At 73.5% G+C, this 57033-nt stretch carries 51 protein-coding genes and 1 tRNA gene (2 of these 52 cut by a window edge); 13 read left to right on the top strand and 39 right to left on the bottom strand.

Going from position 1 to position 57033, the window contains the following annotated elements; genetic code table 11:
* From N5875_RS21390 to N5875_RS21370, 5 genes are all read right to left on the bottom strand, one after another.
* A protein-coding gene (locus N5875_RS21390) for an ATP-binding cassette domain-containing protein (protein ID WP_338495448.1) crosses the window boundary here: on the bottom strand, window positions 1-115 show its 5' end (the start). Its footprint begins 854 nt before the window's first position; the window shows 115 of its 969 coding nt (coding positions 1-115); it begins with the start codon at window positions 113-115; the stop codon falls past the left edge of the window.
* Window positions 116-206: 91 nt separating this feature from the next.
* The gene (locus N5875_RS21385; protein WP_338495446.1) at window positions 207-848 is read right to left on the bottom strand and encodes a PadR family transcriptional regulator; all 642 of its coding nucleotides are present in this window, start codon (window positions 846-848) and stop codon (window positions 207-209) included.
* 53 nt (window positions 849-901) lie between these two features.
* Window positions 902-1441 carry a DinB family protein gene (locus N5875_RS21380; protein WP_318210612.1) on the bottom strand — a complete coding sequence of 180 codons (540 nt, stop codon included), beginning with the start codon at window positions 1439-1441 and terminating at the stop codon, window positions 902-904.
* Between the two features lie 90 nt (window positions 1442-1531).
* Entirely contained in the window at window positions 1532-2989 is a 1458-nt protein-coding gene (locus tag N5875_RS21375) for an aldehyde dehydrogenase family protein (protein WP_318210611.1), read from the bottom strand.
* Between the two features lie 62 nt (window positions 2990-3051).
* Window positions 3052-3924, bottom strand: a complete 873-nt coding sequence (locus N5875_RS21370) for a helix-turn-helix transcriptional regulator (RefSeq protein WP_318210610.1) — start codon at window positions 3922-3924, stop codon at window positions 3052-3054.
* Window positions 3925-4230: 306 nt separating this feature from the next.
* On the opposite strand from N5875_RS21370, the gene N5875_RS21365 reads away from it, so the two are divergent.
* Entirely contained in the window at window positions 4231-4728 is a 498-nt protein-coding gene (locus N5875_RS21365; RefSeq protein ID WP_030324106.1) for an ATP-binding protein, read from the top strand.
* 96 nt (window positions 4729-4824) lie between these two features.
* Here N5875_RS21365 and N5875_RS21360 read toward each other — a convergent pair whose 3' ends face one another.
* The 7 genes from N5875_RS21360 to N5875_RS21330 form a co-directional block, all read right to left on the bottom strand.
* Window positions 4825-5037, bottom strand: a complete 213-nt coding sequence (locus tag N5875_RS21360; protein WP_173861569.1) for a DUF397 domain-containing protein — start codon at window positions 5035-5037, stop codon at window positions 4825-4827.
* Window positions 5038-5285: 248 nt separating this feature from the next.
* The gene (locus N5875_RS21355; protein ID WP_338495444.1) at window positions 5286-5993 is read right to left on the bottom strand and encodes a hypothetical protein; all 708 of its coding nucleotides are present in this window, start codon (window positions 5991-5993) and stop codon (window positions 5286-5288) included.
* 86 nt (window positions 5994-6079) lie between these two features.
* Window positions 6080-6628 carry a SigE family RNA polymerase sigma factor gene (locus tag N5875_RS21350; protein ID WP_338495443.1) on the bottom strand — a complete coding sequence of 183 codons (549 nt, stop codon included), beginning with the start codon at window positions 6626-6628 and terminating at the stop codon, window positions 6080-6082.
* A gap of 145 nt (window positions 6629-6773) precedes the next feature.
* Window positions 6774-7415: a hypothetical protein gene (locus tag N5875_RS21345; RefSeq protein ID WP_338495442.1), complete on the bottom strand. Its 642-nt coding sequence runs from the start codon at window positions 7413-7415 to the stop codon at window positions 6774-6776.
* A 162-nt stretch (window positions 7416-7577) separates the two neighbouring features.
* Complete coding sequence (locus tag N5875_RS21340) at window positions 7578-9647, bottom strand: FUSC family protein (protein WP_318210606.1); 2070 nt, start codon at window positions 9645-9647, stop codon at window positions 7578-7580.
* A 406-nt stretch (window positions 9648-10053) separates the two neighbouring features.
* A complete protein-coding gene (locus N5875_RS21335; RefSeq protein WP_338495441.1) occupies window positions 10054-11220 on the bottom strand; it encodes a DUF2786 domain-containing protein in 1167 nt (388 codons plus the stop codon).
* Complete coding sequence (locus N5875_RS21330) at window positions 11217-11606, bottom strand: helix-turn-helix domain-containing protein (protein WP_318207969.1); 390 nt, start codon at window positions 11604-11606, stop codon at window positions 11217-11219. Before N5875_RS21330 ends, N5875_RS21335 begins: the two co-directional genes overlap by 4 nt.
* Window positions 11607-11699: 93 nt before the next feature.
* On the opposite strand from N5875_RS21330, the gene N5875_RS21325 reads away from it, so the two are divergent.
* The 4 genes from N5875_RS21325 to N5875_RS21310 all read left to right on the top strand — a co-directional run bounded on the left by N5875_RS21325 (window position 11700) and on the right by N5875_RS21310 (window position 16065).
* Complete coding sequence (locus tag N5875_RS21325) at window positions 11700-12518, top strand: NAD(P)H-binding protein (protein ID WP_338495438.1); 819 nt, start codon at window positions 11700-11702, stop codon at window positions 12516-12518.
* A 134-nt stretch (window positions 12519-12652) separates the two neighbouring features.
* Complete coding sequence (locus N5875_RS21320) at window positions 12653-13540, top strand: ABC transporter ATP-binding protein (RefSeq protein WP_338495437.1); 888 nt, start codon at window positions 12653-12655, stop codon at window positions 13538-13540.
* Window positions 13534-15672: an ABC transporter permease gene (locus tag N5875_RS21315; RefSeq protein WP_338495436.1), complete on the top strand. Its 2139-nt coding sequence runs from the start codon at window positions 13534-13536 to the stop codon at window positions 15670-15672. Before N5875_RS21320 ends, N5875_RS21315 begins: the two co-directional genes overlap by 7 nt.
* A gap of 114 nt (window positions 15673-15786) precedes the next feature.
* Window positions 15787-16065, top strand: coding sequence for a hypothetical protein (locus N5875_RS21310; RefSeq protein ID WP_338495434.1), 279 nt, complete (start codon window positions 15787-15789; stop codon window positions 16063-16065).
* Window positions 16066-16135: 70 nt separating this feature from the next.
* Here the strand turns inward: N5875_RS21310 and N5875_RS21305 are convergent, their stop codons facing one another.
* Together N5875_RS21305 and N5875_RS21300 are read right to left on the bottom strand one after the other, a co-directional pair.
* The gene (locus tag N5875_RS21305) at window positions 16136-16732 is read right to left on the bottom strand and encodes a GNAT family protein (RefSeq protein WP_338499225.1); all 597 of its coding nucleotides are present in this window, start codon (window positions 16730-16732) and stop codon (window positions 16136-16138) included.
* Window positions 16733-16817: 85 nt separating this feature from the next.
* The gene (locus N5875_RS21300; RefSeq protein WP_318207974.1) at window positions 16818-17759 is read right to left on the bottom strand and encodes an NADP-dependent oxidoreductase; all 942 of its coding nucleotides are present in this window, start codon (window positions 17757-17759) and stop codon (window positions 16818-16820) included.
* A gap of 141 nt (window positions 17760-17900) precedes the next feature.
* Here N5875_RS21300 and N5875_RS21295 point away from each other — a divergent pair, with 141 nt between their 5' ends.
* A complete protein-coding gene (locus N5875_RS21295) occupies window positions 17901-19145 on the top strand; it encodes a LuxR C-terminal-related transcriptional regulator (protein ID WP_318207975.1) in 1245 nt (414 codons plus the stop codon).
* Window positions 19146-19215: 70 nt separating this feature from the next.
* A complete protein-coding gene (locus N5875_RS21290; RefSeq protein WP_338495431.1) occupies window positions 19216-20907 on the top strand; it encodes a bifunctional 3'-5' exonuclease/DNA polymerase in 1692 nt (563 codons plus the stop codon).
* Between the two features lie 77 nt (window positions 20908-20984).
* Here N5875_RS21290 and N5875_RS21285 read toward each other — a convergent pair whose 3' ends face one another.
* Together N5875_RS21285 and N5875_RS21280 are read right to left on the bottom strand one after the other, a co-directional pair.
* Window positions 20985-22277, bottom strand: a complete 1293-nt coding sequence (locus N5875_RS21285; protein ID WP_338495429.1) for a hypothetical protein — start codon at window positions 22275-22277, stop codon at window positions 20985-20987.
* Between the two features lie 132 nt (window positions 22278-22409).
* Entirely contained in the window at window positions 22410-22919 is a 510-nt protein-coding gene (locus tag N5875_RS21280) for a SigE family RNA polymerase sigma factor (RefSeq protein WP_318207978.1), read from the bottom strand.
* Between the two features lie 142 nt (window positions 22920-23061).
* On the opposite strand from N5875_RS21280, the gene N5875_RS21275 reads away from it, so the two are divergent.
* Both N5875_RS21275 and N5875_RS21270 read left to right on the top strand, forming a co-directional pair.
* Complete coding sequence (locus N5875_RS21275; RefSeq protein ID WP_318207979.1) at window positions 23062-23442, top strand: DUF6479 family protein; 381 nt, start codon at window positions 23062-23064, stop codon at window positions 23440-23442.
* A 31-nt stretch (window positions 23443-23473) separates the two neighbouring features.
* On the top strand, window positions 23474-24352 hold the full coding sequence (locus N5875_RS21270; protein ID WP_338495427.1) for a sigma factor-like helix-turn-helix DNA-binding protein: 879 nt from the start codon (window positions 23474-23476) through the stop codon (window positions 24350-24352).
* 48 nt (window positions 24353-24400) lie between these two features.
* Here the strand turns inward: N5875_RS21270 and N5875_RS21265 are convergent, their stop codons facing one another.
* The 5 genes from N5875_RS21265 to N5875_RS21245 form a co-directional block, all read right to left on the bottom strand.
* Window positions 24401-25099, bottom strand: a complete 699-nt coding sequence (locus tag N5875_RS21265; RefSeq protein WP_338495426.1) for a pyridoxamine 5'-phosphate oxidase family protein — start codon at window positions 25097-25099, stop codon at window positions 24401-24403.
* A 162-nt stretch (window positions 25100-25261) separates the two neighbouring features.
* A tRNA-Thr gene (locus tag N5875_RS21260) sits at window positions 25262-25335 on the bottom strand.
* Window positions 25336-25420: 85 nt separating this feature from the next.
* Window positions 25421-26971: an alpha/beta hydrolase gene (locus tag N5875_RS21255; RefSeq protein WP_318207982.1), complete on the bottom strand. Its 1551-nt coding sequence runs from the start codon at window positions 26969-26971 to the stop codon at window positions 25421-25423.
* A 162-nt stretch (window positions 26972-27133) separates the two neighbouring features.
* On the bottom strand, window positions 27134-28336 hold the full coding sequence (locus N5875_RS21250; RefSeq protein WP_318207983.1) for a DNA polymerase III subunit delta': 1203 nt from the start codon (window positions 28334-28336) through the stop codon (window positions 27134-27136).
* Between the two features lie 83 nt (window positions 28337-28419).
* On the bottom strand, window positions 28420-28593 hold the full coding sequence (locus N5875_RS21245) for a hypothetical protein (protein ID WP_318207984.1): 174 nt from the start codon (window positions 28591-28593) through the stop codon (window positions 28420-28422).
* Window positions 28594-28736: 143 nt separating this feature from the next.
* On the opposite strand from N5875_RS21245, the gene N5875_RS21240 reads away from it, so the two are divergent.
* Entirely contained in the window at window positions 28737-30008 is a 1272-nt protein-coding gene (locus N5875_RS21240) for a sensor domain-containing protein (RefSeq protein WP_338495424.1), read from the top strand.
* Window positions 29996-30640 (top strand): response regulator transcription factor, encoded by a 645-nt coding sequence (locus tag N5875_RS21235; RefSeq protein ID WP_318207986.1) that lies wholly within the window; start codon window positions 29996-29998, stop codon window positions 30638-30640. Before N5875_RS21240 ends, N5875_RS21235 begins: the two co-directional genes overlap by 13 nt.
* Window position 30641: 1 nt before the next feature.
* Here the strand turns inward: N5875_RS21235 and N5875_RS21230 are convergent, their stop codons facing one another.
* The 10 genes from N5875_RS21230 to N5875_RS21185 all read right to left on the bottom strand — a co-directional run bounded on the left by N5875_RS21230 (window position 30642) and on the right by N5875_RS21185 (window position 47338).
* Window positions 30642-33062, bottom strand: coding sequence for an FtsX-like permease family protein (locus N5875_RS21230; protein WP_338495422.1), 2421 nt, complete (start codon window positions 33060-33062; stop codon window positions 30642-30644).
* The gene (locus N5875_RS21225) at window positions 33059-33943 is read right to left on the bottom strand and encodes an ABC transporter ATP-binding protein (protein WP_338495421.1); all 885 of its coding nucleotides are present in this window, start codon (window positions 33941-33943) and stop codon (window positions 33059-33061) included. Before N5875_RS21225 ends, N5875_RS21230 begins: the two co-directional genes overlap by 4 nt.
* 96 nt (window positions 33944-34039) lie before the next feature.
* Entirely contained in the window at window positions 34040-37453 is a 3414-nt protein-coding gene (gene tmk, locus N5875_RS21220) for a dTMP kinase (RefSeq protein WP_338495420.1), read from the bottom strand.
* A 127-nt stretch (window positions 37454-37580) separates the two neighbouring features.
* On the bottom strand, window positions 37581-40439 hold the full coding sequence (topA, locus tag N5875_RS21215; protein ID WP_318207990.1) for a type I DNA topoisomerase: 2859 nt from the start codon (window positions 40437-40439) through the stop codon (window positions 37581-37583).
* Between the two features lie 259 nt (window positions 40440-40698).
* Complete coding sequence (locus N5875_RS21210; protein ID WP_318207991.1) at window positions 40699-40896, bottom strand: hypothetical protein; 198 nt, start codon at window positions 40894-40896, stop codon at window positions 40699-40701.
* 449 nt (window positions 40897-41345) lie between these two features.
* Window positions 41346-42899 (bottom strand): methyltransferase, encoded by a 1554-nt coding sequence (locus N5875_RS21205; RefSeq protein WP_338495419.1) that lies wholly within the window; start codon window positions 42897-42899, stop codon window positions 41346-41348.
* A 172-nt stretch (window positions 42900-43071) separates the two neighbouring features.
* Complete coding sequence (locus N5875_RS21200) at window positions 43072-43785, bottom strand: small secreted protein (protein ID WP_318207993.1); 714 nt, start codon at window positions 43783-43785, stop codon at window positions 43072-43074.
* A 174-nt stretch (window positions 43786-43959) separates the two neighbouring features.
* On the bottom strand, window positions 43960-46269 hold the full coding sequence (locus N5875_RS21195; RefSeq protein ID WP_338495417.1) for a sodium-translocating pyrophosphatase: 2310 nt from the start codon (window positions 46267-46269) through the stop codon (window positions 43960-43962).
* A gap of 241 nt (window positions 46270-46510) precedes the next feature.
* On the bottom strand, window positions 46511-46969 hold the full coding sequence (locus N5875_RS21190; protein WP_318207995.1) for an ATP-binding protein: 459 nt from the start codon (window positions 46967-46969) through the stop codon (window positions 46511-46513).
* A 15-nt stretch (window positions 46970-46984) separates the two neighbouring features.
* Window positions 46985-47338 carry an STAS domain-containing protein gene (locus tag N5875_RS21185; RefSeq protein WP_015034520.1) on the bottom strand — a complete coding sequence of 118 codons (354 nt, stop codon included), beginning with the start codon at window positions 47336-47338 and terminating at the stop codon, window positions 46985-46987.
* A gap of 82 nt (window positions 47339-47420) precedes the next feature.
* Between N5875_RS21185 and N5875_RS21180 the strand changes: the two genes are divergently transcribed.
* On the top strand, window positions 47421-49955 hold the full coding sequence (locus tag N5875_RS21180; protein ID WP_338495416.1) for a DEAD/DEAH box helicase: 2535 nt from the start codon (window positions 47421-47423) through the stop codon (window positions 49953-49955).
* Here N5875_RS21180 and N5875_RS21175 read toward each other — a convergent pair.
* The 7 genes from N5875_RS21175 to ssd all read right to left on the bottom strand — a co-directional run bounded on the left by N5875_RS21175 (window position 49840) and on the right by ssd (window position 54965).
* Window positions 49840-50271: an Rv3654c family TadE-like protein gene (locus N5875_RS21175; RefSeq protein WP_338495415.1), complete on the bottom strand. Its 432-nt coding sequence runs from the start codon at window positions 50269-50271 to the stop codon at window positions 49840-49842. The genes N5875_RS21180 and N5875_RS21175 overlap by 116 nt on opposite strands.
* Window positions 50268-50654: a TadE family type IV pilus minor pilin gene (locus N5875_RS21170; protein WP_338495413.1), complete on the bottom strand. Its 387-nt coding sequence runs from the start codon at window positions 50652-50654 to the stop codon at window positions 50268-50270. Before N5875_RS21170 ends, N5875_RS21175 begins: the two co-directional genes overlap by 4 nt.
* Window positions 50641-50862 (bottom strand): DUF4244 domain-containing protein, encoded by a 222-nt coding sequence (locus tag N5875_RS21165; RefSeq protein ID WP_338495411.1) that lies wholly within the window; start codon window positions 50860-50862, stop codon window positions 50641-50643. The genes N5875_RS21170 and N5875_RS21165 overlap by 14 nt, the downstream gene beginning before the upstream one ends.
* A gap of 113 nt (window positions 50863-50975) precedes the next feature.
* Window positions 50976-51731, bottom strand: coding sequence for a type II secretion system F family protein (locus tag N5875_RS21160; RefSeq protein ID WP_338499223.1), 756 nt, complete (start codon window positions 51729-51731; stop codon window positions 50976-50978).
* Window positions 51732-51739: 8 nt separating this feature from the next.
* Window positions 51740-52630: a type II secretion system F family protein gene (locus tag N5875_RS21155; protein ID WP_338495409.1), complete on the bottom strand. Its 891-nt coding sequence runs from the start codon at window positions 52628-52630 to the stop codon at window positions 51740-51742.
* Entirely contained in the window at window positions 52627-53796 is a 1170-nt protein-coding gene (locus N5875_RS21150) for a TadA family conjugal transfer-associated ATPase (protein WP_318208004.1), read from the bottom strand. Before N5875_RS21150 ends, N5875_RS21155 begins: the two co-directional genes overlap by 4 nt.
* Window positions 53793-54965, bottom strand: a complete 1173-nt coding sequence (gene ssd, locus N5875_RS21145; RefSeq protein WP_318208005.1) for a septum site-determining protein Ssd — start codon at window positions 54963-54965, stop codon at window positions 53793-53795. The genes N5875_RS21150 and ssd overlap by 4 nt, the downstream gene beginning before the upstream one ends.
* Window positions 54966-55415: 450 nt before the next feature.
* Here ssd and N5875_RS21140 point away from each other — a divergent pair, with 450 nt between their 5' ends.
* Window positions 55416-56282 (top strand): HAD-IB family hydrolase, encoded by an 867-nt coding sequence (locus N5875_RS21140; protein ID WP_318208006.1) that lies wholly within the window; start codon window positions 55416-55418, stop codon window positions 56280-56282.
* Window positions 56283-56573: 291 nt separating this feature from the next.
* On the opposite strand, the gene N5875_RS21135 is transcribed toward N5875_RS21140, so the two are convergent.
* Window positions 56574-57033 carry the 3' portion of an oxidoreductase gene (locus N5875_RS21135; RefSeq protein ID WP_266966839.1) on the bottom strand. 359 nt of this gene lie beyond the right edge of the window, so only the last 460 of its 819 coding nucleotides appear in the window; the start codon falls outside the window, past its right edge; the stop codon is at window positions 56574-56576.

The raw sequence follows: 57033 nt of genomic DNA, 5'->3' as shown, positions 1-57033 counted from the left end.
GCAGGCCGTGGACCGTGCCGCGCCGGACCGTGAGGTCGAGGCCGGCCAGGGCGTCCTTCTCGCCGTACCGCTTGCGCGCGCCCTCCACGAGGATCGCGTCCGCAGTCGCTGTCATCTCGATTCCTCCCGAAATCTTCGTAGTCAAATTTGACCACTAGCCACCGACGGAGGAAGGTATGCCCTCTCGGGCAGTTAGTCAAACTTGATTAGTCGGTCTCTTCGACCGTGCTCGATGAGACCGCGAAGGGGTTCTCCTCCCCTTCGGCGAGGACGCCCACGAAGGGCTCCCCCTCGCCCGCGAACACATACGCCCCGCCCTCGATCCGCTCGATCAGGCCGAGCGTCCACTCCTTGCCGGCGTCCGCGGAGTGGACCCACATGTGCATGATCTCGCCGATGTGCCCGAGCTGGCCGGGGCCACCCTCCGGCGTGTAGTACCGGGTGACCGTGGTCCGCCACTCGTCGAGGGCCCGCACCCGCTGCCGCAGCAGCTCCGCGGCCTCCTCGCGGGGCAGGTCCACGATGAAACCGATGCCCGCCGACAGGACGTCCATCTCCTGGTCGTACGTGGTCAGCGCCTCACGCAGCAGTGCGAAGTACTCCTCGAGGCCGCGCTCCGTCAGCTCGTACTCGACGCGCGGCGGCCCGCCCACCGCGCTCGGCGCCACCTCGTGCGCGTGCAGCAGCCCTTGCTTCGCCATCTGCTTCAGCGCGTGATAGATCGAGCCGGGCTTGGCGTGGGACCACTCGTGCGCGCCCCAGAACTCCAGGTCGTTGCGGACCTGGTAGCCGTGCGCGCGGCCGTGCTGCTTCACCGCGCCCAGCACCAGGAGCCGGATCGCCGACATCGCCGTACCTCCCAGTCGATCTAGTCAATTTTGACCAGGGTACGCGCGCGTGGTCACCGTCCTCGCTCCTCCGCGATCAGGTCGAAGGAGCCCTTGCCGTCCAGGGACTCGCGGATGATGTCCGCGTGGCCGGCGTGCCGGCCGGCCTCCTGCACCAGGTGGAGCAGCATCCAGCGGATCGACACCCGCCCGTCCTCCGGGAACCAGGGCGCCTCGGGCAACGGGAAGGTGTCGTCGAGGCTCGGCACCGAGCGGACGTACTCCTCGGTCTCCTTCGCCACACCCGCCCAGAACTCGACGATCTCCGGGATCGTCTCCTCCTCCACGAGACGGAAGCCGTCGCCCCAGGTCTCCTGGCTGCGCTGCCTCTCGTTCGGTCGCTGCTGGGCCAGCCGCAGCCAGTTCAGCTCGACCTCGGCGACGTGCTTGACGAGCCCGGAGAGGCTGAGCTCGCTGGCGCTGGGGCGGCTCGCCGCCTGCTCCTCGCTGAGACCGAGGAGCGAGCGACGGAGCGCGGCGCGCTGGGCCTCGACGAAGTCGAGGAGCGCGCCGCGCTCGTCGCCGTGGGCCTCCGCGGGAACGAGAGCCACCATGATGTCCGCCTTCCGTAGCTGAACCTTCTGACACCGACCACGCTACGGAGGCTTGAGGACAGGGAGTGTCCTCAAGGGGAGGCGGTGGGCTCAGAAGGGGAACCGGCTCCGGCCGTGCTGGATCGAGATCCACTTCTGGGTGGTGAAGCTCTCCACCATCGCCTCGCCGTTGAGCCTCCCGACGCCCGAGTGCTTCTCGCCGCCGAAGGGCACGATCGGCTCGTCGTGCACGGTGCCGTCGTTGATGTGGATCATGCCGGTGTGGATGCGCTTGGCGATCCGTACACCCCGCTCGACGTCCCCCGTGTGGACGGCGCCGCTGAGCCCGTACGGGGTGTCGTTGGCGATCCGTACGGCCTCCTCCTCGCCGTCGAAGGGGACGATCAGGGCGACCGGGCCGAAGATCTCCTGGCCCAGGATCGCGGCGTCGGGGGCGAAGCCGGTGAGGACGGACGGGGAGACCAGGTTGCCGTCGACCGTGCCGTGCAGGAGCGCCGTGGCGCCGGCCTCGACCGTCTGGTCGACGAGCGAGGAGACGGCCTCCGCCTGCTGGGAGTTGATGAGCGGACCGATGTGGGTGGCGGGGTCGGCAGGGTCACCGACGCGCAGGGTCTTCACCTTCGCCACGAACTTCTCGGTGAACTCCTCCTCCACGGTCCGGTCCACCAGGATGCGGTTGGCGGCCATGCAGACCTGGCCCTGGTGCACGAAGCGGCTGAAGACGGCCGCGTCCACCGCGTAGTCGACGTCGGCGTCGTCGAGGACGATCAGGGCGCTGTTGCCACCGAGCTCGAGGACGGCGTGCTTGAAGTTCTGCGCGCAGACCGTGGCGACGTGGCGGCCGACCTTGTCGGAGCCCGTGAAGGAGATGACCTTCGGGACGGGGTGGGTCAGGAGCGCGTCGCCGATCTCGGCGATGTCGGTGACGACGACGTTCAGCAGACCGGCGGGCAGACCGGCCTCCTCCAGGACCTTGGCGACGAGGGTGCCGCCGCAGATCGGGGTGTTCTGGTGCGGCTTGAGGACGACGGCGTTCCCGAGGGCCAGTGCGGGCGCGACCGACTTGATCGACAGGAGGAAGGGGAAGTTGAAGGGGGAGATGACACCGACGACGCCGACCGGGACGCGGTAGACACGGTTCTCCTTGCCGTCGACCGGGGAGGGCAGGATGCGCCCCTCGGGACGCAGCGCCAGCTGCACCGCCTCGCGCAGGAACTCCTTGGCGAGGTGCAGCTCGAAGGCGGCCTTGAGACGGGTGCCGCCGAGCTCGGCGACGATCGTCTCGGCGATCTCCTCCTCGCGGTCCTCGATGATCCTCAGGGCCCGCTCGAAGACGAGCCGGCGGGTGTACGGGTTGGTCTCGGCCCACTCGGCCTGGGCGCGCTCCGCGGCGCGGTACGCCCGGTCGACCTCACCGGCGGTGGCGACCGTGATCGACGCGAGCTTCTCCCCGGTGTACGGGTTGAAGTCGATGATGTCCCACGAGCCGCTGCCGGGCTTCCACTCGCCGTCGATGTACTGGTGGGCCAGGTCGGTGAAGTGCGACATGGTGGAGACCCCTCTACCCGCTACCTGCAGTGCGACTGATGTTGCGTCATCGTACTGATGTATCAGATGAGTTGGAGGAGTCCCCGGAGAAGATCACGACTTTCGGCCGGATCCGGCCCTTCCTTCTGCAGTCGCTCCATCACGCGCTGGTACTGCGCGACCTCCTCGCGCTTGTCGAGGTAGAGGGCGCTGGTGAGTTGCTCCAGATAGACGATGTCGGAGAGGTCGGACTCGGGGAAGCTCAGCATCGTGAAGGTGCCGCTCTCTCCGGCGTGCCCGCCGAAGCTGAAGGGCATGATCTGGAGCGTGACGCCCGGGTGTTCGGAGATCTCGATGAGGTGCCTCAACTGGCCCCGCATGACGGACCGGTCACCGTAGGGGCGGCGCAGCGCGGCCTCGTCGAGGACGGCGTGGAACTGCGGGGCGCGCTCGGAGACGAGGACCTTCTGCCGTTCGAGACGGAGTGCGACCCGCCGGTCGATCTCGACGGCGGGGGCGTCGGGCATGCCCCGGGTGACGACGGCCTGGGCGTACGCCTCGGTCTGCAACAGGCCGTGGACGAACTGCGCTTCGTAGGCACGGATGAGGGAGGCGGCGCCCTCCAGACCGATGTACGTCTGGAACCAGCCGGGCAGGACGTCGCCGAAGCTGTGCCACCAGCCCGCGACGTTGGCCTCGCGGGCGAGCCCGAGGAGCGAGCCGCGCTCGGCCTCGTCCCCGACCCCGTACAGCGTGAGCAGATCCTCGACGTCCCTGGCCTTGAAGCTCACCCGACCCAACTCCATACGGCTGATCTTGGATTCGGACGCGCGGATCGAGTAACCGGCTGCCTCGCGGGTGATCCCGCGCGACTCGCGCAACCGCCTCAGCTGTGAGCCCAGCAGAATGCGCCGCACCACACTCCCGCTCGCTCCGCCCGATTCGCCTGCGGTCACGGCTCCCAGCCTCCCCTTTACGGTGTCGAGCCCCCGTCGAGCCCCGGATTCTGCCACCAAACGCTTCAGCGCGTACACATTCGATTACGGAAAGACGGCGAGTTCCGGGCAGCCGCAGAAAGTTCCCCTCCAGGGGCGGACGACTTATGCACAGATTAGGCACGGGGACGGACAGGTCCGGCGCGTGCACGTGCATCTGCCCTTGCATCCAGTGGTCGCATTCGGAACCATGGACCCGCGCAGCCGCGTACTCGTTCGTATTGTCGTGTTGTCGCACCACAGTCGCGATTCCCGGGAGTGCCTCGCATGGGGACGAATGGATCGACCGTGCTCGAGCCGTTACGGCAGGGCCTTCCGCCGATCGATCCCGGCGCCGTCTCCACCTCCGCCTCCTGCGCGCTGCCCGCGCGATACGAAGCCGTGCGCGGAGCCCGGAAGTTCACCAGTGCGACGCTCGACCGCTGGGAGCTGACCGAACGCTTCGACGACGTGGCCCTGGTCGTCTCCGAGCTCGTCACCAACGCGCTGCGCCATGCGGTGCCCGCCGACGCGCCCCAGGAAGAAGGCCAGAACCCACCGGTTCGCCTGCATTTGATGCGCTGGTCCTCGCGCCTGGTGTGCGCCGTGCGCGACCCCAGCAGGGAGAGCCCGGAGGCGCGCGGAGGCGAGGAGGACTTCGCCGCCGAGTCGGGACGCGGACTGTTCCTGGTGGACTCGTTCAGCGACAGCTGGGGGTGGCACCCGCTCGCCGGCACGCTGCGGGGCAAGGTGGTGTGGGCGCTGTTCCGGATCGGTCCGGAGTAGCCGCGCCGCCGCCGCGCACGGAGACGGGATGGACGGATGAAGGGCCCCGGCGGATGCCGCCGGGGCCCTTCCTTCATGCACACATCCGCGTCGCGCTCACACCAAGTGGTCGAACTCCCCGTCCTTGACGCCGAGGAGGAGCGCCTCTATCTCCGCGGGCGTGTAGACGAGGGCGGGGCCTTCGGGGTGGCGCGAGTTGCGTACGGCAACGTTTCCCCCCGGCAGTTTGGCGAACTCCACACAGGATCCCTGGGAGTTGCTGTGCCTGCTCTTCTGCCACACGACGCCTCGCAGCTCCGTGGCCGCCATGCCGTTGTACGCGCGATGCGCATGATGCACTGGTAGCTCCCCGAGTTGCTTGGTGCAGGTGTCAACTTCCTCGGATCATAGCTGTGTTCATATGCCGATGCATGAGCAGATGCACGTGCACGGGGGGTGGCGTAGCGGCTACGCGACAGAGCGTGCTACCAGCCGGTACGACGCCGTGCACCCTCTCACCCTACGGGCCTTCTACGAGTCCCGATCTTGGTCGGAGGTCCAGGAAGGCGCCGCCCCGCTCAGGGGCCGTCGCCCGTGGGGAGCAGGGGCAGCTCGGAGAGGACTTTGCCCGCGCGGTCGTACAGCACCGGGCTGACGTCCCCCACCCCCGGCCCGGTGTGCACGTACCAGACGCCCCAGCCCGGTCTGCCCGGCAGTTCGAGCAGGGTGGCGACGACCGTGCGGCCCTCGGCGTTCCTCAGCTCGACGCGGCCCGCCGTACGGGTCCCGTAGTAGAGCCCCGAGTGGAAGGCTCCGTTCGCGTTCCCCTCGCTCTGGTGGCTCACGCCCGGCGAGCTCAGGTCGATGTTGCCGTCGGTGACGCTGCGGACGTTCTCGTAACCGTCCGGCCCGACCCAGTGCTTGCCCTCCGCCGTCAGCCAGACCTTCCAGCCCTTCCCGGCGTTCACCCGCTCGCCGGAGGCGACGACCCTGATCGGGGTCGGGTCCGGCGGCGGCGGTGCGTCGCTCGTACGTACGGGCGGCGCCGAGGTCGGCACGACGGTCGGCGGCACGGCGACGGGGGCCGGACCCGGTCCCGGGGCCGACGGGGACGGGCGTACGGGGGTCAGGACGACGACGACGGCCACCACGGCCGTCGCGACCGCGAGCACCGAGAGCGCCGACAGGGCGGTCGTACGGCGCCGCCGGCGCGCCCGGCCCGCGCGCCGGACGGCCTCCAGCGGGAGAGGCCCCGGGGTGACGTCGGAGGCGGCTCGCGCGAACACCGCACGCAGGTCGGGTTCGGGAAGGGGATGAGGATGGGGCTGGGGCTGGGGCTGGGGATCGGGGGGTGTCGTCGGCCTTGCGGGGGTCATCGTCGGGCTCCGGTAGGGGCGGGGAGAGACGGGGCGGGGACGGTGACGAGCCCCGGGTGGGCGCGCAGCGCGGTCAGACCGCGGCGGGCGTGGGTCTTGACCGTGCCGATCGAGCAGTTGAGCACGCTCGCGATCTCCAGCTCGGTCAGATCCTCCCAGTAGCGGAGCACCATGACCGCGCGTTGGCGGGCGGTCAGATCCGCTAACGCGGCCAGGAGCGCGGTGCGTTGTTCGACCGCCTCCGCATGACCCGCGGAAGTGTGGCGCAGCGACTCCGGCAGGACCGGGGTCAGGAGATGGACGACCCGCTTCCGGCGGATCCGGCTGAGGTTGTTGTTGATCAGCGCCCTGCGCACATAGAGGTCGATCTCCCCGCGGGGAACGCGTCGCCACCGCGCGTACACCTTGGCGAGCGTCGTCTGCACCAGGTCCTCGGCCTCGTGGAAGTCCCCGGTCAGGAGCTGGGCGGTACGCACCAGACGCGGCCAGGCGGCGACGGCGAACTCGGTGAAGCCGTCGTCCTCGGTGGCGGACTCGTGCGGCACGGTGTCGGACCTCGCGATCGGTCGGTGGACGGTGGCTCGATGGACCTGAGGAGCCGTGGAGCGGAGCGGGAGAGGTGGTGAAGCGGAACGGGGAGAGGCGGCGGGGCCCGCCCCGTGCCGGGCCCCGCCACGTTTCTGCCACGGGTCAGCCGCGGCCGGCCGGGAAGTCGAAGCCCGGAAGCTCGGCCAGGAGCTTGCCCTCGCGGTCGTAGAGAGTGACGCCGAGGCTGCTGCCGCCGTTCCCGTCCGGCCCGGTGTGGGCGTACCAGACACCCCAGTCGGGGCGGCCGGGCAGGGCGATGAGGGTGGCGACGGTCTTGTGGCCCTCGGCGTCGCTCAGTTCGACGCGGCCCGCCTTGCGGGTCCCGTAGTAGAGGCCGGAGTGGAAGGCGCCCGTCGCGTCGCCCTCGCTCTGGTGGCTCACGCCGGGCTGGGAGCGGTCGATGTTGCCGTCGACGACGCTGCGGAAGTTCTCGTAGCCGTCCGGGCCCGTCCAGTGCTTGCCGTCGTGGGTCAGCCACACGGTGAAGCCCCCGCCGGCGTCCACGCGCCGGCCGGGACGGACGGTGACGACCGGGTTCGGGGCGGGCACGGCGGCCTTGGCCGGGGTGACCTTGGCGGGCTCGGTCCGGGCTTCGGGACGGGTCGCGGTGGAGGCCGTGGAGGTCGCGGAGGTCGTGGAGGTCTCGGAGGTCGTGGAGGTCTCGGTGGGCGCTCCGACGGCCGACGGTGCCGCGATCGCCACGGCGGCCACGACGCCGGCGGCCGCCAGCCAGTACTTCTTCATGCGGTTGCTCCTGGAAGGGAGGGGATGTCGATGGAGGACCGCGTACGTCCGCGCCCCTCTTCCCCTACCAACTCCGCCCGGCCACAGCCCGGATGACATTCCGGCGAAATTCGTAGGGGGCGGGGGCGGGGTCTGGGTCGCGGGGGGGGGCTGGGCCGGGGGCTACCGCGCACGCGCACGCGTGGAGTCCGTCAAGGCCGTCGTGACCTCGTCCAGGGCCTCCAGGAGGAGCACCGCGCCCTTGTGCAGCAGGAAGTGGTCCGGTGGGTCGTCGGACCAGGCGTCGAGCGTCTCGCGCAGGTCGTCCCAGCCGGGCGCCTTGCGTTCCCGTACGTCCTTGGCGCCCCGCTCCGTCGCCCGGCGCAGGGACTCCGCGAGGGTCGCGGCGGCGGACACGGGCTCGGCGCCGCGTTCCGGCAGATGCGCCTCCATGAGCATCGCCACCCGCCCGAACTCCGCCAGCGCGTGGTCGGCCTGTTCGGTGGCCGCGTGCGAGAGGCCCCGGTGCCGTACGGGCTCGTGCGTCGCCCTCTCCACGGCCTCCTGCCAGGCGACCCGGGCCGCGCGGGTGTTCAGGAGCGCCTCCCGGACGTCGGGGCTGCCGGGCCCGGCCGGATCGGCGTACCGCGCGGTGACGGCGGCCGCGTACCGGCCGACCGACGCGAGCCAGTCCGCGAGCCGGCCGCGCAGCCGGGGCGTCTCCCAGGCCGGGTAGACGGCGTACGCGAGCATCGCGAGGAGCCCGCCGATGAGGGTCAGCATCACCCGGTCCCGCACGGTCTGCGTGACCCCCACGCCCTCCATGCCGAGCAGGAACACGACGTACGCGGCGACGAAGACCTGGCCGGCCGCGTACCCCGTGCGCATCAGCAGGTACATCGCGAAGGCACACAGCACGGCGAGACCGGCCGACAGGTAGAGGTCCGGGTGGGCCGCCTGGACGACCGCCGTCGCGAGGGCCACGCCGACGAGGGTGCCGCCGAAGCGGGCCACCGAGCGCGCGTACGTCTGCGAGAAGTCCGGGCGCATCACCATCACCGAGGCCATCGGCGCCCAGTAGCCGTGCCCGAAGGGCAGCACCGCGCCCAGGAGGTAGCCGGCGGCCGTGACCGCCGAGACGCGGATCGCGTGGCGCAGGATCGGCGAGTCCCGGCGCAGCTCGGCGCGCGCCTTCGCGACGACGATCGGGGTCAGGCGGACGAGGGTGGGGCGCTCGCGGGCCGTGGCGCCGTGGGCCGAGGTCTCCGTCCTCGGCTCGGCCGTCTCGACGACGTCGCCGAGCAGCGCGACGAGCCGGAGGGCGGCGCGGCGGGACGGGCCGTGGAGGATCGCGCCGGTGTCGGGGGTGCGGAGGGCGGCGACGGCGGGTGGCGGGAGGGTGACGGGTTCGCCGTGCCGGATGGCGTGGGCGGCGGCGTCCAGGACGGAGGCCGCGGACGCGAGCAGCTCCCGTACGCGCGCGCGTGCCGGGCCTTCCTCCGGGACGCCGACGGCCGGGTCGGCGAGGGAGGCGAGGACCGGGCGGATGCGCTCGGCGAGGCCGCGGGCGCCGTGGAGCTCCGAAGGGCGGCGCCGGGCCTGGCCGGGCGTCACGGCGGCGGCGCTGCGGGCGGTCATGAGGGGCACGGGGTCGAACGGAGCGACCGGGTCGTGGCGGAGGCGGCGGGCGTAGTCCGCCTCGGCGGCGAGCGCGTCCGCGAGGGCGTCGCGCTGGGCGCCCCAGGGGCGGACCGGCAGGAGGACGACCAGGGCGGCCTGGACGACACCGCCCGCGAAGATCATGACGGCGTGCCCGGCGGCGGTGGCGACGGAGGTGGGGAGGGTGACGGTCACGAGCATGATCGCCACGTTCGAGGACGCGATGATGCCGACTGTGGGACCGGCGGCCCAGGCCAAGCCCGAGAGGAACGTCCAGAGGAGCAGCAGGGCGAGGAAGAGTGCGTCGTGGGAGACGGTGAGATAGCCGAGGAAGGTGGAGACGGCGAGGCTGGCGCCGGAGGCGAGGGCGAGGGTGGGGCGGGGGCGCCAGGAACGCTGGAAGGTGGCGATGGCCGCCTGGAAGGCGCCGAAGGCGGAGGCGGCGGCGACGGCCGGGCCGAAGACGGCGAGCGAGAAGCCGACGACGAGGGCGAGCCCGAGGGCGGCGCGGGCGGCGATGACGGGGGCCAGCCGCCGCCGCTCGACGGTGAGCCCGGAGCGGGCGGTCTCCCTCAACGCCCGGAGCCAGCTCATGTCCCGAGCGTATCCGCGATCACCCCAGAACAGGACTTTCCCCCCACCCCACCCCACCCCTTCCCGAAACCCTGCCGGGGGCGGGCGGGGGCTGGTGAGGGGGGTGCGGCGCAGCCTCGGGCGGGCGGGGGGCGGCGCAGCCTCGGGCGGGGGCGGCGCCCCAGGCGGCGGGGGTGAAGCGCAGCCGGGGGGCGGGGGAGCAGCCCAGCCCGGGCGGGCGGTGCGAGTGCGGGCGGCCCAGGGGCGGGCGAGGGGTGCGGCGCAGCCCCGCGGGGCGGGCGGGGGGCGTCGCAGCCGGGAGCGGGCGGGGGCGCGGCGCAGCCCAGGCGGCAGGGGGTGCCGCGCAGCCCCGCACCCGCGCCTGCCCGCCCCACACAGTCAGCCCCGTACTCGCCGGCCCGCCCGGTCAGCCGCGGCCCTCGACCCCCCGTCGGCCCGGGCCCAGGCCCGCACGGTCCGCTGCCGAGGCGCCGTGCGTCCAGCCCTCCTCGTCCCAGGCCGCACGCACGCGCGTGGCGCGGGTTTCCGGGAAGAGTTCGTCCGTGCGGGTGCTGACCGCCAGGTCCCGGGAGGCGAGGGCCGGGAGGAGGGTCGGCGCCTCGGACGCCACGCGGCGGGACGTCGCCGCGAGACGCGCGCCGAGCCGGTTCGCGTACGCCAGCAGGAACGACTGCCGGAACGACTTCGTGCGCTTGCGGCCCCCCGCCCGCTGCTCCGCCTCCGCCCGCGTCATCGCCGCCGTCCCCTGCACGAGCAGCGATGTGTACAGCAGCTCCACGGGGTCGAGGTCCGCCTCGAAGCCGACCACCGTCGAGAACCCGTACGTCTCGTTCCACACCGCCCGGCAGTGGTTCGCCGTCGCCACCGCGTCGAGCAGGATCGCCTTCGCCTGCTCGTACGGCGGCTCCACCCCGATCCGTATCGCTCCCGGTGTCTCCGGCGACGGCGCCCCCGCCGCGAGTGTCGCCTCGTCCAGGCTGTGCCGCGCCATCAGCTCCTGCGCCTTGGCCGTGAGCGCCTCCGCCTCCTCCGGATACCCCGTCGCCTCCGCCTTCGCGAGCAGCGCCCGGATCCGGGTCAGCATCCGCGGCTCCCCGGCCGTCGCCGGCGGCAGCGTCTCCCCCGGCACCGGGCCGACCGCGTCCAGCCGCGGCAGCCGCACCAGGAGCCGGTACAGCTCCAGGACCGTCGTCGCGTACGAGAAGCGGTCCGTCGGCCGGCCGGGCGACACGTCCAGCTCGTCGAGCTGGGACCGCCAGCGGTGCGGCAGCGTCTCGTAGCGGCCCGTCTCGGTCAGGATCAGCCCGGCCAGGACCAGGAGGTGCTCGTCGGAGAGCTCGCGGCGGGCGACGCGTACGAGATCAGCGGGCTGCCACCCACGCCCCCACAGGGTCCGCACGAACTCCTCGCCGCGCCGCCTCAGTTCCGCGTCGGCACTCCGGTCGGCGGCCAGCAGCGACGCCGCGGTGTCGAGGGACCCGTCGTCACTCGCGTACAGCGCCTCGAAGGCCCTGTCGACCGTGCTGCCGCTACTACCCGTGTTACCCGTGCTGCCGGTGTTGCTCGTGCTCACGCCGTCCTCGTGTCCCATGCCTCGCGCGACCGGGCGATCACCGAGCGGTGGTCGAGCGACCAGTCGACGAGCTGCTTGATCAGGTGGGTCATGCTGTGCCCGGTCTCCGTCAGCGCGTACTCGACCTGCGGCGGCGTCGTCGGGTACACCGTCCGCGAGACGAGCCCGTCGCGTTCGAGGCGGCGCAGTGTCAGGGTCAGCATCCGCTGCGAGATCCCGGTGACGAGCCGCTGGAGTTCCCTGAACCGCTGCGGCCCCGCCGCGAGTTCGACGACCACGTGCACGGTCCACTTGTCGCCGAGCCGGTCCTGGACGTCCCGTACCCCGCACTCCTCCGCGCAGCTCACCAACGGTTCGGTGGTTACCTCCGTGTGCCCCTCGGACATCAATGTGCCTCCTTCCGCGATCTTCTCCGTCCCCTCACGATGGTCTCAGCCATCACGTCGTCACCACGGCCCACCACGGCCCCAGGGGGAAACATGCTGCTCGTCACCGGTGTATCCGGCGCTCTCGGCTCGCTCGTCACCGAACGGCTCGCCGGTCGTCAGGACGTCGTCCTCGGTACGCGCGCGGGGCTGCCCGGCACCCACCGCCTCGACTTCGACGCGCCCGAGACGCTGCCGGAGGCCTTCGCCGGGGTGGAGACGCTGCTGCTCATCTCCGCCGGCTACGGAGAGGACGACACGGTCGTGGCCCGTCACGAGGCCGCGCTGTCGGCCGCGGAGGCGGCGGGCGTACGTCACGTCGTCTACACCAGCCTCTCCGGGGACGGCGACCACCTCACGTACGCGCTCGCCCACCGCTGGACCGAGCGGCGGCTGCGGAGCTCCGCCACCCTCGACTGGACGATCCTCCGCAACGGCCTGTACGCCGAGTTCCTGACCTGGATCGCCACGCCCGACGCCGAGAACCGGATCACGGGCCCGCTGGGCGAGGGCCGCCTCGCCGCCGTCGCCCGCGCGGACCTCGCCGACATCGCCGTCTCGGTCGCGACGGACCCGGCCGCCCACCGGAACCGGGTGTACGAGCTCGTCGGCGAGCGTGCCCTCGGCGGCGCCGACCTCGCGGAGGCCCTGGGCGCCACCTACGCCCCCGGCACGCTCGCCGACGCCCGCGCCGCGATCGCCGCGTCCGGCGCGGTGCCGTTCCAGGTGCCGATGCTGGCGAGCACGTACTCGGCGATCGCCCACGGCTTCATGGACGGTACGGGGATCGAGAGCGACCTGCGCACGCTGCTGGGCGGCCGCGAACCGCTCGACGCGCTGGACGTGTTCGTGAAGGCCGTACGGAGGGACTGACCGGGCTCGGAGGGGGCGGGTCCGGGGTAGGTACGTACGAGGGACCGGCCCGGCTCGGGGGTAGGGCCAGGCATACCTTCCGGACGCCCGTCAGTGGTCGTGATCGGCGGCGGCGGAAACGGTTCGCTTGGGGCATGACCTCGACAGCCCCCACCGCCGCCACCGGCCCCACCGCCCCGACCGCCTCCACCTCTGCCGTACGGCTCCGCGGGCTCACCCGGCACCACCGGGACGTCCGCGCCCTCGACGGCGTCGACCTCGACTTCCGCGCCGGGACCTTCACCGCCGTCATGGGCCCCTCCGGCTCCGGCAAGTCCACGCTGCTCCAGTGCGCGGCCGGCCTCGACCGGCCCACCTCCGGGCGGGTGGAGGTCGGCGGGACCGCTCTCGAAGGGCTGAGCGAGCGACGGCTGACCCTGCTGCGGCGGGACCGGATCGGTTTCGTCTTCCAGTCCTTCAACCTGCTGCCCGCCCTCACGGCCGCGCAGAACGTCGCCCTGCCCCTCCGGCTCGCCGGCCGCCGCCCGTCCCGTACGGAGGTCCGGGAGGCCCTGGCCCGCGTCGGGCTCGCGGGGCGGGAGCGGCACAGGCCGGACGAGTTGTCGGGCGGACAGCAACAACGGGTGGCGATCGCCCGCGCGTTGACCACCCGGCCGGCGGTTCTCTTCGGCGACGAGCCGACCGGCGCGCTCGACTCGACGACGAGCCGCGAGGTGCTCGACATGCTGCGGGAGCTGGTCGACCGGGACGGCCAGACGATCGTCATGGTCACCCACGACCCGGTGGCCGCGGCCCGCGCGGACCGTGTGGTCTTCCTGGTCGACGGGCGCGTGGCGGGCGAACTGCCGGACCCGACGATGGAGACGGTCGCGGCACGGATGACGGCTCTGGAGACGGTCGCGGCACGGATGCCCGACGTGGAGACGGCCCCACCGGGCGCGCACCCGGGCCCGGCCCGCACCCCCACCGCCTCCCCCACCGCCTCCCTCTCCGCCTCCCCCACCGGGAGCGCCTCGTGCTGACCGTCGTCCTCTCCGGTCTCCGCGCCCGCTGGGCCTCCTTCCTCGGCGGTTTCGTCGCGCTCGCGCTCGGCGTCGGGCTGCTCGCCACCATGGGCCTCGGGCTGTCCGCCACCTTTCACGCACCCGAACGCCCTCCTCAGCGGTTCGCGTCCTCGCCCGTCGTGGTGCAGGGTCAGGACCGACTGATCCTGGACGTACGGCGCGGGCCCGAGACCGTGTCCGTTGCGCGGCGACTCGACCGTCCACAGCCTGTGGACAGCGAACTGCTGCGCGAGCTGGGGGCCCGCTGGACCCTCACCACCTCCGGCGGCCCCACCTCCGGCGCTCCCGACGCCGTCGGCGTCGACGCTCCCGCCGCCGAGGCCGCCGAGGTCCGCGCACTCGTCGGGGATCGCGCCCAGGTCCTCACCGGCGACGAACGGCGGCGCGCCGACCCCGACCACGACCGGGACGCCGACGCGCTCGTCGGCGTCAACGCCCTCCTCGGCACCTCCGGCGGCGTCACCGCCTTCGTCTCCGTCTTCGTCGTCGCCTCCACCTTCGCCTTCGCCGTCGCCCTGCGCCGCCGCGAGTTCGGGCTGCTCAGGACCGCCGGAGCCACCCCCGGGCAGATCCGCCGGCTCCTCCTCGCCGAGGCCACGGCGCTCGGCGTCCTCGCCTCCGCCGCCGGGTGCGCGCTCGGCGCGGCCGGCGCGCCGTTGCTCGCCAGGACCCTCGTCGACGGTGGCCTCGCGCCCGCGTGGTTCAGGGTCGGTGGCCCGCCCTGGCCCTTCCACGCCGCGTTCTGGACGGGTGTGACGGTCGCCCTGGCAGGGGCGTTCGCCGCGTCCCGGCGGGCCGGGAAGGTCGGCCCGACGGCCGCGCTCCGCGAGGCGGACGTCGACGCCGACACTCTGCCGCTCGGTCGGGCCCTGCTCGGTACGGGACTGCTCCTGGCCGGCCTGGGGCTTCTCGTCCAGACGTACGCCGCGGACCCGTCCGCGCTGCTCAAGCGGAAGACGTACACGACCCTCCCGATGCTCCTGATCACCGGCATCGCCCTGCTCTCCCCGCTCCTGGTCCGCCCGGTGGCCCGGCTGCTGCGGCTGCGGGGGGCCGTGGGGACGCTGGTACGGGAGAACAGCGCCGCCTCGGTCCGCCGTACCGCCGCCGTCGCCGCTCCCGTCCTCGTGACCGTGGCGCTCGCCGGGACGCTCTTCGGCTCGGCGACGAGCGTCACGCGCGCGAAGGGCGCCGAAGCGCGCGAGCAGACGGCCGCGGAGTACGTCGTGGCGGGACCGGCCCTGAGACCGGTGGCGGCGCCCGCCGGGGCCGTCGTCTCCCCCACGGGGCCGACCTCGGTCTTCGTACGGGACGGGGACGCGGCCGTCGTGAAGTACGGGGCGCGGGCCGTCACCGATCCGGCGGCCTTCGCCGAGCTCGCCCGGCTGCCGGTGGTCGCCGGCGATCCGCGGGACCTCGACGACCGGTCGATCGTCGTCAACGAGGAGTTCGAGCGGCGCCGGGTGGGCGAGACCGTCGAGGTCTGGCGGGCGGACGGGACCGGTCCGGTACGGCTCCGGGTCGTGGCCGTCCTCGCCCTCGGGACCGGCGACAACGGCCCGTACGTCACCCGGGCGAACGCCCCCGGCTCCGTCCCCGACCGGATCGACGCACGCGGCGGTGGTACGGCCACGGCGCCGGCCCTGGAGGCGAGCGGCGGCACCGTCAGGACGGCCGACGCGTGGGCCGACGCCGAACGCCCGCCGAGCGGCAGCCCACAGGCCCGGCTCGGCATGGTCCTGGTCCTCGGCATCGCCCTCGTCTACACGGTGATCGGCCTCGCCAACACCCTGCTCATGGCGACCTCCGTGCGCGGCGGAGAACTGGCCTCCCTCCGGCTCGCCGGGGCCACCCGGGCCCAGATCCTGCGGGTGGTGACGGGGGAGGCGACCCTCGCGGTGGCGATCGGCACCTTGCTCGGCCTCGCGGTGACCGCGCTGGTCCTGGGCGCCCTGGGAGCGGGCCTCGCCGCCCTCTCCGCCCCGGTGGCCATGGCCCTCCCGTGGGCCACGGTGGGCGCGGCGGCGGGCGTGTGCGCGACGGTCGCGATCGCCGCGTCGGCCCTCCCCGCGTGGCGCCTGACGCGCTGAGCGGCGATGGTGGGACGGACGGGGCGGTGACCGGGGTCGGAGCCGGGTCACCGCCCCGTCCACCCACACGAAACGCCTTGCGGCGCGCGCCGCGGGACGGCGATCATCGATCCTGTGCCGGGACAGCGGAAGCGGAAGAGACAGCGGCAGCAGGGGTTCGCGGAGCTCTCGCGCGAGGGGGACCGTTTCGGGCCGGACGCAGGACGCTGGGAGCTCCGCTACGCGACGAAGGACGAGTCGGAGTGGCGGGCGGAACTCCGACGGCTACGGACCGAGGAGCCCGGCCTCGACCGGGACGCGGTCCGGCTGGACACGCTCTGCGGACGCTCGACGCACCCGACGACGTACCGACTGAGCGTCTTCGTCGCCCATCCGACCCCGGAGCAGCCCTAGACAGGACGGGGACGGGGCCCTTGGACCGGGACGCACCCCCGTGCCGCCCCGGCCCCGACGCGAACCCGCCTCAGGCCCCGCCCTCCCTCGCTCCCAGGGATTCCCCCGCGGACGCGGACTTCGCCGCCCTCCACTCCGGGGCGAGGACCGACCAGACCTCCTCGTCGTGGCGCCGGCCCCGGTACGGGTAACTCCCCCTCAGGACGGCGTCCCTGGTCATGCCGAGGCGGCGGGCCACCGCGATACTCGGCTCGTTGTCGGAGGAGACCACCCACTCGACCCGGTGGATCCCCCGTACCTCGATCGCCCAGTCGACGAGCGCCCGCGCCGCCCGGGTCACCAGGCCCTTGCCGACGGCTGCCGGCTCCAGCCAGCAGCCCGCCTCGGCCCTGCCGCTCTTCGTGTCCAGCTGCCGGAGGATCACCGCGCCGACAAGGGTGCCGTCGGACCAGATGCCGTGGATGCGGCCCGAGTCCGCGGCCACCTTCTCCGCGTACGACCGGAGGAACGCGCGGCTCGACTCCAGGTCGGTGACGACGTCGGGGAGGCCGTTGCGCGCGCCGATGAACTCGCGTCCCCGGTCCATGTGCGCCAGGAACTCCTCCGCCTGCCACGGTTCGAGCGGGCGCAGCTCCGCGCCGTCGTCTCCCAGGGGTATCGCGTACATCGTCGTCGCCTTCCAGGTCAGGACCGCCACTCGCGGCGGAGGGATCCTCTCACCCTCCCTCACCCGCGCACCGGGACGTGCAGGGTCACGGCACCAGGATCAACTTCCCGCGCGCGTGCCCCGATTCACTCAGCTCCTGGGCCCGCGCCGCCTCCTTCAGGGGCAGCGTCTCGGCGAGCCGGACCGTGAGGGTCCCGGCCGCCGCCCCGCGCGCGTGGGCGGTGAGTCCGGCCCGTACGGCGTCGGGGTCGCCCAGGACCCCGGAGAACACGATTCCGTACTTCTCCGCGTCCACGTCCGCGATCGTCACGATCCGCTCCTTCGCCGCCTCGCCCGCGCCGGGCTCGCCTCCGCCGAGGAGCTCGATCGCGACCGGCAGCACCCCGTGCCCGGCCGCGTCGAAGACCGCGTCGACGCCGTCCGGGGCGGCGGCCCGTACACGCTCGGCCAGGCCCTCCCCGTACGCCACCGGGATCGCGCCGAGTGCGCGCAGGTACGCGTGGTTGGACTCGGACGCGCTGCCGATCACCGTGACCCCGGCGGCGACGGCGAGCTGGACGCCCACCGAGCCGACGACCCCCGCCGCACCGTGCAGGAACAGCGTCTCGCCCGCCCGCACCCCGAGCAGGTCGAGGACCCGCTGTGCCGTCTCGCCGGCCACCGGGAGGCTCGCGGCGGCCTCCCAGGACAGCCCGGCCGGCTTGGGCGCGACGATGCCGGCGATCGCGTACTCGGCGTAGGCACCGGTCTTCGTCCAGCCGAGGACCTCGTCGCCGACCGTCAGACCGGTGACGCCCTCGCCGAGCTTGTCGACGGTGCCGGCGAACTCCAGGCCGGGGACGGCGGGGAAGGTCGTCGGGTAGAACTCCTCGACCCAGCCGTAACGCCGCTTCCAGTCCACCGGGTTGACCCCGACGGCCGCCACCTTGACGCGGACCTCGCCGGGGCCGGGCTCCGGCACGGCGACACCCGCCGCGTGACGCAGCACCTCGGGACCGCCGAACTCCTCGTACACGATCGCTTCCATCTCAGCCTCCACAGCCGCCCGTTCACTTCGACGGGTCCCAGCCTGCGGCCGCGCCCACCCTGGCCCCGCCCTCCCAACGGCCAGTCCCACCTGGCCGAAAGACCGGCCGCGACCCGCCCCTCCCCGCGTACGCTCCCTCGCATGGACGCGCACACGCTGACCACCGCGTACGAGATCATCCGGCAGCCGCTCGGAGAGATCCTCCCCAAGGTCTCGGGCGCCCTCGCGCCGCTCGTCCCGCACGTGGACGCGGCCGAACTCTCCACCCACTGCGCCCACTCCCCCTTCAAGACCCTCGGCGGTACGGAGCTGCTCACCGCCTCCGAACTGGCCCCGCTGCTCGCGGCCGGCGTGCCCGGGAGCCCCTGGCAGGGGGTGGCGACGATCGGTGGCCGGGGGCGTGAGGTCGTCGCCGTCACCAGCCATGCGACCCGGCGCGGGGCGGTGCTCGTGCTCGTACGGGAGGACGGCAGCGTCCCGGCCGGCGAGGCCGAACTCGCCGTGGCGCAGGCGCTGTGGGACCTGGTGGCCGGCCACTTCGACCGGTTCGCGACGGAGGCCCTGCCGGGCGCCCTGGCCCGCTCGCGGGCGGCGGCCGACACCCGGGCGCGGGTGATCGCGGAACTGACCGCCACACACTCGGCAGCCCTCTCCGGGGTCCTCGGGGTGCTGCGCAGCCGCGCCCTGGACGACACCACGGCCCGGGTGACCGCGACCGACCTGGCCGCGTCGGCGCTGATCGAGATGCGGGCGGCGCAGCGGCGGGACCGGATGCTCGCGGAGGAACCGGCCCAGGACGCCTTCGAGCGGCTCGCCGCCGAACTCCGGCCGATGCTGCGGCACAGCCAGGTCAGGCTCGACCTGGGCGCACCGGACTCGGACCGCTCGCTCGCGGCGGATGTGGCGCACAGCGCGCGGGCGATCGTCCGGTCCCTGCTCCTGATCGTGCTCGAACAGGACTCGGTGCACCGGATCCACGTCGGCTGGCAGCTGACCGAACACGAACTGCGGGCCTCGGTACGGGACGACGGCGCGGGCGCGCTCGCCCCCTGCGACCTGGGCGCGGGCACGATCAAGGACCGGCTCGACGTGCTCGGCGGACGGCTCGACATGGACGCGGTACCGGGCTGGGGCACGACGATCACGGCGGTGATCCCGCTGGCGGCACCGGCCGCGCCGGTCGAGGCGGCACACCCGCTGACCGGCCTCGGCGAGCGGGAGGTGGAGGTCCTGCGTCACCTGGCGCTCGGGCACCGCAACCGGCGGATCGCGGAGGAACTGCACATCAGTGAGTCGACGGTGAAGTTCCACGTCGCCAACATCCTGAACAAGCTGGGCGTCGACTCCCGCGGCGAGGCGGCGGCCCTCTTCCACGCGGCGGCGTAGAGCCCACGGCGTGCACCCACCCGGCCCACGACGGCGGGCGTTGTCAGTGTCGGGTGCCAGACTCGCACCCATGACCGATCGGTGGGCACTCGCGCCCCAGGCCGAGGGCGACGGAGCGCTGCTCGTGCCCCTCGGCCCGGACGGGCTGCCCGCCGGGGACGTGCGGCGCGAGCCGGACCTGGTGGCGGCCGTACGGGCCAGACCCGAGGTGGCGCGCTGGGTGTGGCGGTCGACGCCCGAGGTGTACCCCCGGCTCCTGGCCGGCGGTGTACGGGTCGAGCGGTGCTACGACGTGGAGGACGCCGAGCAGCTGCTCCTGGGCCACGAGGGGCGGCTCGGCGAGCCCCGTTCCGCGGCGGCGGCCTGGGCGCGCCTGCGGAACGCCCCCGTGCCGCCCGATCCGCCCCAGCGCGGCGCCGAGCCCGGTTCGCAGGACTCGCTCTTCGAGCCGCGCCCCGTCGTCTCCGTCCCCTTCGACGGCCTCCTCGCGGTCTACGCGGAGCAGCTGCGCCGCCACGAACGGGCGGAGCACCCGGGCAGGATGCGGCTGCTCACGGCCGCCGAGTCGGCGGGGATGCTGGTGGCCGCCGAGATGCACCGGGCGGGCCTGCCGTGGCGGGCGGACGTGCACCGGGACCTGCTGCACGAGCTGCTCGGCGAGCGGTACGCGGGCGGGGGCGAGCCGCGCCGCCTCGCGGAGCTCGCGGACGAGGTGTCGGCGGCCTTCGGGCGCCGGGTCCGGCCGGATCTGCCCGCCGACGTGGTGAAGGCCTTCGCGCAGGCCGGGGTGCGGCTGAAGTCCACCCGCCGCTGGGAGCTCGAGGAGCTCGACCACCCGGCGGTGAAGCCGCTGATCGCGTACAAGAAGCTGTACCGGATCTGGACGGCGCACGGCTGGTCGTGGCTCCAGGACTGGGTGCGGGACGGCCGTTTCCGGCCGGAGTACCTGCCCGGGGGCACGGTCAGCGGACGCTGGACGACCAACGGCGGCGGGGCCCTGCAGATCCCGAAGGTGATCCGGCGCGCGGTGGTCGCGGACGAGGGCTGGCGCCTCGTCGTGGCGGACGCCGACCAGATGGAGCCGCGCGTGCTCGCCGCGATCTCCCGGGACCCGGGCCTGATGGAGGTCGCGGGTCACCCGGACGACCTCTACACCCGGCTCTCGGACCGGGCCTTCTCCGGCGACCGCGACCACGCCAAGATCGCGCTCCTCGGCGCGATCTACGGGCAGACCAGCGGCGACGGCCTGAAGAACCTGGCGGCCCTGCGGCGCCGCTTCCCGCGCGCGGTGGCCTATGTCGACGAGGCGGCGAAGGCGGGCGAGGAGGGCCGGCTCGTCCGGACCTGGCTGGGCCGGACCAGCCCGCGGGCGGTGGGCTCGGGCGAGGACGAGGAGGCAGGACTGCCGCAGGAGGGCGGCGAACCGGCGGCGGAGGAGGGGGAGTTCACCCCCGGGTACGCCTCCGGGAACGCGCGGGCGCGGGGCCGGTTCACCCGTAACTTCGTGGTGCAGGGCAGCGCGGCCGACTGGGCGCTGCTGATGCTGGCGGCACTGCGGCGCGCGCTCTCCGGGATGCGGGCGGAGCTGGTGTTCTTCCAGCATGACGAGGTGATCGTGCACTGCCCGGCGGAGGAGGCGGAGGCGGTCACGGCGGCGATCCGGGCGGCCGGGGACGAGGCGGGCCGGATCGCGTTCGGGGACACGCCGGTGCGGTTCCCGTTCACGGTGGCCACGGTGGAGCGGTACGCGGACGCGAAGTAGCCGCGGGGAAACCTCCGGGACAGGCAGGCGGGCCCGCACGCAGGTGCGTGCGGGCCCGTCACCGGTCCGTCCGGCCGCTACTTCAGCGGCAGCGTCTGCCACCTCAGGCTCAGCGCGGTCGACCGCAGCTGCTCCATCGTCAGCGCGGGCTCGGCGCGGGTCGCCGCCTCGTGCTGCGTGCCGGCGTTGAAGGCGGACACGACGACCCGGAAGCCCTCCGGCGTGATGGTGTCGACGGTCCACCAGACGACGCCCTCGCCGCCCTTCTCGCCCGGCTGCTGGGTGAGCTTGACCTTGCGGCCGTCGGGGAGCGTCGTGACGTCTCCGCTGCCGAAGAGGGAGTCGGCCACGTCCGACATGTTCGGCTGGACGTTGATCTGGACCAGGCTCTTCCCCTTGCCGTCGTCGACGACCACATAGGCGTACCCGGACTGCCCGCCCTTGTTGACGACCGTGAGGCCCTTGGGCAGGAGCGAGCTCAGGGTGTTCATCATGCCGGTGGCGCTCGGCTCGGCCGGCGGCTGGGCCGCGCCCTCGCCGCCGGACATGTCCACGTGCTCGGGCAGCTGCGCGGTCAGCGGGCCCCAGTCGTCTGCCGTGACGAGCGCCTTGAGCTGGGCGGGGGTGAAGGGCGGGTTCTCACGACTGATGGGAGAGCCCTTCTCGGCGGCGGCGTTGTACTCGCTCACGTCGATCAGGAAGCCGTCCCGGGTGAGCAGGACCGCACGCCACACCTTGGTCTCCACCCGCTTGTCGGGGTACTCGTACCCCTGGAAGATCATGAGCCGGGAGCCGTTCGGCAGGTTCTCCTCGGTGCAGTCGTCGTAGGGGACGGCGACCTTGTCGGGGCAGTCCACCTGGTCCTCGCCCGCCTCGCCGGTGCCCGCGCGGTAGAGGCCGACGGTGACGGCTGCCTTGCCGTCGCCGTCGTCGAAGACGCCGCCGGCCGACTGGCCGAAGCCGTCGAGGCCGTCGATCTCCCAGGTTCCCGCCGGGGCGTTGGCCTTGAGGGCGGCGGCGATGTCCTTGACCGGGATCTTCGGCTCGGCCGGCAGCTGCCTCCCGGGGGCGGGGTGGGTGGTGGAGCTGGGCTTGGGCTTGGGGGGCGCCGCCACGGAGGTGGTCGACGAGTCCGCGGCGGGCGACATCAGAGAACCGCCGTACACGCCTCCGATGCCGACGGCTGCGAGCGCGAGGACGCCACCGGTCATCGCGAGGCGACGGCGGACCAGCCGCCGCTTGCCGCGCCGCAGCCCGCCGTCGACCAGCTCGCGCCGGTCGTCGGCGGCGAAGCCGTCGCCGGTGCGCCGCAGGATCGCGCCGAGCTCGTCCTCGAACCCTTCGTGCTGGGGGCCTTCGTTCTGAGGCATGTCGAATTCACCGTCTCCGGTCAGTGGATGAAGAAGCGTGGAAGAGAAAGCCTGCGGTGAGCGGTCCGACCGTCAGCGGTCTCGCCGCCACCGGTCTCGCCGCCACCGGTCTCGCCGTCAGCGGTCTCGCCGTCAGCGGGCGGCGAACTCGGCGATGCTGCCGCCGAGTCGTTCGCGCAGCTTCGTCAGGGCGCGTACGGAGCGGGTGCGTACCGCGGCGGAGCTGACGTGCAGGGCGTCGGCGGTCTCCTCGATGCTGCGGTCCTCCCAGTACCGCAGCACCACGACCGCCCGGTCCTTGGGCGCGAGTCCGGCCAGCGCGTCGAGCAGCGCGATCCGGAGCGCCGGGTCCTCGCCGTTGTCGGGGGCACGGTCGGGGAGCTCGCCGAGCGGGCGCTCGGTGGCCGACCGGCGCCGCTGGTGGCTGAGGAACGTGCGGACGAGCACGGTCTGGGCGTACGCGGCGGGGTTCCCGATCCGGGACATGCGGCCCCACAGGGCGTACATCCTGCCGAGCGTCTCCTGGGTGAGGTCCTCGGCGAGATGGGTGTCCCCACTGGTCAGCAGGCATGCCGAGCGGAACAGCGGGCCCGTGCGTGCGGCGGCGAACTCCAGGAACTCGTCCGCGCGGGACTTTCTCATACCCCTCCTTTCCCTCGCGGTCACATGGTGTGGTCGCCGTACACCTCATTGACGCGACGGGGCGCGGCAAATGTTTCAGGGGAATCTGCAGGCGTCTTCGCCGAGCGCGTCCAAAAGTGCAGAAAAGGGGTAATCCTGGAGTATGAACACTCTCAGCGCAGCCCAGACCCTGGCCGCGGGAGTCTGGCAGTCAGGCCTCGCGCAGGTGCTCGGCGGGCTGGTCCTCGTGGCCGTACTGATCACGGCGTTCTGGCTGGGCTTCCGGATCCGCAACCGCGAGCCCGCCCCGCCCAAGCCGGAGGATCAGCCGCACCGGCCGGAGGACAGCGGTCTGCCGGGCGAGATGTCCGAGTACCGCAGGCCGGCCGAGATGCCCCATACGGACGGCGAGCACCGGCTCATGCCGTACCAGCTCAAGGACGGCTCGGAGGCGGCGCCCGGCCCGCCGACCGAGGAGAAGCGCAAGTGGGGCGGGATCTCCAGCGGAGGCTTCGGCAGTGGGGGCACGGGGCACGGCGACTGAATCCTTACCTGCCCGACGGAGGCCACGCCCCGTGGATGAGAACGCTGTCACCGCAACGCCCCGGGGAGCTCTCCCCACAGCTCCCTTCGAGGAGCACCGAGCACACCTGCGGGCCGTCGCGTACCGCCTCCTCGGCACCTTCGAGGAGGCGGACGAGGCGGTCGAGGAGGTGCGGAGGACCTGGCCTGCCCGGCACGTCCCGATCGCCCCGGGCCCGGTCCCGGCCCTGTACGACCCGACCGAGGCCGTCGCGCGCGCCAGCCTGGACCGGCTCCGGTCCCGCGAGACCCACCGAGAGCACCCCCGGGACCCGTGGGACCCGTGGGACCCCTGGGCTTCGGGCATGCCGACCCATCCTCGTGCCCCGGACGAACCACCTCCGCCGACGGCGCTCGACGGCCTGACACCACCGGAACGGCTCGCGTTCGTGCTGCACGAGGAGTTCTCCGTTCCGTACGAGCAGATCGCCCTCATCCTGGAACGCACCCCGGCCACCGCCCGCCAACTGGCCGGCCGGGCCCGCTACCGGCTCCGGGAGGCCGAGGACATGCCGAAGCCGGACCTGCCGCGCCAGCGGGACGTCGTCGCGGCCTTCCTGACGGCCGCGACGAGCGGCGACGCCGCCGCCCTGCACGACCTCCTCGACCCCGACGTGGTGCTGCGGGTCGACGCCACGGCCGAACGGGCCGGGGCGAGGACCGTGCACGGCTCCGGCGCGGTCGCCGAGGCGCTCGCCGGCCAGGTGAGTACGGCCAGAAAAGCCCTGGTGGACGGGGCCGCTGGGCTGGCCTGGCCGGCGGAGGGCGACCCGCGGCTCGTGTTCGCCTTCACCGTCCTGGAGGGCCGGATCACGGCGATCGACGCCCTGTCGGACGAGGACCACCTGGGCCGCCTGAAGCTCCAGCTCTGAGCGCCCCGGCCGCGCCTCTCCGCAGGCCCCCGGCGCACGCGCGCCGGCTCACTCCCCGAGGACGCGCCCCGCACGCGATGCCACATGGGCGGGCGGAACGACGTCGGCGGGCAGCACGGGATCGGTGACCGGCTCGCCGAAGGTGGTCACCACGGGCAGCACTCCGGCCCACAGGCCGAGCGCCGCGTCCTCGGAATCACCGTCGTCCGGCGGCCCGCTGCGGGTCTTCACCGAGGCCTCGGTCAGGTCGAGCGCGAGCACGGCGGTCGCGGCAAGTTCCTTGCGGCTGGGCTGCCGTACGTACTCCCACTGCCCCGGGGAGCTCTGCTCGGTGAGCGCCCGCAGGCCGCGCAGCTTCTCGTCCGGGTCGGTCACGACGCGGGGGACGCCGTAGATCATCGCGCAGCGGTAGTTCACCCCGTGCTCGAAGACGGAACGGGCCAGGACCAGCCCGTCGACGTGGGTGACGGTGACACAGACGGTGGTGTCGGGCGCCTGGACGAGACTGCGGCTGGCGACGGACCCGTGCAGATAGAGCTGATCGCCTTCGACGCCGTACGCGGTGGGCACCACCATCGTCGTCCCGTCGACGGGGACCCCGAGATGGCAGAGGAACCCGGCCCCGAGCACGGCGTCCAGATCGGCCCGCCGATGGCTGCCCTTCTCCCGCATCCGCCGCAACCGGGTCCGCTCGGTGACGACCGACGCGTCGCCCCCACCAGCCCTGTCCGTGCCGCCGCCGCTCATGCTTCCCCCAGGTTCCTCGACCGACGCAAAAGATCTCCGGGATTTGTACGACCTCCGACCCCCACCCCGCCACCACCGCCCACCTGTCGAAACGCCGGACGCGGCCGATTCCGGGCATGAAAAAACCCCAGGTCACGGCGAGTGAGTCCTGGGGTAATTCCGAGCCGCCTTCGGGATTCGAACCCGAGACCTACGCATTACGAGTGCGTTGCTCTGGCCAACTGAGCTAAGGCGGCACGCCGTCCGAACCCATGGTGGGTGCAGCAGCGACGCCAAGTCTACACAGTTTCCGAGGGTGCTCCGACCACCCCCGGAGAGGGCCTATGAGCAGCGCTTTCCTTCGGCGGGAGGGGTGCCGTCGAGGAGGTAGGTGTTGATCGCCGTGTCGATGCAGTCGCTGCCCCGGCCGTACGCCGTGTGGCCGTCGCCCTCGTAGGTGAGGAGCGTGCCGGAGGAGAGCTGGCCGGCCAGGGACTGGGCCCACTTGTACGGGGTGGCCGGGTCGCGGGTGGTGCCGACGACCAGGATCGGCGCGGCGCCCTCGGCGGTGATGCGGTGGGGGCCGCCGGTGGGCGGGGTCGGCCAGGAGGTGCAGTTGAGGGCCGCCCAGGCGAGGCCCCTGCCGAAGATCGGGGAGGCCTTCTCGAAGGACGGGACGGCCTTCGAGACGTCGGCGGGGCCGGCGTAGGCGGCGGGCAGGTCGAGGCAGTTCACGGCCGCGTTGGCGAACATCAGGTTGGCGTACGTGCCGTCCGCCTCCCGCTCGTAGTAGCTGTCGGCCAGCGCCAGGAGGCCCGAACCCTCGCCGCCGATCGCCCGGGTGAGGGCCTCCCGCAGCTGGGGCCAGGCGCCCTCGTCGTACATCGCCGCGATCACCCCGGTGGTGGCGAGGGACTCGCCGAGCGCCCGGCTCTCGCCGGTGGGCACCGGCTCGGCGTCCACGTCGCGGAAGAACTTCTTCAGCGCCTCGCCGGCCGCCGCGACCGACTCCGTACCCAGCGGGCAGTCCGGCTTGGTCACGCAGTCCGCGGCGAAGGCCCGGAACGAGGTCTCGAACCCGGCGGTCTGGTCGCGGTTGAGGTCGATCGCCGGCAGCGACGGGTCCATCGCCCCGTCGAGGACGAGGCGGCCGACCCGGTCCGGGAACAGCTCGGCGTACGTGGCGCCCAGGAACGTGCCGTACGAGGCGCCCACATAGCTGAGCTTCTCGTCGCCGAGCACCGCCCGCAGGATGTCCATGTCACGGGCCGTCTCGACCGTGGAGACGTGCGGCAGGATCGCCCGCGACTTCTTCGCGCAGCCCGCCGAGAAGACCTTGAAGGCGGCGCTCAGCGCGTTGACCTCCGCGCTGTCGTCGGGGGTCTGGTCGACCTGTGTGAACGTGTCCATCTGGGGGCCCGTCAGACACTCGACCGGCTCGCTGCGCGCGACTCCGCGCGGGTCGACGGCCACCATGTCGTAGCGGGCACGGACGGGGGCGGGGTAGCCGACGCCCGCGTACCCCTGGAGGTAGCCGACGGCGGAGCCGCCGGGGCCGCCCGGGTTGACCAGGAGCGAACCGAGCCGCTTGCCGGGGCCCGTCGCCCGGATCCGCGAGACTGCCAGGTCGATCTGCTCCCCGTCCGGCTTCGCGTAGTCCAGCGGGGCCCGCAGGGTCGCGCACTGGAAGCCCGTGACGCCGCAGTCGCGCCACTTCGGCTGCTGGGCGTAGAACTTCTTCAGCGCCTCGGGCGGGGAGGAGGGCGAGGCCTGCCGGGCCGCCGCCGTGGTGCGGGACGCCGCCGCGTCGCTTCCGCCCGAGCAGCCGGAGAGGATCAGCCCGGCGGCCGCGAGGGCCGTGGCGGACGTACGGAGCAAGCGCCTGGAGTCCATTCCCGGAGCGTATCCGGAGCGGTACGCACCGTGTCCAATCGACTGGGACGGACGCCACAGGGGCCCGGCCGGCCGGACGTCTCCGGGACCCGACCTGCCGGACGCCTCCGGGACCCGATCTGCCGCACGCCACCGGGACCGGCCCGATCGGAAGGACGCTCCCTAGTCCCGCAGCGCCAGCGTCATCGCCTCCAGCGCGAGCAGCGGGGCCACCTGCCGGTCGAGGGCCTCGCGGCAGGCCAGGACCGCCTCGATACGGCGGAGGGTGCGCTCCGGCGTGGTGTCGTGGGCGATCCGCTCGATCGCGTCCCGTACGTCCGTGTTGGCGAGGGCCGTGCGCGAGCGCAGCTGGAGCGCCAGGACATCGCGGTAGAAGCCGGTCAGTTCGGTGAGCGCGAGGTCCAGGCTGTCGATCTGCGTCCGCTTCTTGCGCCGCTTCTGGTCCGCTTCCAGGTCCTTCATCACCCCGGCCGTGCCCCGCGGCAGCCGCCCGCCGGGACCCACACCGAGAGCCGCCTTCAGCTCCTCGGTCTCTCTGGTGTCGGCCTCCTCCGCCACCTCGTTCGCGTCCTGCGTCGCCGTGTCGATCAGCTCCTGGGCGGCCTTCAGGCAACCGCCGATGTCGTGGACCCGCAGGGGCACCTTGAGGACGGCGGCCCTGCGCGCGCGGGCCCGCTCGTCGGTGGCGAGCCGCCGGGCGCGGTCGATGTGTCCCTGGGTGGCGCGGGCGGCCGCGTGGGCCGTCTCCGGTTCGATGCCGTCACGCCGTACGAGCACGTCGGCGACCGCGTCCACCGGAGGTGTCCGGAGGTTCAGGTGGCGACACCGGGAGCGGATCGTGGGCAGCACGTCCTCGATCGAAGGCGCACAGAGCAGCCAGACGGTGCGCGGAGCGGGCTCCTCCACGGCCTTCAGAACCGCGTTGGCCGACTTCTCGTTCAACCGATCGGCGTCCGCCACCAAAATGACCTGCCAGCGACCGTTCGCGGGCGCGGTGTACGACTTGCGGACGGTGTCACGCATCTCCTCGGCCCTGACCACGGTCCCGACGGCGGTGACCGTGGTGATGTCGGCGTGGGTGCCGACCAGTGCCGTGTGGCAGCCGGTGCAGAAGCCGCAGCCCGGCGCCCCGCCGAGCGCCCGGTCGGGGCTCACGCACTGCAGCGCGGCGGCGAACGCCCGCGCGGCGGTCTCCACCCCGGACCCCGGCGGTCCGGTGAAGAGCCAGGCGTGGGTCATCGTCGAGGCCTCGGGGTCGGGCTCTCCGGCGGCATGGGCGGTCACGAGCGCGTCGGCGTCCCGCGCGGCCGCGGCGAGCTGCTCCTCGACCTTCGCCTGTCCGACCAGGTCGTCCCATACGGCCATGTCTGCCCCTCCTCAGGTACGCCCTCCATTGTGGGGCAGTCCTCTGACAACCCCCGCCGGGCGGACGGAGCCGTACGCCGGGTTCATGCCTCGGTGCGGGGACGGGTGAGCCACAGACCGACGGCGGAACCGAGCAGTGCCACGCCGGTGCCCACACTGGCGACGATCTGGGTGGAGCCGGTCCAGCCGGCGAGCGTGTTGACGTAGGCGTTGCCGAGGACGCTCGCCGTGAGCAGCAGCCAGAGCAGGAACCGCATGATGGTCTCCGTGGATCGTGAGGTGGGGAAGTTGATTCGATCTTCGTCCGCCCCGCGCTCCGGCACAGTGGTGCCCGCACCCGGATCGATGGTGGTGCCCGCTCCACCGCGCCCCTCGGGTCCTCCCGCATAACCTGGCGGGTATGCGCGACGCGATCAAGGAATCCGGCCGGGCGTCGCTCCACCTGCTGAGCGGGGCCGCGGTCGCGCTCCTCTGCTACCTGATGGTCGGCGTCGCCCTCTTCACGGCCTTCCTGACCGTCACCGTCATCGGCGCGGGCGTGCTCCCCGAGAGCGTGCTGCTGCTGCGCCGCCTGGCCGGCCGGGAGCGGCGCCGGACCGCCGCCCGGACCGGGACGCCGGTCCCGGAGGCGTATCTGCCGCTCGAAGGCGCCCTCCCCGCGCGCGTGCGGGCCGCCGTCACCGACCCGGGCACGGGGCGGGACCTGATCTGGGCTGCCGCGCAGCTGGTCTACGGCATGGGGGTCTGGTTCGCCTCGCTGGTCCTGTGGCCGCCCGCACTGCTGGTCGACGGCGTGGTGACCGGGCTCGCGGGGCGGCGGCCGGTGCTCCTGCCGCTGATCGGACGGCTCGCCGACCTGGAGGCCGAGTGGTCGCGCGCACTGCTCACGCCGACCCCCTCGGCCGCGCGAGCCGCCGCGCTCGCCGCCCGGGTCGAGGAGCTCACGGCCACCCGGGCGGGCGCGATCGCCGCGCACGGCGCCGAGCTGCGCCGGATCGAACGCGATCTGCACGACGGCACGCAGGCCCGTCTCGTGGCGCTCTCGATGCGGATCGGCCTGGCGAAGCGGGCGTACGACTCCGATCCCGTGACCGCGCGGAAGCTCCTCGACGACGCGCAGACGCAGGCAGAGGAGGCGCTGGCCGAGCTGCGGCACGTGGTGCGCGGCATCCACCCGCCGATCCTCACCGACCGGGGCCTGACCGGGGCGGTACGGGCCCTCGCCGCGAGCAGCGGCCTGGAGGTGGAGGTGTCCGTGACGGGTCTGGCCGACCACACCCCCGACCCCGTCCCCGGCGACCGGCCGGAGCACGGCGCCACCGCCCGCACCCCCGGCGGCCGCCCGGATCAGCTCGACACCGTCCGCGCGACCGCCCCCCGCGCCCCCGCCGCCGTCGAGGCCGCCGCCTACTTCGTGGTCGCCGAGGCCCTCACCAACGCCGCGAAGCACAGCGGCGCGACCCGCGCCTCCGTCGTCCTCTCCCGCGAACCGGCCGCTCTCCGCGCGCGCGTGGCGGACGAGGGCCGCGGCGGCGCCGAGGCCGGCGAGAGCGGCGGCTCCGGGCTCGTCGGCATGCGCCGCCGGGTCGCCGCGCTCGACGGCACCGTACGACTGACCAGCCCCGAAGGGGGGCCGACCGTGATCGAAGTGGAGCTTCCGTGCGTGTGGTGATCGCCGAGGACAACGTCCTCCTCCGGGAGGGCCTCGTGCTGCTGCTGACCTCGTCCGGCCATGAGGTCGCCGGGGTCGCGGCCACCGGCCCCGAGGTCCTGCCGCTGCTCCTGGAGCACCGGCCGGACGTGGCCGTCCTCGACGTACGGATGCCGCCCGGCTTCCGCGACGAGGGGCTGCGTGCGGCGCTCGCGGCCCGCGCGCAGCTGCCCGGCCTTCCGGTGCTCGTCCTCTCCCAGTACGTGGAAGAGACGTACGCCGCCGAGCTCCTGGGCGGCGGGGCGCGGGGCGTCGGCTACCTCCTGAAGGACCGGGTGGGCCGGGTGGACGAGTTCCTGGACGCCCTGGAACGGGTCGCCGCCGGTGGTACGGCCCTGGACCCGGAGGTCGTCACCGAGCTGCTCGCCCGCCGCCGCGACGACCCGCTGGACTCCCTCACGCCCCGCGAGCGCGAGGTCCTCGAACTGATGGCGCAGGGGCACGACAACGGCACGATCGCCCGCTCGATGGTGGTCACCGAGCGGGCCGTGCACAAGCACATCGGCAATGTCTTCCTGAAGCTCGGCCTGCCGCCGAGCGACAGCGGCGGCCACCGCCGGGTCCTCGCCGTCCTCGCCTACCTCGACGCCTGAGTCATGCCCGCTGTCGCCGCGAGGGCAGGAACACCCCCGCCACCACCGTGACCACCACCGTGCCGGCGATCAGCGCCGCCTGCTCGGGCGGCAGGTACGGCAGCCCGCCCGTGAGCGACCAGGCGAAGGCGGTCAGCGGCAGCGCGGCCACCACGACGCCGACGAGCAGGCCGGTGGCGGTCAGGAAACCCGCCTCCAGGCCGAGCATCCGACGCAGCTGACCGGCCGACGCGCCCACCTGGCCGAGGAGCTGGAGTTCGCCGCGCCGTCCCGCGCCGATCAGGGTGAGGGTGCTGAGGACGGAGAGGAGGGTGAGGCCGCCGATCGCGGAGACGATCACGGCCGAGACGATGCCGTTGAGTTCGGCGCCCGGCGGAGTCACCCGCTCGGGCACCACGGAGGAACCCGAGCCCGGCTTCTCCGTGGACGCCAGTACGCGCGCGGGGTACGGATCGCTCATGTGCGGGGCGAGTTCGGCCTTCGGGAGGAGGAACTCGCCGAGCGCGAGCGAGCGTTCGTACACCGCCACCACCCGGAGCCGCTTCGGTGTGCCGTCCCCGAGCCGCAGGTCCACCGTCGAACCGGGTCGTGCGTCCAGCGCGTCGGCCATGTCCGCGCCGACCGCGACCGTGCCCGTACGGGCGAGTCCGGCCAGGTCACCGGCGACGACCCCGGGGTCGAGCGTGCCCGCGAGGCCCGCCGCGTCCACGCCGAGCACCGGAAGCCGGTCGAGGCGCGGCGCGCCGGCCTCCGTGCGCGCCAGGACGACCGTCGACCGCAGCACGTCGGTGGCCGCGTCGACGCCCGGCAGCCGCCGCACCCGCTCGGCCGTCGTGCCGGAGAGCGCGAGGTCCGCGGTCGTCGCGGCCCGCGCCTGCTCGTCGGCGGCCCGCCCCATGGTCGTGCCCGCCGAGAGCTGCACGAGCGCGAAGGCGGTGACGAGGACGACCGGTACGAGCGCCGCCCCGAGACGCCGCGAGTGGGCGCTCGCACCGGCGGCGGTGAGCCGTCCGGGCGCGCCGCCGAGCCGGCGGAACGGCAGGTCGAGGGCCTTCATCGCGGCCCCCGCGATCCAGGGCCCGAGCACCGCGCACCCGGCGACCAGCGTCACCGTGGCCGCCCCGGCGGCGGCGGCGGCCGCCTCACCGCCCTGGGCCGCGGCGGTGACGGCCGATGCCACGCCCAGCAGGACCAGCGCGATGCCGACGACCCGCCGCACGCCGCCCTTCCCCGGGCGCCCGGGCCGTCGGGCGGCGAAGAGGACGACGAGCCGGGTGATCCCCACGACCACGGCGGCGACGAGCAGGGAAGCGGCGAACAGCCATGGCGGGGAGGGGAGTTCGAGGCCGTCCGGGACGACTCCGGTACGGGCCCGGAGCGCCGACCACAGCCCGAGGAACACCGGTACGGCCGCGACGGCGCCGCACAGCGCCGCGAGCCCCGCCACCCGGGTCACCTCCCGGCCGGCCGCCACCCGGATCTGACGGGGTGTCGCACCGACCGAGAGCAGCAACTCCCGCTCACCGGCGCGCTGCTGCAGTGCCTGCGCGACGAGCGAGGCGAGCACGAGTACGGCGACGAGCACGACGGTTCCGGAGACGGCCGCGAGGAGCTGGAGGAGCTCCATGCGCGCGGGTGCCGCGGCGAGGTGCTCGGCACCGCCGCGGCCGTCGCCGGTGAGCGCCCGGAGCGGCTGCCCCGAAGCGGTGTCCTTGAGTCCGGCCCGGTCCAGGGCCGCCCGCACGCGCGCGTGGAGGGTGTCCACGGGGACGCCGGGGTCGGCGAGCACGCCGACGGCGTCGACGGAGCCCGGCTGCCCGGCGAGCCTCCGCGCCTCGGCCGCCGTGACGTACAGCGTGGCGGGCCCGTCGGCGAGGCCGACGACCTTCCGCCCGGCGACGGTGTCCCCGACCCGCGCCCCGGCGCCGGACCCCAGGACGGCCTCTCCGGCGGTGCGTGGCTCGCGCCCGTCGATCAGTCGGTACGGGGCCAGCCGAGCCGCCTCCCAGGACCGCCCGGTGTACGCCCTCGGGTCCGAAGGGCCGCCCGCCCCCGACTCCCGTACGACGAAGGTGTGGTCCGGCACCGCGGCCCGGACCCCCGGCACCGCCCGCACCACGTCGACGGTCGCGGCGGGGATCCGTACCCGCTCGGTCAGACCGGCCGACTGGGTCTCCGTCTCGCCGCCCCACGGCTTCGTCGTCCAGCGGACCGCCTGGTCACCTGCGACGACGACGGGCGCGGCCGCGTACCGCTCCACGCGCGCGTGGCCGAGCCCCGCCGAGCCGGCGGCGAGGGCCAGGGCGCCGAACAGCGCGGAGGTCACGGTGACGGCGGCGAACACGGCCGCCCATGCCTTCCGGTGCGCCCGGAGGGAGCGGACGGCGAGCAGCCGGACCGCCGGGTTCCCGAGCGGCTTCACCTGGACACCGCCGTCCGGCGAAACGGGTGACCGGCACGCGCGCCCGCCGAGTACGCGCCCGCGTGAGCGCCCATCGAGTGCCCGCCCGCCGCATACGCATCCGCCGAGTGCCCGCCCGGAAGGTGCGCGCCGAGCATCTCCCGTACCCCCGACTCGTCCGGACGGTCGAGACGTCCGGCGAGCCTGCCCCGGTCGAGGAACACGGCCTCGTCCGTCCAGGCGGCCGCCACCGGGTCATGGGTGACGAGGACGACCGTGGTCCCCCGCTCGTCGACCGCGCGCCGCAGCAGGGCGAGGACGCCGGCCGCCGTGACCGGGTCGAGGGCGGCGGTCGGCTCGTCGGCGAAGACGACCTCGGGTTCGTTGATCAGGGCACGGGCGATGGCCACCCGCTGGCGCTGGCCTCCGGACAGGTTCTCCGGCCTGTCGCCGGCCCGGTCCGCGAGGCCGACGGCCGCGAGCCCGGCGAGGGCACGGGCGTCGAGTTCCCGGCCCTCCCGGGCTCCGGCGAGAAGCAGCGGCAGAGTGACGTTCTCCCGCACGTCGAGGGCGGAGACGAGGTTCAGCGACTGGAAGACGAAGCCGATCCGGTCCCGGCGGAGCCGGGTGAGACCGGCCGTCTTCAGGGTGGCGAGGTCGGTGCCACCGATCCGTACCGTCCCGGTCGTCGGCCGTTCGAGTCCCGCCGCGCACCGCAGCAGGGTGGACTTGCCGGAACCCGACGGGCCCATCACCGCCACGAACCGGCCGCGCGGCACGGCCAGACTCACCCCGTCGAGCGCGGGGGCCCCGCGCCCGTACGTCCGGCTCACCCCGTCCAGGGCGAGGGCCGCATCCAGGGCGCGGGCGGCACCGCTCTCCGTCACTACAGTCGTCGTCATACCGACAACGCTAGAAAAACGCAGGTCAGCGCGGTATGGGGCTGGCTTCCGGACTGGGGGTGGAGCTAGCTCCACCCCCAGCCGGGGAGGCGAGGATCAGCGGCGGCGCCGCGGGCCCTCGTCCTCGTCGTCGTGCGGGCCGAACAGCTCGTCCGCGAGCGTCGGCAGATCGTCGAGCGGGGTCTCCTCCGCCCAGTCGGAGCGCCGACGGGGCCGGCCGTTCTCGTCGAGCTGGGGCAGCTCGCGGGTCCGGTCGTTCGCCCCCTGGGGCTGCTGACGGGCGGGCCGGGTGTCCCGGAAGATGCCCGGCGGCACCCGGTCGACCGGGTCGGACGCCGGGGTGTCCCGTACGGGAGGCAGGACTGCGGTCTCGTCGGTGTCCCGTACGGGAGGCAGGACGGCAGTCTCGTCGGCGGCCCGCTCCTCGCCGATCCGGGGCAGGGCGCTCGTCTCCGCCTCCGGCTCCGGCTTCGTGATCTTCACGATCGGCGTGGCGACGGTGACCTCGTCGGGCGAGACGGTCGGCGCGTCCGGATCGGCGGCCGGCTTCACGATCGGCGTCGGCTGGGTGACCTCGTTGGCCGAGAGCTCGACGGCCGCGGCCTCGGCGGCACGCGCGGCCCGCAGGGCGGCGGCCTTCGCCTCGGCCTCGGTCTTCTCCCGCGCGGCCTTCGCGTCGGCAGCGGCTTTCGCCTCGGCCGCCGCCTTCTTCTCGGCGGCGGCCCGTTCCGCGGCGGCCTTGGCCGCCTCGGCACGGAGGGTGGCGGCGGCTTCCGCCGCGGCCCGCTCGGACGCGGCCCGCTCCGCCGCGGCCTTCGCCGCCGCCTCGGCCGCGATCTTCTCGGCGGCCGCCTTCGCCGCGACCTCTTCCGCCGCCTTCGCGGCAGCCGCTGCCTCGGCCATCCGGCGGGCCTCCTCGGCCCGGAGCAGGGCCTCCTCCGCCTTGCGCTGCTTCTCCAGGCGGCGTTCCTCCGCCTCGGCCCGCAGCCGGGCCTCCTCCTCGGCCTCCTTGCGGAGCCGTTCCTGCTCCTCCAGACGGGCCTTCTCCTCGGCCGCGAGGCGCCTGCGCTCCTCCTCGGCGGCGGCTTCCGCGGCGAGGCGTGCCTCCTCGGCCCGTCGCCGGGCCTCCTCCGCCTGACGCTCGGCCTCCAGGCGGCGCGCCTCTTCCTCCTCGCGCCGCTTGCGCTCCTCCTCCTCGGCGCGGAGCTTGGCGAGCTGCTCCTGGCGCTCGCGCTCCAGGCGCTCCTCCTCCGCCTTGCGGGCCGCCTCTTCCTCGGCGCGGCGGCGCGCCTCCTCCTCGGCCTTCCGGCGGGCCTCCTCGACGGCCTTCACCTCGGCCTCGGAGAGCGGCAGCATCCGGTCGAGCCGGTGGCGTACGACGGTGGTGACGGCCTCGGGCTCCTGGCCCGCGTCGACGACGAGGTAGCGGCTGGGGTCGGCGGCCGCGAGGGCGAGGAATCCGGCCCGTACGCGCGCGTGGAACTCCGGCGGCTCGGACTCCAGGCGGTCGGGCGCCTCGGTGAACCGTTCCCGCGCGGTCTCCGGGGAGACGTCGAGGACCACGGTCAGGTGCGGGACGAGGCCGTCGGTCGCCCAGCGCGAGATACGGGCGATCTCGGTCGGGGAGAGGTCGCGACCCGCGCCCTGGTAGGCGACGGACGAGTCGATGTACCGGTCGGAGAGGACGATCGCGCCCCGCTCCAGGGCCGGCCGGACCAGGGAGTCGACGTGCTCGGCGCGGTCGGCGGCGTACAGCAGGGCCTCGGCGCGGTTCGAGAGCCCCGCCGACGACACGTCGAGGAGGATCGAGCGGAGCCGTTTGCCGATGGGGGTGGCGCCGGGCTCGCGGGTGACGACGACCTCGTGGCCCTTGGCCCGGATCCACTCGGCGAGCGCCTGGATCTGGGTGGACTTGCCGGCGCCGTCGCCGCCCTCCAGGGCGATGAAGAAGCCGGTCGGGGAGGGCGCCTGCACCGGGTCGGAGCCGCGCAGCGCGTCGCGCAGGTCGCGCCGGAGCGGGACGCCCGCCCGGTCGTCGGTCTTCGCGAGGACGAGCGCGGCGACCGGCAGCAGCAGGGCGCCGATCAGGGCGAGCGTGAAGGCGGCGCCGCCGTGGTCGAAGACGAAGGTCCCCGAGTCGGAGGCGAGCCGGTGGGGTCCGATCGCGGCGGCGAGCAGCGGCGCGGCGAGCGCGCCGATCGCCATGCCGACGCGGGCGGTGGCCTGGAGGTGCTCGGTGGTGCGGGCCCTGCGGGGCTCCTCGGTCTCCTGGTCGACGAGGGTGTGTCCGGTGTTCGCGGCGACTCCGGCGGCGTATCCGGCGAGGACGGCGAGGAGCAGCACGGTCGCCGTGTCCGGCACCAGGCCCATCGCGATCAGCGCGACCCCGGTGACCGCGGTGACGAGCGCGAGCAGCCGGCGCCGGGACAGGACGGGCAGGACGGAGCCGGCGGTCCGGATGCCGAGGGCGGTGGCGCCGCTGAGCGCGAGGACGAGCAGCGCGTACGTGACGGGCCCGCCGCCCAGGTCGTACGCGTGGAGTACGGCGACGGACGCGGCCGCGGCGATGGCCCCGGCGACGGTGGCGCAGGTCAGGACGAGCAGCGAGAGGGCTCCCGTACGGCCCTTCTCGGCGCTTCGCTCGGCGCCCTTCTCGTCGCTTCCCTCGGCGCCCTTCCCGGTCGGCCGGCGCAGGCCCTCCAGGGGCGAGCGGGGCCGGGGCGTCTCTCCGCCGGGCAGCGCCATGGCGTACAGGACGGTGACGGAGGCGGCGAACAGACCGGCGGCGACGTACGAGCCGAGGGCGGCCTGGTGCAGCGAGAACCAGTCGATTCCGGCACCGAGGAGGTTGCCGATCAGGGTGGCGACGAGCAGGACGGCGGCCGCGGCGGGGACGGCGAGGAAGCCGGTGCGCTGGGAGAGCCGGCGCAGCGCGCCGAGGTGGTCGGGCAGCGGCCGTACGGCCCCGCCCTCGATCGGCGGGGCGGGCAGCAGCGCGGGGGCGGCGCCCTCGCGGCTGATCGTCCAGAGCCGCTCGGCCGCGCCGGTGACGAAGACGGTGCCGAGCAGGTACCAGAGGGCGCTGCCGGGGGTCCAGTCGATCCACAGCGGGGCGATCACGAGCAGCGCGATCCGGATGCCGTCGGTGCCGATCATGGTCCAGCGCCGGTCGAGCGCGCCGCCGGGTCCGGTGAGCGCGGTGAGCGGGCCGAGGAGAACGGCCCCGAAGAGGACCGAGGCGAGCAGCCGGACGCCGACGACGGCGGCCACGGCGAACGCGGCACCCCGTTCACCTCCGCCGAGCGCGCCCTCGGTCACGGCCGCCTGGAGGCCGAGGAGGACGAGTACGAGCAGGGCGAGCGCGTCGCCGGTGCTGCCGACGAACTGTGCGCTCCACAACCTGCGCAGCGGCTGATGGCGCAAGAGGGCGCGTACGGCACGCTCCCTGGAATCCGCGACGAGTGCGGCGTCGGAATCGCCGAGGCGGTCTGGCTGCTCTGCTCGCGTCATCCGTCCACCCTATCCGGACGGGATTGCTCCCCGTGGCCTTCGCCCGAACATCCGGACGAGCCTGTGACAGGGCGAACGGAAGGGGCGGAGGAATCTTCCTCCGCCCCTTCCGTCACACGGGTACCGACTACTCCGGCTTCGCGGCCGCCGTCTTCTTCGCGGCGGTCGTCTTCTTGGCCGCCGTCGTCTTGGCCGTCGTCGTCTTCTTCGCGGCCGTCTTCTTCGCGGCGGTCGTGGTCTTCTTCGCCGCGGCCTTCGTGGCCGTCTTCTTCGCGGTGGTCGCCTTCTTGGCCGGGGCCTTCTTGGCGGTCTTCTTCGCCGGTCCCTTGGCCCGCTTCTCCGCGAGCAGCTCGTAACCGCGCTCCGGCGTGATCTCCTCCACGCTGTCGCCGGTCCGCAGGGTGGCGTTGGTCTCGCCGTCCGTCACGTACGGGCCGAAGCGGCCGTCCTTGACGACGACGGGCTTCTCGCTGACCGGGTCGGTGCCCAGCTCCTTCAGCGGCGGCTTGGCCGCGGCCCGGCCCCGCTGCTTCGGCTGGGCGTAGATCGCGAGGGCCTCTTCGAGGGTGATCGTGAAGAGCTGCTCCTCCTCGGTGAGCGACCGCGAGTCCGTGCCCTTCTTCAGGTACGGGCCGTAGCGGCCGTTCTGCGCGGTGATCTCGACGCCCTCGGCGTCCGCGCCGACGACCCTGGGCAGGGACATCAGCCGGAGCGCGTCCTCCAGGGTCACGGTGTCGAGGGACATCGACTTGAAGAGGGAGGCCGTGCGCGGCTTCACCGCGTTCTTGCCGGTCTTCGGGGTGCCCTCGGGCAGGATCTCCGTGACGTACGGGCCGTAGCGCCCGTCCTTCGCGACGATCTGGTTGCCGCTGACCGGGTCCGCGCCCAGCTCGAAGTCGCCGCTCGGCTTGGCGAGGAGTTCCTCGGAGTACTCAACGGTGAGCTCGTCGGGCGCCAGGTCGGCGGACACGTCGGCCTTCTGGTAGCCCTCCTGGTCCTTCTCGCCGCGCTCGATGTACGGGCCGTACTTGCCGACGCGCAGCATGATGCCGTTGCCGACGGGGAACGAGGAGATCTCGCGGGCGTCGATGGCGCCGAGGTCGGTGACGAGTTCCTTGAGGCCGCCGAGGTGGTCCCCGTCGCCGTTGCCGGCGTCCGCGGCACCGCCGGAGGCGGCCGTACCGCCCTCGGCCTCGCCGAAGTAGAAACGCTTCAGCCACGGCACGGACTGGGCCTCACCGCGGGCGATGCGGTCGAGGTCGTCCTCCATCCGGGCGGTGAAGTCGTAGTCGACGAGACGCCCGAAGTGCTTCTCCAGGAGGTTGACGACGGCGAAGCTCAGGAAGGACGGCACGAGCGCCGTGCCCTTCTTGAAGACGTAGCCGCGGTCGAGGATCGTGCCGATGATCGACGCGTACGTCGAAGGGCGGCCGATCTCGCGCTCTTCCAGCTCCTTGACCAGCGAGGCCTCGGTGTAGCGGGCCGGCGGCTTGGTCGCGTGGCCGTCCACCGTGATCTCGTCGGCGGTCAGCGCGTCGCCCTGGGCGACCTGCGGCAGGCGCCGCTCGCGGTCGTCGAGCTCCGCGTTCGGGTCGTCGGCGCCTTCGACGTACGCCTTCATGAAGCCGTGGAAGGTGATCGTCTTGCCGGAGGCGCTGAACTCGGCGTCACGGCCGTCGGAGGACCGCCCGCCGATCTTCACGGTGACCGAGTTTCCGGTCGCGTCCTTCATCTGGGAGGCGACGGTCCGCTTCCAGATCAGCTCGTACAGCCGGAACTGGTCGCCGGTCAGACCGGTCTCCGCCGGGGTGCGGAAACGATCACCCGAAGGGCGAATCGCCTCGTGCGCCTCCTGCGCGTTCTTGACCTTGCCCGCGTAGACGCGCGGCTTCTCCGGCAGGTAGTCGGCGCCGTACAGCTGCGTGACCTGCGCCCGCGCCGCCGAGACGGCGGTGTCGGAGAGGATCGTGGAGTCCGTACGCATGTAGGTGATGAAGCCGTTCTCGTACAGCTTCTGCGCCACCTGCATGGTCGCCTTCGCACCGAAGCCCAGCTTGCGGCTCGCCTCCTGCTGGAGGGTGGTGGTGCGGAAGGGGGCGTACGGGGAGCGGCGGTACGGCTTCGACTCGACCGAGCGCACCGCGAACGCGGTGTCGGCGAGCGCGGCGGCCAGGGCGCGGGCGTTCGTCTCGTCCAGGTGGAGGACGCTGTCGCTCTTCAGCCGGCCGTCGGCGCCGAAGTCACGGCCCTGCGCGACCCGCTTGCCGTCGACCGCCGCGAGGCGTGCGACCAGCTGCGACGGGTCGGAGGCGTCACCGGTGCGGCCGGTGCCGAAGGTGCCGGTGAGGTCCCAGTACTCGGCGGAACGGAAGGCGATGCGCTCGCGCTCCCGCTCGACGACGAGCCGGGTGGCGACGGACTGGACACGGCCGGCGGAGAGCCGGGGCATGACCTTCTTCCACAGGACCGGCGAGACCTCGTAGCCGTACAGGCGGTCGAGGATACGGCGGGTCTCCTGGGCGTCGACCATGCGCTGGTTCAGCTCGCGCGGGTTGGCGACGGCCTCGCGGATCGCGTCCTTGGTGATCTCGTGGAAGACCATCCGGTGGACCGGGACCTTGGGCTTCAGGACTTCCTGGAGGTGCCACGCGATGGCCTCGCCCTCGCGGTCCTCATCGGTGGCGAGGTAGAGCTCGTCGGATTCGGCGAGGAGCTCCTTGAGCTTTCTGACCTGCGCCTTCTTGTCGGCATTGACGACATAGATGGGCTGGAAGTCGTGCTCGACGTCGACGCCGAGGCGGCGCACCTCGCCGGTGTACTTCTCGGGCACCTCGGCGGCGCCGCTGGGGAGGTCTCGGATGTGCCCGACGCTCGCCTCGACGACGTAGCCGGGGCCGAGGTAACCCTTGATCGTCTTCGCCTTGGCAGGCGACTCGACGATGACGAGTCGGCGGCCGCCGTGTGCGGCTTCGCTGGTCGGGGACAACTTCGCTCTTCTCTCCGGATCGACACTCTCTGGCACGTACGGCGCTGGCACGCACGGCAGCGGCACGGACGGTGACGCTCCCGTCGCTGCGGAGTGTGACGGTACAACCCGCCCCCGTGTCAAACGGCGAAAGCCCGCAACGGCCACTCGAACGGTAACCCGAGTCCTGGCATTCCTGCCGCCCGGACTCCCGGTCGGGCGGGGCGCGACAAGATCAGAGGGGATCGGGGAAGGGGTCGGAGGCGGATCGGGGAGGGGGTCAGAGGCGACCGAAGCACCAGACGCCGAGGACGAGGAAGGCGGCGCCGAAGAGGCTCGTCAGCGCGACGGCGGCACGCGGCGCGACCCCGTGGGCGACGGGCTCACGATGCAGTGTCCGCACGGTGGTCCACAGCAGCAGCGCGCCTCCGAACAGCGTGAACGCCGCCCCCGCGAAGATCGCCGGCCCGCTCTCCATGCCCGTACCCCGTTCCGTTCACGTGCGGTGTTGGTCTCCCGCTGCCGAGGCTGACACCTCCCGGCGTCATGGGTGCGAATTCCGGGTGAACGACGCGGAGCATCCCGTACGGTTTCACGAAGATGGCCGGTAGTGACCCACTCCTCACTTCCGGCGCTTCCCGCACGTCGCGGCCCTCCCGCCCCGCTCTTCTGTCACATCGCGACGTCCGTCGTGCCGCCGACACACAGGAGGCGGAAGCCGCGAGGACGGCGTTCCCCACGAGAGGGAAACGGTCGCCGGCGCCCCGGTGCCCGCCCCGGGCAGACGAGGAAGAACACCTGGAGAAGCGGTCCGACCAGCAGGGTTCCGATGAACACGGCGGGGCCGTCCGGTCGAACAGCACCCGCCGGGAGACCGCGCCACCGCCGACGGCGAGCCGCGCGGCAGGGACGAAACGGAACATCACATCAGGCGGCGGTGCCGCCCTCGGACGCCCCCTCGGCGACGGGCAGCAGGAAGCCCTCCTCCACGAGCAGCCGGATCGCCTGCGGGGTGCGGTCCCGCAGTATCACCGGGTCCTCGCCCATCAGTTGCCCGATCGCGTCGAGAATGCGGCCCGCGCTGAGCGTGCCGTCGCAGACCCCGGCGAACCCGGCGCCGACGTGGTCGACCCGGGTGGCACGGCGCATGCCCCGGTTCTGCCGGAGCACGACGTGCTCCGGGTCCTCGGCGCCGGGCAGTCCGACCTGCTCCTGCACGACCTCGGGCGCGAGCGTGAACCGGTCGGCGAGCAGGGCCGCGTCGTCGTGGGAGCGGAGGTAGTCCTGGCGCTCGAAGTGGGCGAGGACGGTGGGGCCGAGGGGCTGTTCGACGGGGTGCGGCCACTCCTCGACGACGATCGACGGCTCGACGGCGCCGGACGCCACGGCCTCGTTCCGCCGGATCGTGATCCAGCCGAAGCCCACCGCGCGCGTCTTGCGGGCCTCGAACTCGTCGAGCCAGCGCCCGTACGCCTCGCCGTACGCGTCCGGGTCGCCGCGGTGGTCGCCGCTGTCGCGCAGCCACAGCTCGGCGTACTGGGTGATGTCCTGGACCTCGCGCTGCACGATCCAGGCGTCGCAGCCGGCGGGAACCCAGGACCGCAGCCGGTCCTGCCACTCCTCGCCCTCGACGTGCTGCCAGTTGGCGAGGAACTGGGCGTACCCGCCGTCGTTGAGCCGGTCGCCCGCCTGCTGCACGAGCGTGCGGCACAGGTCGTCGCCGCCCATCCCGCCGTCCCGGTAGGTGAGCCGGGCGCCGGGGGAGATCACGAACGGCGGGTTGGAGACGATCAGGTCGTACGTGTCCCCGTCGACCGGCTCGAAGAGCGAACCGGCCAGCAACTCGGCCTCCCGCGCCCCGGAGAGCGCGAGGGTGAGCCGCGTGAAGTCCAGGGCGCGCGGGTTGAGGTCGGTGGCGGTGACCAGGGTGGTGTGCTGGGCGGCGTGCAGCGCCTGGATACCGGAGCCGGTGCCGAGGTCGAGCGCGGAGGACACCGGCGTACGCACCGTGATGCCGGCGAGCGTGGTGGAGGCGCCACCGACCCCGAGGACGACCCCTTCGTCCTTCTTCCCGATGCCGCCGGCTCCGCCGACGGCGCAGCCCAGGTCGGAGACGATGAACCAGTCCTCACCGTCCGGGCCGCCGTACGGCCGGATGTCGACCGTGGCGGAGACGGTGTCGTCCTCGCGGACCACCCAGCCGTCGGCGAGGGCCTCGTCGAGCGGGAGCGCGGCGGCGGCCCGCTCGTGCCCGACGGCCTGCTGGAGCAGGAAGAGCCGCACGAGGGTCTCCAGCGGGGAGTCACCGCGGGTGGCGCGCAGCGCGGGAACGGTCTCGCTGCGCGCGAGCGCGGCGTAGGCCGGGGCGCCGAGCAGGTCGAGGAGTCCGTCGGCGGTGAAGTCGGCGGCGAGCAGCGTCTCGCGCAGACGGGCGGCGTGCGCGGGCACCGGGAGGCGGGGAGGCAGGCTGGTCGTACTCACCGCTCCATTGTGACCGCCGCCACCGACAACCGGGCGGCCGACCCGGCGGGGGACGCCGTCGAGCCGGGCTGGGGACGTCCGTCGACCCGGCGGCGGAAAGCCGTCGACCCGGCGGCGCGCGGCGGATCGCCGCTGCCACCGGGTCCGGACGGGCGGGATGTCCCGGGCGGGACTACTCCTCGGTCTTGGCCGACGAGGTCTTCTTGGCCGGCTTCGTCGAGGCCTTCCCCGTGGGCTCGGAGGAGTCCGAGGAGTCCGACGAGTCCGAGCCCTTGTCGGAGGAGCCCGACGCGGTGGAGCCGGGCTTCGGGGAAGCCGATCCGGAGGCCTTCGGCGGGGTCGAGGCCGTGGGCTTCTGGCAGCCGGGCTGCTTGGCCATCGCCTGGCCCAGCTCGCCCTCCTCCAGCTTGGACAGGGCGTTCTGGTCCATCTTCTCGATCTTGGTGAGACCGTCGGCGACACCCTGGAGGCCGTCCGCGAACTTCTGCTGGTTCGTCGGGTCCAGCGCGTCGACCTGCTTCTTGAGGCCCTCGTAGGCCACCGCGGTCGCGTTGAGCTCCTTGATCGCGTCCTGCTGGACCTTCTCGCCGTTCTCGACGGGCGGGGCGCCGGCGCTCTCGACGGCCTTGGCCAGCGCCCGGTCGGCGTCGGCGATGTCCTGGAACGCCTTCGAGTCGGCGGCCTGGATCTCCGCGGGCTTGCTGTCCGCCGCCGTCGAAATGATGATCTGGTGGGCGTCGGCCCGCTTCTGGATCTGGGGCTTCGCCTGGTCGCAGAACGTCTTCGCCCAGTCGTCCACCTTGTTGCCCTCGTCGTCGCTGCAACCGGACAGCGCGAGCACGAGTACCGCGCCGCCGGACAGTGCGGCCGCAAGCTTCTTGTTCACCGGATCGGTCCCTTCCAAGGCTCTCGGCCCCGGAACATACACGCCGAACGGGCTACTTCCACCTTTCGTGCGACTGATTCACCCTGTATTGCAGTCTTTTGAACCAAGGGAGAGACGCCTCACGCGCCGGGAACACACCCGGAAATGAGACGGACACCACGCCCGGACGTCCTGTCAGGACACGGTCACGGAACGCCTCTTGGAGACTCGTACCGCGGCGATGACCACGACCCCCGCGACCCCCGCGACCGCCACCCGCAGACCGACGCTGGCGTCGCCCCCGTAACTGAACCGCACGACCGCCGGGGCGATGAGCAGCGCCACCAGGTTCATCACCTTCAGGAGCGGGTTGATCGCCGGTCCCGCCGTGTCCTTGAACGGGTCGCCGACCGTGTCCCCGATGACGGTCGCCTCGTGCGCCTCACTGCCTTTGCCGCCGTGGTTCCCGTCCTCGACCAGCTTCTTCGCGTTGTCCCAGGCGCCACCGGAGTTGGCGAGGAAGACGGCCATCAGCGCACCCGTACCGATCGCGCCGGCGAGGTACGCGCCGAGCGCGCCGACGCCCAGCGCGAAGCCGACCGCGATCGGAGCCATCACCGCGAGCAGTCCGGGCGTGGCGAGTTCGCGCAGCGCGTCCTTGGTGCAGATGTCGACGACCCGTCCGTACTCGGGTTTCTCGGTGTAGTTCATGATCCCGGGGTGCTCGCGGAACTGCCGTCGCACCTCGTAGACCACCGATCCGGCGGACCGGGACACGGCGTTGATGGCGAGCCCCGAGAACAGGAAGACGACCGCCGCGCCCATGATGAGGCCGAAGAGGTTGTTGGGCTGGGAGATGTCCATGGAGAGCGTCAGTTCGTCCGCCCTCGCACCGACCTCGGCGACCGAGGTGGCGATCGCGTCCCGGTACGAGCCGAAGAGCGCCGAGGCCGCGAGGACGGCGGTGGCGATGGCGATGCCCTTGGTGATGGCCTTCGTCGTGTTGCCGACGGCGTCCAGGTCGGTGAGGACCTGGGCTCCCGCGCCCCGCACGTCCCCGGACATCTCCGCGATGCCCTGGGCGTTGTCGGCGACCGGGCCGAACGTGTCCATGGCGACGATCACGCCGACGGTGGTGAGCAGGCCCGTACCGGCGAGGGCGACGGCGAACAGCGCGAGCATGATCGAGGTGCCGCCGAGCAGGAACGCCCCGTACACGGTCAGGCCGATCAGGAGCGCCGTGTAGACGGCGGACTCCATGCCGAGGGCCACGCCCGCGAGGACGACGGTCGCGGGGCCGGTGAGCGAGGACTTGCCGATGTCCCTGACCGGCCTGCGGCTCGTCTCCGTGAAGTAGCCGGTGAGCTGCTGGATGAGCGCGGCGAGGACGATGCCGAGGGCGACGGCGACCAGGGCGAGGACCCGCGGATCACCGGCGTGGTCCTGGATGCCCGGCTCGGTGACGCCCGCCAGCTCGGCGTAGGAGGAGGGCAGGTACGCGAAGGCGGCGACGGCGACTCCGGCGAGCGAGATCACGGCGGAGACGAGGAATCCGCGGTTGATCGCGCTCATCCCGCCGCGGTCGGAGCGCCGCGGGGAGACGGCGAAGATGCCGATCACCGTGGTGATCACGCCGATCGCGGGCACGATCAGCGGAAACGCCAGGCCGTAGTCGCCGAAGGCCGCCTTGCCGAGGATGAGTGCGGCGACCAGGGTGACGGCGTACGACTCGAAGAGGTCGGCCGCCATGCCCGCGCAGTCGCCGACGTTGTCGCCCACGTTGTCGGCGATGGTGGCCGCGTTGCGCGGGTCGTCCTCGGGGATCCCCTGCTCGACCTTGCCGACCAGGTCGGCGCCGACGTCTGCGGCCTTGGTGAAGATGCCGCCGCCCACGCGCATGAACATGGCGATGAGCGCGGCGCCGAGGCCGAAACCCTCCAGGACCTTGGGCGCGTCGGCGGCGTAGACGAGCACGACGCACACCGCCCCGAGCAGCCCCAGGCCGACCGTGCACATGCCGACGACCCCGCCCGTACGGAACGCGATCCGGGTGGCCCGGTGCGCCACCTCCGTCAGGTTCTTCTCGGGTTCGCCCTCGGCCGGCGTGGCCTCCCGGGCGGCCGCGGCGACCCGCACGTTGGCCCGTACGGCGAGCCGCATGCCGATGTATCCGGTGACCACCGAGAACAACGCCCCGACCAGGAAGAACAGGGAACGTCCGGCGCGCTGCGACCAGTTGTCCGCGGGCAGCAGCATCAGCAGGCAGAACACGACTACCGCGAAGACGGCGAGGGTCCGCAGCTGCCGCGCGAGGTAGGCGTTGGCCCCCTCCTGCACCGCGGCGGCGATCTCCCTCATCCGCTCGGTGCCCTCACCGGCCCTGAGTACCTGGCGGACGAGGAGCCACGCGACGACCAGCGCGGCGAGGGCGACGGCGCCGACGACGTACACGATCGTCCGGTTCCCGCTCGTGAGCACCGCCGCGGCGAGAGAAGTGGGGTCCATGGGGACGGATCATAGGGAGACAAACCGGCACGTACGGGGATGCCGGAGAGCCCCCGCGCGGATGCACCAATCAGGGGGCGGTTTCGGGGCGCGCCGGTTCGAGGGGAACGGGGCGGGCTTCAAACGGGGCGAGCTGCGGGCGGGGCGAGCTTCAAGCAGGGCGAACTGCGGGCGCGACGAGAAGAGGCCCTGCGGGGCAGGGCCTCTTCTCGTTGCGCTTCCTGGCTCCGTACGGGTCGGGTCAGGACAGGACGTCCGCCGAACTCACCGGCCAGCTCATCCGGATGGTGCCGCCGTCCTCGCCGGCGCTCACCTCGACATCGTCGACGAGCCCGCGGATCACCGCGAGCCCCATCTCGTCCTCACCGTCGGCGTCGTCGAATTCCTCGGCCGGGGCCGCGGCCCGTGCGCCGGGGACACCGACGGCATCGGCCGCCGCGACCCCCGCACCCGGGACCTCGTCGCCGACCTCGATGGAGAACGTCTTCTCCTCCTCGGTCAGCACGACCCTGATGGGCGTCGTCACGTCGTTGCTGCGGTGCAGCCCGACGGCACGCGTACACGCCTCGCCGACAGCGAGCCGCACCTCGTCGAGGACCGCCTCGTCCACCCCGGCCCGGCGCGCGACCGCGGCCGCCACCAGGCGGGCCGTACGGACGTGCTCGGGCTGAGCGCTGAAGCGGAGTTCAACGGTGGCCATACGAACCCCCTGGGCTCAGTCGACGGCGTTGACGGCCTCGTCGACCGAGGTGTGGATCGGGAACACCTTGGTGAGACCCGTGATCCGGAAAATCTTCAGAATGCGCTCCTGGTTGCAGACCAGACGCAGCGAGCCCTCATGCGCGCGAACGCGCTTCAGCCCGCCGACGAGCACACCGAGGCCGGTGGAGTCGAGGAAGTCCACGCCCTCCATGTCGACGACCAGGTGGTAGCTGCCGTCGTTCACCAACTCGACCAACTGCTCGCGCAGCTTGGGCGCGGTATACACATCAATCTCGCCACCGACCTCGACGACCGTACGGTCACCACCAGCGCCGGACACATTGCGAGTCGACAGGGACAGGTCCACGGATCCTCCAGCACCTTGCTATCGAACGATCGTCCCCACTGGGTCTCCCGGGCGGGAGTCAGGGAACTGATCGCCAGCCGCGATGGCATTCAATCACTTACCAGCAGCCATGCACGACGCCTTGGAAGCATTGTCCGTCATGGCAGTGACACACTCGGTGCCGATGGCCAAGAATCAGCGCCCCCGTCGACCGGCCGGAGACACGGGCAACCGCCCCTCCCCCGGCATGGTCCTCGACCGGCTCTCCTCGGGCGAGAGCCGGGCCGCGCGCATCACTCATACGGAGCACATGCCCGCCCGGGAGGGTCGTCATGCCGTCTGGCCGCACCGCATCCGTCCGGAGGTGATCGCGGCGATCGAGGCGGCCGGGATCGAGCACCCCTGGGCACACCAGGCGGAGGCCGCCGAGCACGCCCTGGACGGCGAGAACGTGGTGATCGCCACCGGCACCGCCTCGGGCAAGTCGCTCGCCTACCTCGCCCCGGTCCTGAGCACCCTCCTGGACGGCTCGGAGGCCCCGAACGGTCGCGGGACCACCGCCCTGTACCTCTCGCCCACCAAGGCCCTCGCCGCGGACCAGCGGCGCGCCGTCCGGGAACTGGCCGCCCCGCTCGGCAACCGGATCCGCCCCGCCGTCTACGACGGCGACACGCCCGTCGAGGAACGCGAGTGGGTCCGCCAGTACGCGAACCACGTGCTGACCAACCCCGACATGCTGCACCGGGGCATACTCCCCTCCCACCCCAGGTGGGCCTCCTTCCTGCGCTCCCTGCGCTACGTCGTGATCGACGAGTGCCACACCTACCGGGGCGTCTTCGGCTCCCACGTCGCCCAGGTGCTGCGGCGACTGCGCCGGATCTGCGCCCGGTACGGCTCCGAGCCGGTCTTCCTCCTCGCCTCCGCCACCTCCGCCGAACCCGCCGTCGCCGCCGGCCGCCTCACCGGCCTGCCGGTCACCGAGGTCTCCGACGACGCCTCCCCCCGCGGCGAGCTGGTCTTCGCCCTGTGGGAGCCGCCGCTGACCGAGCTGCACGGTGAGCGCGGCGCGCCCGTGCGCCGCACCGCCACCGCGGAGACCGCGGACCTGCTGACCGACCTGACCCGCCAGGGCGTCCGCTCGGTCGCCTTCGTACGCTCCCGGCGCGGCGCCGAACTGATCTCGGTGATCGCCCAGGAACGCCTCGCCGAGACCGACCGCGCGCTCGCCCGCCGGGTCGCCGCCTACCGCGGCGGCTACCTCCCCGAGGAGCGCCGGGCCCTGGAGCGCGCCCTGCACTCCGGCGAGCTCCTCGGCCTGGCCGCCACGACCGCCCTGGAGCTGGGCGTGGACGTCTCGGGCCTGGACGCGGTCCTGATCGCCGGCTATCCGGGCACCCGGGCCTCCCTCTGGCAGCAGGCGGGCCGCGCCGGCCGCTCGGGCGAGGGCGCCCTGGCGATCCTGATCGCCCGCGACGACCCGCTGGACACCTTCCTGGTGCACCACCCGGAGGCGATCTTCGACCAGCCGGTCGAGTCGACCGTCCTGGACCCGGACAACCCGTACGTCCTCGCCCCCCATCTCTGCGCCGCCGCCGCGGAGCTCCCGCTGACCGAAGCGGACCTGGCCCTCTTCGGCCCGGCCGTCCCCGACCTGCTCCCCCAGCTGGAGGGCGCCGGCCTGCTGCGCCGCCGCTCCACCGGCTGGTACTGGACCCGCCGCGAGCGGGCCGCCGACCTCACCGACATCAGGGGCGGCGGCGGCAGCCCGGTGCGGATCGTGGAGGCCGGCACCGGCCGGCTGCTCGGCACCGTCGACGAGGCCGCCTCCCACGCGGCCGTCCACGAGGGCGCCGTCCACCTCCACCAGGGCCGCACCTATCTGGTGCGGGAACTCGACCTCAAGGACTCCGTGGCGCTCGTGGAGGAGGCCGTCCCGCCGTACTCCACCACCGCCCGCGACACCACCTCCATCGCCGTCCTGGACACCGAGACCGAGATCCCCTGGGGAGCCGGCCGCCTCTGCTACGGCTCCGTCGAGGTCACCAACCAGGTCGTCTCCTTCCTTCGCCGCCGCCTGATCACGGGCGAGGTGCTCGGCGAGACCAAGCTCGACCTGCCGCCCCGCACCCTGCGCACCAGGGCCGTGTGGTGGACGGTCACCGAGGACCAGCTCGACGCCGCCCGGATCACCCCGGAGATCCTCGGGGGCGCCCTGCACGCCGCCGAGCACGCCTCCATCGGCATGCTGCCGCTCTTCGCCACCTGCGACCGCTGGGACATCGGCGGAGTCTCCGTGCCGCTGCACCCCGACACCCTGCTTCCCACCGTCTTCGTGTACGACGGCCACCCGGGCGGCGCGGGCTTCGCCGAACGCGCCTTCCACACGGCCCGTGCCTGGCTGACGGCCACCCGGGAGGCCATCGCCTCCTGCGAGTGCGAGGCGGGCTGCCCGTCCTGCATCCAATCCCCGAAGTGCGGCAACGGCAACGACCCCCTCCACAAGCGCGGCGCGGTCCGCCTCCTCACGGAAATCCTCCGGGAGGCCCCGGAGCCCCCGAAGGCGCCGGGGGCACCTGAGACACCTGACGCGCCCGAGGCGCCTGAGACACCGCCTGCGGCGGCCCCGCCCGGGATCTGACCTCGGGCCGGTAAGGGCCGCGTACGACCCGGGCGGCCACCTCCGCGACCTCGCCCCGCACCGCGCATCCCACCAGCTCGGCGCCCTGCGCTGCGGCCACCCGGGAGGCGGCGGCACACGCTTCGGCCTCGCCCCACAGCGCCCGGTCGGCGGCGGCGAGGGCCGCCAGGTCGGCCGCCCCGCCGGCCCGGTGCCGGGCCGCCACCGCCTGCCCGAGCGCGAGCACCGCCCCGAACACCACGCACAGCGCACAGGCCGCGAACGCCACCCACACGGTCGCCGCACCCCGGTCCCGGCCCCGCTCCCCGGCCCTCACGGTGGGCTTCCGTTCTCCGGGGCGCCCGGTGCCGGGCCGCCCACCGTCGTGTCCTCCGCGAGCGCCGCCGCCTCCGCCCGCAGGGTCACTCCCATCCCCCGGGGGCCCGGCGCCGCGGCCTCCACCGTCACCCGCCACAGCTCCCCCGACCGCGTCACCGCGACCCGGGCGCCCTCGGGCGCGGCGGCCCGCGCGGCCGACTCGGCGGAGGCCACGGGCTCGGCGCGGGCCGCGACCCGTGCCCCGGCCCGCGCCGCGTCCACACAGCGGATCTGCGCGGCGGCCGCCGCCAGCGCCCAGAGCAGGGTGACCGTGAAGAGGGCGAGGACAGGCAGCACCAGCGCCGCCTCCACGGTCACGAAACCCCGGTCAGAACGGCGCATCGAGAGCCTTCCCGATCATCGACTCCAGCGCTCCCGAGACCGCCCCACTGGTCACGATCTTGTAGAGGACCGCGGCGAACCCCGCCGCCGCGATCGTCCCCACCGCGTACTCGGACGTGGTCATCCCCGCGTCCCGATGCGCCGCCTCCCTGCGTGCCGCCACCCGCCGCGTCCGCCACCAACCGGCCGTCGCCACCTTGACCCCCATGCCGAACTCCTCAACTCGTCGTTCTTGTCGGTTTCGCCGTTCTCGTCCTGCGTGTGCTTCTCGTCCCGCGTGTGCTCGTCGTGTCATGCCGTTCATCCGTCGCCCGGCACCCGTCACCCGTCCAGGAGTCCCGTCGCCAGGCCGATCACCACCGGGGCCACTCCCACGGCCAGGAAGGCCGGCAGGAAGCAGAGCCCCACGGGCCCGCTGATCAGCACCTGCGCCCGGCGCGCCCTGGCCGCCGCCGTCCGGGCGCGGGCCGACCGCAGCGCGGTCGCGTGCCGGGCGACGGCCTCCGCCGCGGGCGCCCCCGAGGAACCGGCCCGTTCCATGCAGCGCGCGAGGCCCGAGGCACCCGGTATCGCGCCGAACCTCCGCCACACCTCAGCCGGTTCGCCCCCGAGCCGCAGCTCGGCCGCCGTACGGGTCAGTCGCTCCCCCAGCGGGCCGCCCAGAGACCGCCCGACGGCCTCCGCCGCCTCTCCTGGCCCGGCTCCGGCCGAGGCGCAGGCCGCCAACAGATCAGCGGCCAGCGGAAGATGCCGTACCGCGTCGTCCTCGGCGTCCGCCGGTCCGGCGGACCGGCCAACCACTCCCCGGCGCACCCAAGCCGCCACCAGAACGCCGGCCAACAGGCCGCCGAGCACCCCGAACAGCACCCAGCCGAGCCCAGCCGCCCCCAGGGGCGCCAGCCATTGCCCCACCCGGCGCGGCAGCCCGGACCGCTCTTTCCGCCGCGGCGGGGCGGGGGTCGGCAGCAGGCCTCTCAAGCGACGCCGCATCCCGCGTGCCCTCCGCCCGCACACCAGCTCCCGCACCCCCTGCTCGCACAAGACGATCGCCGCTGCCGCCACCGCGGCCACCTGCACGGCCCCCCTCACGCCCGCTCCCCGCCGCGTACGATCCGCGCGGCCCACCACAGTCCGGTCGCCTCCAGAGCCCCGCCCACGACGAGGCAGCCCAGGCCCGCCGGTGTGTGCAGCAGCACCCGCAGCGGGTCCGCGCCCAGGGCCGCGCCGAGGGCGACACCGGCCAGTGGCAGCACCGCGAGGACGGCCACCGTCGCCCAGGCCCCGGCCAGTTCGGCACGCAACCGCTCGCGCTGCTCGCGGTGGTCCCGCAGGGCCGATTCGAGCCGGTCGAGCCCGGCGGCCAGGCCCGCGCCACCGTCCACGGCCACCTGCCAGCAGGCCGCCATGCCCGCGAGTCCGTCGGCGCCGTCCTGCCCCGCAGCTCTGCGCAGGGCCTCCGGCACGTCCCCGCCGAACCTGGCCGCCGCGAGCACCGCCGCCTCCTCCTCGCCGAGCGCGCCCGTCTCGCGGGCCGCGAAGGCCAGGGCCTGCGCGGGCTGCCAACCGGCCCTCAGCTCACCCACGACGGCCCCGCACAGGGCCACCACACGCCCGGCCCGCGCCTCACGTTCCTTCCGGCGCTCGGCCGCTCGCAGCCGTCGCCCGACGACCGGCACCGCGACCGCCCCCGCCACCAGCGGCAGCGGCGACTCACCGAGCACCGCGAAGACTCCCGCCACCGGCAGACACAGCCAGGCCCGCCGCCCCCGCAGCGCGGCCCACCAGCGCACCGCCACCGCCGCCCACGCCACCCGGCCACCGACAGCCCCTGGGAGCACGGCAACCCCACCGGCGAGCACCCACCGCGCCCTGCCCGTGACGCGCCTCCGCTCGACCACCTCCCAGAACAGCACCACCGCGCAGACCGCCAACGCCGCCTGAGCCACATCCCGGGCGGCCAGCCCCGTCGTGCTCACGAGCCCCCTCCGATCAGCACCCTCAGCCGCTCCCAGCCCCGCTCACGCACGAACCCGGCCGCGCCCCACCTCAGCGCGGGAACGGTCCGCACCAGGCCGTCCCGGTCCCGCTCCAGGACGTGCACCTCGGCGATGCGCCGCCGCCCGTCCCGATCCCTCGTCAGATGGAGGACGACCGACAGACCGGCCCCCAACTGACTGTGCAGAGCCGCCCGGTCCAGCCCGGCAGCCGTCCCCAGGGCTTCGAGCCGTGCCGGCACGTCCGCCGCGGTGTTGGCGTGGACCGTGCCCGAGCCACCTTCATGGCCGGTGTTGAGAGCGGCGAGCAGATCGACCGCCTCGCCGCCCCGGACCTCGCCGACCACCAACCGGTCCGGCCGCATCCGCAGCGCTTGCCGGACCAGGTCCCGCAGGGTGACGAGTCCGGCACCCTCCTGGTTCGCCGGCCGTGCCTCCAGGCGCACCACGTGCGGGTGGTCGGGCCGCAGTTCCGCCGAGTCCTCGGCGAGGACGATCCGCTCCCGCTCCCCCACCAGACCGAGCAGGGAGGCGAGCAGCGTGGTCTTCCCCGTCCCCGTGCCGCCGCTGACCAGGTACGACACCCGGGCGTCGATGAGTGCGCGCAGGATGGGGGCGCCGCCCGGCGGCACCGTGCCCGCCGCCGCCAGCTCCTCCAGGGTGAAGGCGCGCGGGCGGACCACCCGGAGCGACAGACAGGTCGAGCCGACCGCCACCGGAGGCAGCACCGCGTGCATGCGGGTGCCGTCGGGCAGTCGCGCGTCCACCCAGGGCCTGGCGTCGTCGAGCCTGCGTCCGGCCACCGCCGCGAGCCGTTGCGCGAGCCTGCGCACGGCGGCGGCGTCCGTGAAGGACACCGGGGCCCGTTCCAGGCCCGCGCCCCGATCCACCCAGACCCGGTCGGGTGCCGAGACCAGGACGTCGGTGACGGCCGGGTCGGCGAGCAGCGGTTCGAGCGGTCCGGTGCCGATCAGCTCGCACCTCAACTCCTCGGCCACACCCAGCACTTCCGCGTCGCCGAGCAGTCGCCCCTGGGCCCGCAGCGCCGCCGCGACCCGCGCCGGGGTGGGCTCGGACCCGCTCGCCGCGAGTCGCTGCCGCACGGCGTCGAGCAGCCCCGCGCCGCCGCCGCCCGCGCCCCCGGTCATACCGCACCGCCAGGGGCGAGAGCGCGCGTCCAGAAGGCGTCGCAGAACCGGCCGAGCGGGCCACGGGGCTCGGCTCCCGGCGGCACGCCCGCGTCCTGATCGGCCACGATCCCCGGGTCGTACGGGAGTTCGCCGGCGAGCGGCAGCCGCAGGGCGTCGGCGACCCATCGCTCGTCGAGCCCGGCCGCGTAGGGTCCGCGGACCACGGCCCGTAGGTCGCGCACGCCCATGGAGAGGGTCGACGCCACCCTGTGCGCGGCCGCGACGGCCCTCAACTCCCCCGGCACGACAAGCAGTCCGAGGTCGAGCTGGGCGAGGGCCTCGACGGCCGCCGGGTCGGCTCCGCGCGGCAGGTCGACCACGACGACCCCGCCCCGGCGGCGGGCCGCCGCGAGCACGGACCGCACGGCCTCGGCCGGCACCGGTGCCACGGGCTCCCTGCCCCAGCTGAGCACCCGGACGCCCCGCACGGACGGCAGGGACTCCTCCAGGGCTCCGCCGGCCAGCCGGCCTTTCGAGGCCACGAAGTCGGGCCACCTTCTGCCCTCCTCACGCTCGCCTCCGAGCAAGACATCGAGCCCCCCGCCCAGAGGGTCGCCGTCGACGAGCAGCGCCCGCCGCCCGGCTCGTACGGCGGCCAGTGCGAGGCCGCAGGCCAGGGTGGAGGCTCCCGCGCCACCGCGGCCGCCGACGACCCCGACGGTCAGCGCCTGCCTTGCCACGCCCTCGGCCGCGTCCGCGATGCGGTCGACGAGGAGGCCCTCGGCGTCCGGCAGCCGCAGGACGCTCTCGGCCCCGATCTCGACGGCGAGCCGCCACACCCCCGAATCGTCCCGGTCGCGGCCGACGAGGAGGGTCCCCGGGCGTCGCGCCGCTCCCCGGCAGCGGGCCGCGGCGTCGTCGCCGACCAGGACGAGCGGTGGGTCGGTCCAGCTCGCCCGCCGCTCCGGCACCCGGTGGTGCACCTCTGGTTCGACCCCGGCCGCGGCGCACAGCCGCAGCAGGTCGTCGAGCAGCCCGAGGTCCTCGGTGACGATCAACGGCCCCGCACGGCGCTGCTCCTGGGCGCCCGGCCCGTCCGGGCCGCTCGGTGCCGTGACCCGATCCGCCCCGCTGGGCACCGCGGTCCATGTCGTACCCCTGGCCCCGGACGTCCTGGATGCCTCCATGGCACACACCCCTCTCGTGATTCCTGCCGTTCGCGAACATCGCGACAGGAATCACCGTGCGGCCGAACCGGAAATCCTGGGGACCTTGCCGAAAAACTGGGGATATCCGAAGCCCTGTGAATATCTTCGTCACCCCTCCGGGGACTGCCCGGAACGCAGCCTGCCGGTTACCGTGAGTGATGAATCGAGGGATCGGCGGAGCCTCGGCCGATGCGTGGCCGACGGCTGACATGAAGGAGGCGGACGATGTCCCACAGCGCCAAAACGGCTCCGGACATGCGACGACCCCCGCCGGGGGGGAGAGCGGGGGTCGTCTCTCCGGCCGACTCGGGGGGGGAGGAGCCGGACCGGGTTAGCACGGTCGCGAACGATCCGTGACTTCCATGGTGTACCCGAGAGCCTTCTCAGGCAAACCCACGCGCCCCAGCGTACGCCGAATGGCGGCCACCTATGCTCAGGCTTGTGGAAAACCACTCCTTGCCGCGCACAGCCGCCTTCTTTGACCTGGACAAGACGGTCATTGCGAAGTCCTCGACGCTGACCTTCAGCAAGTCCTTCTACCGGGGCGGACTGATCAGCCGCCGCGCCGCCCTGCGGACGGCCTACATCCAGTTCGTCTTCCTGGCAGGTGGGGCCGATCACGACCAGATGGAGCGGATGCGTGAATATCTTTCCGCGCTCTGCAAAGGCTGGAACGTGGCCCAGGTGAAGGAGCTCGTCGCCGAGACCCTTCACGACCTGATCGACCCGATCATCTACGACGAGGCCGCCTCCCTCATCGAGGAGCACCACGCCGCCGGCCGCGACGTCGTGATCGTCTCGACCTCCGGCGCCGAGGTCGTCGAGCCGATCGGCGAGATGCTCGGCGCCGACCGGGTCGTCGCCACCCGGATGGTGGTCGGCGAGGACGGCTGCTTCACCGGTGAGGTGGAGTACTACGCCTACGGGCCGACGAAGGCCGACGCCGTCCGGGAGCTCGCGGAGTCCGAGGGCTACGACCTCTCGCGCTGCTACGCGTACAGCGACTCGGCGACCGACATCCCCATGCTGGAGGCCGTCGGCCACCCGTACGCGGTCAATCCGGACCGGGCGCTGCGCCGTGAGGCCGTGGCGCGAGAATGGCCGGTTCTCGCCTTCGAGAAGCCGGTGCGGCTCAAGCAGCGGCTGCCCGAATTCCGTATGCCGCCCCGGCCTACTCTCGTCGCCGCGGCGGCGGTGGGTGCGGCGGCCGTGGGTGCCGGACTCGTCTGGTACGCCGCCCGCCGTCGGCAGGCCGCGGTCGCCCATCGGCTCGCGGATGGCTTTGCCCGAATTTGAGCAATGAGCAGAGAAGTGGAGCCAGCACTTTCGCTTCTACCCCGACAGGAGTAGAAAGGAATCAGGCCCGCGAGACCGAGGACATCCGAGAGGATCACCTGTTGAGCATGAAGGCCCCACGGACCTAGCACAGAAACCGAGCACCCACGCGACGTCGACCCGTCGATTACGGGCCAGCCGCACCAGGCCACGGGCAAAGTTCCCGGCCTGATGGGCACATATTCGAGGACGCATGGTAACTGGGTAGACGTGCCAGCGGCGGTACCAGAACTGGTGCCGCCGCAACCCGTTTCAGGCGGCGCCGCGCTGAAGTGCCTCGCACACGGCCGTCGACTCGCGGACACCGAGTTCGACCGAGCGCCCGCAGTGCGCGATCCAGCCGCCCACGCCCTCCGGGGTCCCCGACAGATACCCCTCGAACGCGGCGATGTACGCGGCCCGCCCCTGCTCCGCGTGACCGACCTCCGCCGGGCAGATCGCCTTGGGGTCGAGACCGCTGCCGACCAGCGCGATCCGCTCGGCGGCCCGCGCGACGAGGCCGTTGTACGAGGTGAAGGGGCGCAGTGCGAGCAGCTCGCCGTGGACCACGGCGGCCGTCACGAGCGCGGGGGCCTCGCCGCCCGCGACGATCAGTTCCGCCAGGCCGTCGAGTCGTCCGCCGACTTCGGCGGGCGTCGGCAGCGGGGCCGTGACCAGCGGTTCGTCGACCGTCTCGCCGTCCAGCCGGGGCCGACCCACCGATGCGCCGGGG

It is taken from the genome of Streptomyces sp. SJL17-4 (assembly GCF_036826855.1).
Lineage (GTDB): Bacteria > Actinomycetota > Actinomycetes > Streptomycetales > Streptomycetaceae > Streptomyces.
The sequence above is the reverse complement of the archived record's forward strand: the minus strand, read 5'-3'. Positions and strand labels throughout refer to the sequence as shown.

What these genes read in the sequence shown, in the direction of transcription:
- N5875_RS21385 (WP_338495446.1), bottom strand. Translation starts at nt 848, where the DNA reads ATGTCGGCGATCCGGCTCCTGGTGCTGGGCGCGGTGAAGCAGCACGGC.
- N5875_RS21380 (WP_318210612.1), bottom strand. Translation starts at nt 1,441, where the DNA reads ATGGTGGCTCTCGTTCCCGCGGAGGCCCACGGCGACGAGCGCGGCGCG.
- N5875_RS21375 (WP_318210611.1), bottom strand. Translation starts at nt 2,989, where the DNA reads ATGTCGCACTTCACCGACCTGGCCCACCAGTACATCGACGGCGAGTGG.
- N5875_RS21365 (WP_030324106.1), top strand. Translation starts at nt 4,231, where the DNA reads ATGGGGACGAATGGATCGACCGTGCTCGAGCCGTTACGGCAGGGCCTT.
- N5875_RS21360 (WP_173861569.1), bottom strand. Translation starts at nt 5,037, where the DNA reads ATGGCGGCCACGGAGCTGCGAGGCGTCGTGTGGCAGAAGAGCAGGCAC.
- N5875_RS21345 (WP_338495442.1), bottom strand. Translation starts at nt 7,415, where the DNA reads ATGAAGAAGTACTGGCTGGCGGCCGCCGGCGTCGTGGCCGCCGTGGCG.
- N5875_RS21340 (WP_318210606.1), bottom strand. Translation starts at nt 9,647, where the DNA reads ATGAGCTGGCTCCGGGCGTTGAGGGAGACCGCCCGCTCCGGGCTCACC.
- N5875_RS21330 (WP_318207969.1), bottom strand. Translation starts at nt 11,606, where the DNA reads ATGTCCGAGGGGCACACGGAGGTAACCACCGAACCGTTGGTGAGCTGC.
- N5875_RS21325 (WP_338495438.1), top strand. Translation starts at nt 11,700, where the DNA reads ATGCTGCTCGTCACCGGTGTATCCGGCGCTCTCGGCTCGCTCGTCACC.
- N5875_RS21320 (WP_338495437.1), top strand. Translation starts at nt 12,653, where the DNA reads ATGACCTCGACAGCCCCCACCGCCGCCACCGGCCCCACCGCCCCGACC.
- N5875_RS21305 (WP_338499225.1), bottom strand. Translation starts at nt 16,732, where the DNA reads ATGTACGCGATACCCCTGGGAGACGACGGCGCGGAGCTGCGCCCGCTC.
- N5875_RS21300 (WP_318207974.1), bottom strand. Translation starts at nt 17,759, where the DNA reads ATGGAAGCGATCGTGTACGAGGAGTTCGGCGGTCCCGAGGTGCTGCGT.
- N5875_RS21295 (WP_318207975.1), top strand. Translation starts at nt 17,901, where the DNA reads ATGGACGCGCACACGCTGACCACCGCGTACGAGATCATCCGGCAGCCG.
- N5875_RS21290 (WP_338495431.1), top strand. Translation starts at nt 19,216, where the DNA reads ATGACCGATCGGTGGGCACTCGCGCCCCAGGCCGAGGGCGACGGAGCG.
- N5875_RS21285 (WP_338495429.1), bottom strand. Translation starts at nt 22,277, where the DNA reads ATGCCTCAGAACGAAGGCCCCCAGCACGAAGGGTTCGAGGACGAGCTC.
- N5875_RS21280 (WP_318207978.1), bottom strand. Translation starts at nt 22,919, where the DNA reads ATGAGAAAGTCCCGCGCGGACGAGTTCCTGGAGTTCGCCGCCGCACGC.
- N5875_RS21275 (WP_318207979.1), top strand. Translation starts at nt 23,062, where the DNA reads ATGAACACTCTCAGCGCAGCCCAGACCCTGGCCGCGGGAGTCTGGCAG.
- N5875_RS21265 (WP_338495426.1), bottom strand. Translation starts at nt 25,099, where the DNA reads ATGAGCGGCGGCGGCACGGACAGGGCTGGTGGGGGCGACGCGTCGGTC.
- N5875_RS21255 (WP_318207982.1), bottom strand. Translation starts at nt 26,971, where the DNA reads ATGGACTCCAGGCGCTTGCTCCGTACGTCCGCCACGGCCCTCGCGGCC.
- N5875_RS21250 (WP_318207983.1), bottom strand. Translation starts at nt 28,336, where the DNA reads ATGGCCGTATGGGACGACCTGGTCGGACAGGCGAAGGTCGAGGAGCAG.
- N5875_RS21245 (WP_318207984.1), bottom strand. Translation starts at nt 28,593, where the DNA reads ATGCGGTTCCTGCTCTGGCTGCTGCTCACGGCGAGCGTCCTCGGCAAC.
- N5875_RS21240 (WP_338495424.1), top strand. Translation starts at nt 28,737, where the DNA reads ATGCGCGACGCGATCAAGGAATCCGGCCGGGCGTCGCTCCACCTGCTG.
- N5875_RS21225 (WP_338495421.1), bottom strand. Translation starts at nt 33,943, where the DNA reads ATGACGACGACTGTAGTGACGGAGAGCGGTGCCGCCCGCGCCCTGGAT.
- tmk (WP_338495420.1), bottom strand. Translation starts at nt 37,453, where the DNA reads ATGACGCGAGCAGAGCAGCCAGACCGCCTCGGCGATTCCGACGCCGCA.
- N5875_RS21210 (WP_318207991.1), bottom strand. Translation starts at nt 40,896, where the DNA reads ATGGAGAGCGGGCCGGCGATCTTCGCGGGGGCGGCGTTCACGCTGTTC.
- N5875_RS21195 (WP_338495417.1), bottom strand. Translation starts at nt 46,269, where the DNA reads ATGGACCCCACTTCTCTCGCCGCGGCGGTGCTCACGAGCGGGAACCGG.
- N5875_RS21190 (WP_318207995.1), bottom strand. Translation starts at nt 46,969, where the DNA reads ATGGCCACCGTTGAACTCCGCTTCAGCGCTCAGCCCGAGCACGTCCGT.
- N5875_RS21180 (WP_338495416.1), top strand. Translation starts at nt 47,421, where the DNA reads ATGGCATTCAATCACTTACCAGCAGCCATGCACGACGCCTTGGAAGCA.
- N5875_RS21170 (WP_338495413.1), bottom strand. Translation starts at nt 50,654, where the DNA reads ATGCGCCGTTCTGACCGGGGTTTCGTGACCGTGGAGGCGGCGCTGGTG.
- N5875_RS21165 (WP_338495411.1), bottom strand. Translation starts at nt 50,862, where the DNA reads ATGGGGGTCAAGGTGGCGACGGCCGGTTGGTGGCGGACGCGGCGGGTG.
- N5875_RS21150 (WP_318208004.1), bottom strand. Translation starts at nt 53,796, where the DNA reads ATGACCGGGGGCGCGGGCGGCGGCGGCGCGGGGCTGCTCGACGCCGTG.
- ssd (WP_318208005.1), bottom strand. Translation starts at nt 54,965, where the DNA reads ATGGAGGCATCCAGGACGTCCGGGGCCAGGGGTACGACATGGACCGCG.
- N5875_RS21140 (WP_318208006.1), top strand. Translation starts at nt 55,416, where the DNA reads ATGCTCAGGCTTGTGGAAAACCACTCCTTGCCGCGCACAGCCGCCTTC.